Raw genomic sequence first — 56,792 nt, forward strand, 5'->3', positions numbered from 1 at the left:
GGTTGTTGAAGCCCATGCGATTGATGATCGCCGTAGCCTCCGGCAGACGAAACAGCCGGGGCTTGGGGTTGCCTGGCTGCGGACGCGGGGTCACCGTCCCGATTTCGACGGAACCGAAACCCAATTGAGCGAAACCGTCGATGGCCGCGCCGTTCTTGTCCAGCCCAGCCGCCAGCCCGACCGGGTTATCGAACTGCAGCCCCATGACCGTCACCGGCAGGCGTGCCGGCGGCTTGGTAAGCAGACCGTTGAGGCCCAGGCGGCCACCAGCGCCGATCAGGTCCAGCGACAGGTCGTGGGAGGTTTCTGCGGACAGTTTGAATAACAGCTGGCGGGCCAGAGTGTACATAGGCGGGCTGAGCTCGGTGGAAGCGATAGAGGGGTGCGATTGTGCCAGATTCGGACCTGGTTAGGTATGCCGACTCCCCTGCCGGCCACCAAATCGCAGGCAAAGAAAAGCCCGGCCTGAGCCGGGCTTTTCGTTGAAGCGGTCGCTAATTACTTAGCTTGAGCTTCTACTTCAGCTTCTACGCGACGGTTTACAGCGCGGCCAGCGTCAGTGGCGTTGTCAGCCACTGGGCGGGTTTCGCCGTAGCCAACCGACTGAACGCGGTTGGATTCAACACCGTACTGACCGGTCAGCACTTGCTTGACAGCAGCGGCGCGACGCTCGGACAGCTTCTGGTTGTAAGCGTCAGGACCGACGGAGTCAGTGTGACCTTCAACAGTGGTGGTGGTCTGTGGGTACTGCTTCATGAAGTCAGCCAGGTTCTTGATGTCGCCGTAGCTGTTGGTCTTCACGACCGACTTGTCGAAGTCGAACTTGACGTCCAGCTCAACGCGAACGGTTTCGGCAACGGCTGGGCAGCCATCAGCGTCAACGGTAACGTTGGCAGGGGTGTCAGGGCACTTGTCGACGTTGTCGCAGACGCCGTCGTTGTCGGAGTCAGCGCAAACTTCAGCTACTGGAGCTGGAGCAGCGACTGGAGCAGGCTTGGAGCCGCCACCGAAGTTCACACCAACGCCGACGGCAGGAGCCCACTCGGTGTCGCCCTTGTCGATGTTGTACAGAGCTTCAACGCCGGCACGGGCGTAGAAGTTCTCGGTGAAGTAGTACTTGGCGCCGCCACCCAGCTTGGCGAGGGTGGAGTGGTCACGACCACCGCTGTCCTGGCCAATGCTCTGGTGTGCGAAACCAGCGGAGACGTACGGACGCAGACCGGCGCCTGGAGTACCGAAGTGGTAGAAAGCGTCCAGAGCGGCATCAGCGCCCTTGATGTTTTTGCCAGCATCGCTACGGATGTTGTGGACTTCGTCGTAGGACAGAGCCAGTTCAACGTCGTCGGTCAGGAAGTAGCCAATCGAGCCACCGAACAGGTTGCCGTCGTTCTTGTAGTCACGGGCGCTGTCAGTCATGTACTTCTTGGCGAAGCCTTCCACCTCGACTGCGCCTTGGCCTTGTGCCAATACGCCGAACGAAGTCACGGCAACAAGAGAACCAATGGCAAGGCCCAAGGTGTTTTTCAGTTTCATCCGTTAAATCCCCATCTGGTGATTGTTAAGCGCCCCTAATCCAGGGGCAGCTCGACGACAAGTCTAGCAGACCTTGCCGATACGTTAGAGACCTTTGCGCCGAACTAAGTTTCGGACAGGTCTGCAAATTTATCGCGGAGCTTATCTAAAGCCCGCTTGTACCGCATTTTGGTGGCGCTCAAGCCCATGTGCATGATGTCGGCGATCTCCTGGAACTCCAGCTCGGCGACGAATCGCAGCACCAGAATCTCCCGATCGATCGGGTTCACGTACACCAGCCAACGGTCGAGACCACCGCGCTCCTCCGGCTTGGGCGCCTTCTCTTCGGATGCCTCCTCGAGCGGATCGAGACTCAGGGCATCCATCAAGCGGCGCTTTCGCCTTTCCTTTCTGTACTGCGTGATGCATTCGTTATAGGTGATGCTGTAAAGCCACGTCTTGAATTTCGACTTTCCCTCGAAATTCTTTAGCCCGTACAGCACCTTCAGCATCACTTCCTGACAGACATCGTCAGCGTCACGATCGTTCCCTAAATATCTTGCACAGACGTTGAAAAGGGTTCGCTGGTAGCGACGCATCAACTCTTCATACGCCCGTGTAACATGGAACAGCTCCTCGTGCGAACGCGCCACCAACTCCTCGTCAGAGAGCTCGCGGGGGTCGTAGCGCACGGGCAGCGTATGTACTTTATTCAAAACAGGTCGGCCCGAAGGTCAGGTCCCCGAAGGTCAGGTCAGTGTCCGCCACGGCATGATCGCTCAGCCTTTTTGCGGCGGCATACATTAGCAAAACGTTGACCTATCGGCTACTCACCCGCTGCTCCAGCAACTCGCGGTTGGACATCGAGACCAGTTCGCCGTCGTCGGTCAGGACCGTCGTCTTGACGGTGCCGATCGCCTCGATCTGCCCCTCGACCTCGCCAACCTGCACCTGCTGGCCTACCTGAAACATTTCCCGCACATAGATTCCGGCCAGTATCTGACTGGCGATTTCACGGCTGCCCAGCCCCATCGCCAGCGCTGCGGCCAGACCAACGGTAATCAACGCGATGACGATCACATGGTTCAGCAGGTCGGTCTTGACCTCCAGCTGACTGATGGCCACCGAAATGCTGATGATGATCACCAGCCACTGAGCCACCCGACCCAGACCTGCAGCATAGTCGAGCCCGACCCCTTCGGCCGCGCCGCGCACCACGCCGTTGACCAGTTGCGCCAGCAGCACGCCTACCAGCAGCACCAGGGCGGCACCGAACACCTTGGGCAGGTACAGCGCCAGCATGTCCAACGTCGCCGACACACGCTGCAGCCCCAGCGACTCTGCGGCCGACACCAGGAAGATCAACAGCACGAACCAGTAGACGATCTTGCCGATCAGGGTCGAGATCGGCACCTTGAGGCCGCCACGGCCCAGCAACTTGGTCAGGCCCGTACCGGCCATCAAGCGATCGAGGCCGAACTTGGCCAGCAGCTTGGACAACAAGGTATCGAGCAGCTTTGCCACCAGGAAACCCAGGATCACCACGACCAACGCACCGAAGAGGTTGGGGATGAAGTTGGCGACCTTGGTCCACAAAGCGGTCATCGCCGCAAACAGGCTTTGGGTCCAGGGATCCAGTTCCATTGATCAATCAGCCTTATCCGCAGCAGCGGCGGAGTTTTTACGACGCGACACCGGCGCGATATTCGCCGAACCACTGTTCACCGCGATCATGAACGCCTGCCCCCAACGCCCCATGAGGCTGAAGAGGTCACCTGCGCCGACTTGCCGATTGGCAGTCTTGAGCACCCGCCCCAGCGCGGCGCGATCGTCGCGCCCCGGCGCCTGGGCGTTGAGCATGTCTCGCAGGGATTCTTCGAACGGATCAGGCATGCACACCTCGCGAATTTCATTCAAAGACGAGACCGTTGCACGGTGAGTCACAACGATCGTCCCGCGCAGAGGTTAAATTCTTGATCAGACCCAGCGCAAGCGGCGAAACAACAACCACTGCCCCAGCGCCACCACGACCATCAATCCGCAGGCCATGGTGAAGCCATAGGGGTTGTCCGAACCCGGTATTCCGCCGACGTTGATGCCCAGCAGACCGGTGAGAAAACTCATCGGCAGGAAGATCCCGGTGATCACCCCGAAGCGATACATGGTGCGATTCATCCGCTCGCTCTGGCGCCGGTCTTCGGCTTCGAGCACCAGCCCGACACGCTCGCGCGCCAGTTCGAGCTCTTCCAGGTAGCGGGTCAGGCTGTTGTTCAGCTCGTTCCAGTAATCGGCGTCATCGTCGACGAACCACGGCACCTTGTTGCGCGCCAGCTGGCCATAGATATCACGTTGCGGCGCCAGGAATCGCCGCAGTCCTGCGGCACGACGTCGCAGTTGCAGAATGCTGCCGTGCTCGGGCGTGTACCGCTCGTCGGCATCGAGCTTGTCTTCTTCCAGATCGACGGTTTCGGAGAGGCCCTCGACCAATGCCTGAACCTTTTCCGTCAGGTGCTGGGCCAGGTAGAGAATCAGTTCAGAAGCAGTCTTGGGGCCTTTGCAGGCGGCGAATTGTTCGAGCAGGTCGTCGGTTGCACGCAGTGGCCGCAGGCGCAAGGAAATGATCCGCTGGGCCTGGGCGAAGATGCGCACCGAAACCATGTCCTCGGGTTCGGCACCAGGGTTGAGGTTGACCCCGCGCAGAAACAGCAGCAGTTCGTCGTCGGGCAGCGGCACCAGGCGTGGACGGGTGTTCTCTTCGAGCAGCAGGTCGCAGGCGAATTCGCTCAGGCCGCTGCTGCGGCGCAGCCAGTTGCGGGTCTGGGGATGACTGCGATCCCAGTGCAGCCACAGGCTCTGGTGAGGCTGCAGCTGCAATTCATCGATTTCGGTTCGGGCAATCGAGCGCGCGCCGCCTTTGCCGTCCAGCACCAGAGCATGCACCAGCCCCCACTGCGCGTTTTCTTCCTCGAACATCGTGTCCCCGTTACTGATGGAAAATTCTCATTCAGGCATGGTCAGTGCCATCGGCGAGACGATGATGCCGTTGTTGTCGGCATACAGATAGTGGCCGGGAATGAAAGTTACGCCAGCGAAGCTGATCTTCACGTCGAGATCGCCCAGGCCGCGCTTGACGGTGGGCATCGGATGACTGGCCAGGGCCTGAACACCGACATCGGTTTGCGCCAGCATGTCGACGTCGCGCACGCACCCGTAGATGACCAGCCCTTCCCAGCCGTTCTCGGCAGCTTTCTGCGCAAGCATGTCGCCCAGCAACGCCTTGCGCAGCGAGCCACCGCCGTCGACCACCAGCACCTTGCCGGTGCCATCCAGCGCGACCTGCTCGCGCACCCGCGAGTTGTCCTCGAAGGTCTTGATGGTGACGATCTGGCCGCCGAAGGAGTCGCGGCCGCCGAAATTGCTGAACATCGGTTCGAGCACTTCGACGTCGGGGTAGGCGTCGCACAGGTCGGGGGTCAGATAGTGCATGGCGTTGCTCCTCGGGCGAGTGGCGGCTGCAAGAGCCGGAAAGCTGCGCCGGACGCGGCGCGGCCATCACAGCCTAGACCATGCTCAGGTCGCCGCCAACGGTGTCGCACCTGGCAGCAATGGCCGGTAGGGGTCGCTCAGCCAGGTACCGACCAGCGGCCAGACCTCGGCCTGGGCCTGGGGGCTGACCAACATGCGCACGTGATCGAAATCATCGCCGAAGCCCTCGCCGCGGCCCAGGTTGACGAACTGATTATGGCTGCCCGCAAATTGCTCGAAGAGGTCCCGGCAGGCCCAGCTCGGGTCCTGCAGGTCGCCTGCGGCGGCCACAGCCAGGATCGGTAGCTTCACCTCGTGCAACCCTTCCCACCAATCACGCTGGCTGTCGCCGAAACGGCCGAACAGGCCTTTCCAGCGCAGCCATTCCAGGCCGACGCCCACGGGCTCGTCTTCCGGACCGCGCTTGAGCCGAGCGCCGGAAATGTGCGGATAGCGCTTGAGCAACAAGCGACCGGCCCAGTTCAGGGGTGGAATCCGCAGTGGCCAGTGGCGACGACTGACCTGCGCGCCGAACAGCGCTGCGGAGGCGGCCAGGTCGCCTTGCAGATAGCCGCCTCCCAGGGCCGCTGCCAAGGTGATACCGCCGAGCGAATGCCCCACCCAGTGGGGTGTCTGGGCGCTGACCTCGGCGACGAACGCACCGATCACCGGCAGATCGTACTGGGCATAGTCGGCCACGGTGTTGCTGGCGTAGTGCTGATTGCGCGGCGACAGGCCGTGCCCGCGCATTTCGGCGATCCACACATCGAAGCCACGACGCGCCAGCCAGGGCCCCAGGCCGATGCCCTTGGGCGAGTACCAGAAGCGCCGGTTGGAAAAGCTGCCATGCAGGAGGATCACCGGCACTCCGCGGGCGCCGGGCTGATCGGCCAGGCCCAGGCGCGTCAACGCCAGTTCGACGCTGGGGTCGGGGCTGTTGGCGGCCTTGATGCGGTAGATGTCTTCGCTGAGGTCGCCGCGACGCTCGGCACTGAGCAGCGCGACGGGAAAGAGGGTACTGCTGCTTTGCATAGGGCACTTGCATCTGAATGAATGAAACCGTAGCAGCGGCGCACGCCGCGTAGCTGTTTGATTTGCCTTTGAAAAGCAAGATCAAAAGCTACGCGGCTTGCGCCGCTGCTGCGGGGGACCGGGTGTGTGGGAGGACACACCGGTCTGGGTGTTGCGGTGCTTAGGCGACGCCTTCCTTTTCAGCCAGGAAGAACCAGGTTTCCAGGACCGAGTCCGGGTTCAGTGAAACGCTTTCGATGCCCTGCTCCATCAGCCACTTGGCCAGGTCGGGGTGATCGGATGGCCCCTGGCCGCAGATGCCGATGTACTTGCCGGCCTTGTTGCACGCCTGGATGGCGTTGGCCAGAAGCTTCTTGACCGCCGGGTTACGCTCGTCGAACAGGTGGGCGATGATCCCCGAGTCGCGGTCCAGGCCCAGGGTCAGCTGGGTCAGATCGTTGGAACCGATCGAGAAGCCGTCGAAGAACTCGAGAAATTCGTCGGCCAGGATCGCGTTGGAAGGCAGCTCACACATCATGATGATGCGCAGGCCGTTGTCGCCACGGGCCAGGCCGTTCTCGGCGAGCAGGTCGATCACCTGCGACGCTTCGCCCAGCGTGCGCACGAACGGCACCATGATCTCGACGTTGGTCAGGCCCATTTCGTTGCGCACCCGCTTCATTGCCCGGCATTCGAGCTCGAAGCAGTCGCGGAACGACTCACTGATGTAGCGCGACGCCCCGCGGAAGCCCAGCATCGGGTTTTCTTCTTCGGGTTCGTAGAGCTTGCCGCCGATGAGGTTGGCGTATTCGTTGGACTTGAAGTCGGACAGCCGGACGATGACCTTTTTCGGCCAGAACGCCGCTGCCAAGGTGCTGATGCCCTCGACCAGCTTGTCGACGTAGAAATTCACCGGGTCGCTGTAGCCGGCCACGCGCTTGTCGACGCTGTCCTTGATTTCCGGGGTCAGGGTGTCGTAGTTCAGCAGCGCCTTGGGGTGCACGCCGATCATGCGGTTGATGATGAACTCCAGGCGCGCCAGGCCGACACCGGCGTTGGGCAACTGGGCGAAATCGAACGCGCGATCCGGGTTGCCGACGTTCATCATGATCTTGAACGGCAGCTCGGGCATGGCATCGACCGAATTCTGCTTGATGTCGAAACCCAGCTCGCCCTCGAAGATGTAACCCGTGTCGCCTTCGGCACAGGATACCGTGACGCCCTGGCCGTCCTTGAGCAACTGGGTGGCGTTGCCGCAGCCCACCACGGCGGGAATGCCCAGTTCACGGGCGATGATCGCCGCGTGGCAGGTGCGGCCGCCGCGGTTGGTGACGATGGCGCTCGCACGCTTCATCACCGGCTCCCAGTCCGGGTCGGTCATGTCGGAAACCAGCACGTCGCCGGCCTGGACCTTGTCCATCTCGGAGACGTCGTGAATGATGCGCACCTTGCCGGCGCCGATGCGTTGACCGATGGCCCGGCCTTCGACCAGCACGGTGCCCTTTTCCTTGAGCAGGTAGCGTTCCATGACGTTGGCGCTGGAGCGGCTCTTGACCGTCTCGGGCCGTGCCTGAACGATGTACAGCTGGCCGTCGTCACCGTCCTGGGCCCACTCGATGTCCATCGGCCGGCCGTAGTGTTTCTCGATGATCATCGCCTGCTTGGCCAGCTCGCTGACCTGCGCATCGGTCAGGCAGAAGCGCGCACGTTCGGCCTTGTCGACGTCCACCACCTTGACCGAGCGACCGGCACAGGCTTCGTCGCCGTAGACCATCTTGATCGCCTTGCTGCCCAGGTTGCGCCGCAGGATGGCCGGGCGACCGGCTTCCAGGGTGTTCTTGTGCACATAGAATTCGTCGGGGTTGACCGCGCCCTGCACCACGGTTTCACCCAGGCCATAGGCGCCGGTGATGAACACCACATCGCGAAACCCGGACTCGGTGTCCAGCGTGAACATCACCCCCGCGGTACCGGTTTCCGAGCGGACCATGCGCTGCACACCGGCAGACAGGGCGACCAGCTTGTGGTCGAAGCCCTGGTGCACGCGGTAGGCAATGGCACGGTCGTTGAACAGCGAAGCGAACACTTCCTTCGCGGCGCGAATGACGTTGTCGACGCCGCGGATGTTGAGGAAGGTTTCCTGCTGGCCGGCAAAGGAGGCATCGGGCAGGTCTTCGGCGGTGGCCGAGGAGCGCACGGCCACGGCGATGTCCGGATTGCCCTTGGAAAGTTCAGCGAAGGCGATGCGGATCTCTTCGTTGAGGCGCTCGGGGAACTCGGCTTCCATGACCCACTGGCGAATCTGCGCGCCGGTGCGGGCCAGGGCGTTGACGTCGTCCACGTCCAGCGCATCGAGGGCGGCGTGGATCTGCTCGTTCAGGCCGCTGAGCTCGAGGAAGTCGCGATAGGCCTGGGCAGTGGTGGCAAAGCCGCCGGGGACCGACACGCCGGCACCGGCCAGGTTGCTGATCATCTCGCCTAGGGACGCGTTCTTGCCCCCCACGTGTTCCACATCATTATTACCAAGCTTATCGAGGGAAACTACGTACTCTACCAAGGTGATCTCTCCACTGACTGGGTTGGAAAAGCTCGGGTGCCGGGCGCGAATGAACGCACACGGGGGCTGTGGCCGCAGCCCTGGAAATGAACGAGAATGCCTGGCAATGCTGGCCATCAATCGGGCCTATCATATCCAAGAATCGTCAGTTGCTTAAGGGCCGGGGCGCACAATGAAACGATCTGCATTCTTCATCTCCGACGGTACCGGCATTACCGCCGAAACGCTGGGGCAAAGTCTACTGGCGCAGTTCGAAAACATTACTTTCAGCAAGTTCACCCGGCCCTATATCGACAGCGTGGACAAGGCTCGGGCCATGGTACAGCAAATCAATAACTGCGCTGACAAGGACGGCGTGCGACCGATCATCTTCGACACCATCGTCAATCAGGACATCCGCGAGATCCTGGCCACCTCCAACGGCTTCATGATCGATATTTTCTCGACCTTCCTGGCGCCGCTGGAAATGGAGCTCAGCGCCCACTCCTCGTATTCGGTCGGCAAGTCTCACTCCATCGCCCACAACGCCAACTACATGGAGCGCATCGAGGCGGTCAACTTCGCCCTGGACAACGACGACGGTGCCAGGACCCACTACTACGACAAGGCCGACCTGATCCTGGTGGGCGTTTCGCGCTGTGGCAAAACCCCGACCTGCCTGTACATGGCCATGCAGTTCGGCATCCGCGCCGCCAACTATCCATTGACCGAGGATGACATGGAGCGCCTGCAGTTGCCGCCCGCGCTCAAGGCTCACCAGCACAAGCTGTTCGGCCTGACCATCGACCCCGACCGGTTGACCGCGATCCGTCACGAGCGCAAGCCGAACAGTCGCTACGCCAGCTTTGCCCAGTGCGAATTCGAGGTGCGCGAGGTGGAAGGCCTGTTCCGCCGGGAGAACATTCCCAACATCAATTCCACGCATTTTTCGGTGGAGGAAATCTCCGCGAAGATCCTCGTCGAAAAAGGCGTTGAGCGGCGCTTCAAGTAGCTATCGCCAGGCAAACCGGGCAGGCGCTGGGCGAACTTTCGGATCGATCCAGACTCCAAGGCCTCGCCTGGCGGTGCATGCGCTGGCGGCATGAAAGCACCGTGCTAGAATGCAGCGCTCCCTTCCTGTTACCCGCGGAACGTTTTCGCGGTGTCCGATTCGGTATTCATAATTTCAATTCATGACTCTCAAGCCCCTCTCCCGCCTGCTCAGCCTCCTCTTCATTCCGGGCCTGAGCCTGGCCGCCGAAAAGACCACCTACGGCTTGAACGAATACGCACAGCTGACCGACATCGACCTGCGGGTCGCGGCCAAGCTCGACACCGGCGCGCTAACCGCCTCGCTCAGCGCCCGTGACATCAAGCGCTTCAAGCGCAACGGGCAATCCTGGGTGCGTTTCTATCTGGCCATCGACAACGCCCATTCCCACCCCATCGAACGGCCGCTGGTGCGCATGAGCTCCATCAAGCGCCGTGCCGATGACTGCGAATGCAGCGCCCAGGAACGCAAGACTCACACCCAGCGACCGGTGATCGAACTCGACGTGTGCATGGGCCACACCCAGCGACGCATCGAGGTCAACCTGACCGACCGCACCGCATTCGACTACCCGCTGCTGATCGGCTCCGATGCGCTGACCCGCTTCGATGCGCTGGTCGACCCCAGCCGCAAACACGCTGCCGGCAAACCCGCCTGCGCCACTGTCGCCAAAATCGCAGAGTAATTTCAATGCGCGCGCTAACCCTGCACCTGAAGATCCTGATCACCGCGCTGGTGGCTCTGGGCATCGCCATCACGGCCTATCAGATTCTGGTCCTCGGCATTCCGGTGACCGAAGACGAAACCGACGACCTGTGGAACATCGATGCCAAGGTCGAGTTCGTCGCCAGCGCCAAGGACCCGGTGAAGGTGCAGATGTTCGTGCCGCCACTGAGCCGGGACTACGTGAGCCTCAACGAGAGCTTCATCTCCAACAACTACGGGGTCAGCGTCAATCGCCTGGACGGCAACCGCAAGGTGACCTGGTCGGCCCGCCGCGCCTCGGGCAACCAGACACTGTATTACCGCCTCGTGCTGACCAAGCGCTACAGCGGTGAAAAGCCCAAGGTCAAGGGGCCCATCTTCCGCGACAGCCTGGCCGTGGAAGGCCCGGAGAAGATCGCCGCCGAGGCATTGCTTGCACCCATCCGCCAGCATTCGGCGGACGTCGAAACCTTCGTCGGCGAAACCATCAAGCGAGTCAACAACCTGGCCGACGACAACGTCAAGCTGCTGCTCGCCGGCGACACCTCGACCCTGCACAAGGCGCGGATCGTCGACCTGCTGCTGTCCATCGCCCACGTGCCGATGGAGAAGGTCCACACCGTGCGCCTGCTGGCCGATCAGGCGCAGACGCCGGAACTGTGGCTGCGCAGCTTCAACGGCAGCGACTGGCTGTACTTCAACCCTGATACCGGCGAACAGGGCCTGCCCGAGGATCGCCTGCTGTGGTGGACGGGCGACGAGAACCTGGTCAGCGTGGAGGGCGGACGCAAGGCGACCGTGACCTTCACCATGAACAACAGCGAAATGAACGCCATTCGCCTGGCCAAGCTGACCGACGAAAACACCGACGCCGACTTTCTCGAATACAGCCTCTACGGCCTGCCGCTGCAGACCCAGCAGACCTTCATGATCATGGTGATGATCCCGATCGGCGTGCTGGTCATCCTGATCCTGCGCAACCTGATCGGCATCCAGACCCTGGGCACCTTCACCCCGGTGCTGATCGCCCTGGCGTTCCGCGAAACCCAGCTGGGCTTCGGCATCATCCTGTTCACCGTGATCACCGCCCTGGGGCTGTCACTGCGCTCGTACCTGGAACACCTGAAGTTGCAGATGCTGCCCAGGCTGTCCGTGGTGCTCACCTTCGTCGTGGTGCTGATTGCCGCCATCAGCCTGTTCAGCCACAAGTTGGGCCTGGAACGCGGGCTGTCGGTGGCGCTGTTCCCGATGGTGATCCTGACCATGACCATCGAGCGCCTGTCGATCACCTGGGAAGAACGCGGCAGCGGGCACGCCCTGAAGGTCGCCGTGGGCACGCTGTTCGCCGCGTCCCTGGCGCACATCCTGATGAGCGTTCCGGAACTGGTGTACTTCGTGTTCACCTTCCCGGCGATCCTGTTGATCCTGGTCGGTTTCATGCTCGCCATGGGCCGCTACCGGGGCTACCGCCTGACCGAACTGGTCCGTTTCAAGGCATTCCTCAAGCAGGCCGATTCCTGATGTTCGGTTTGTGGAAGACCTGGAAGGCGCTGGAGGCCCGCGGCATCATGGGCATCAACCGGCGCAACGCCGACTATGTGCTCAAGTACAACCGGCGCAGCCTCTACCCCATCGTCGATGACAAGATCATCACCAAGGAGCGCGCCATCGCCGCAGGCATTCACGTGCCCGAGATGTTCGGTGTGATTTCCACGGAAAAACAGATCGACCGTCTGGACGAGATCATCGGTGGGCGCAGTGACTTCGTGGTCAAGCCTGCCCAGGGGGCCGGCGGGGACGGCATCCTGGTGGTCGCCGACCGCTTCGAGGAGCGCTTTCGCACCGTGTCGGGCAAGATCATCAGCCGCGCCGACATCGAGCACCAGATCTCCAGCATTCTCACCGGCCTGTATTCACTGGGTGGGCACCGCGATCGCGCGCTGATCGAGTACCGGGTGATTCCCGACCAGATCTTCAAGAGCATCAGCTACGAAGGCGTGCCGGACATCCGCATCATCGTGCTCATGGGCTACCCGGTCATGGCCATGCTGCGCCTGCCGACCCGGCAATCGGGCGGCAAGGCCAACCTGCACCAAGGTGCCATTGGCGTGGGCGTCGACCTGGCCACCGGGGTGACCCTGCGCGGTACCTGGCTCAACAACATCATCAGCAAGCACCCCGACACCACCAACGCGGTGGACGGTGTGCAACTGCCCAACTGGGACGGTTTCATGCGTCTGGCGGCGGGCTGCTACGAGCTCTGCGGGCTGGGCTACATCGGCGTCGACATGGTCCTGGACCAGGAAAAAGGCCCGCTGATCCTGGAGCTCAACGCCCGCCCCGGGCTGAACATCCAGATCGCCAACGATTGCGGCCTGACCCTGCGCACCCAGGCCGTGGAAAAACACCTGGAAGAACTGGCCGCCGAAGGCCTCGTCGAAACCGTGGAAGAACGCACGCGGTTCGTCCAGGCGCTGTTCGGTCACGTGCCTGCCGTGACGAGCTGAGACCGGACGCCACACCGCCCGCACACGAGCGGCCGGGTGCATTACAATCCCAGCCCCGCCACTGGCCACCGATCTATCATGCCGACCTGCTTGCTCCACGCCCTGCCCTACCTGGCCGATCCGGCGCCCTATTTCGCCGTGGTCCGCCACGCCCCCGGCGCGGTACTACTCGACAGTGCGCAGCCGATTGCCCAACGCGGCCGCTTCGACCTGATCAGCGCCTGGCCTCTGCAGACGCTCAGCGTTCAAGCCGATGAATCCGGCCAGCAGTATCTGCACCGTGCGCGCCAGGCATTGGCCGGACTGGGTCAGGCGCAATTGCCCGATGGCTGCGAACTACCGTTCGCCGGCGGCCTGATCGGCTACCTGAGCTACGATTTCGGCCGCCGGCTGGAGAACCTGCCACACCCCAACCACGACGATCTCGACCTGCCGCACGCCAGCCTCGGCCTGTATGGCTGGGCACTGATCAGCGACCATCAGCGGCAGACCAGCCACCTGATGTTCCATCCCGCGCTGCAGGCCTGCGAACGGCAACGCCTGATCGAGCTGTTCGGCCAACCGGCCCGGGATCAGGCGCAGCCCTTCCGCTTGCAGTCGCCGATGACGCCGGACCAGACCCCAGAGCAGTATCGACGGGCATTCGAGACGGTGCAGGCCTACATCCAGGCGGGCGATTGCTATCAGGTCAACCTTACCCAGCGCTTTCGTGCGGCATGCGCCGGGGATCCCTGGACCGCCTATCAGGCAGTACGCGCCGCCTGCTCCACGCCGTTTTCCGGCTATCTGCAACTGAGCACCGGCGCGGCCCTGTTGAGCTTCTCCCCGGAGCGCTTCATCAAGGTCACGGCCGGCCAGGTGGAAACCCGGCCGATCAAGGGCACCCGCCCGCGCAGCCTCGACCCTCAAGAGGATGCACGCAATGGCCGCGAACTGCTGGCCAGTGCCAAGGACCGCTCGGAAAACCTGATGATCGTCGACCTGCTGCGCAACGACCTGGGCCGCACCTGCCGGATCGGCTCGGTACGGGTGCCGCAGCTGTTCGCCCTGGAAAGCTACCCGAACGTGCATCATCTGGTCAGCGCCGTCACCGGTGAGCTGGCAGCGGACAAGGACTGCCTGGACCTGATCGCAGGCAGCTTTCCCGGTGGTTCGATCACCGGCGCACCGAAGATCCGCGCCATGCAGATCATCGACGAGGTGGAACCGACCCAGCGTGCGATTTACTGCGGCTCGTTGCTGTACCTGGATGTGCGCGGCGAAATGGACAGCTCGATCGCCATCCGTACGCTGCTGATCAAGGACGACCAGGTGTGCTGCTGGGGCGGCGGCGCGATCGTGGCCGACTCCCAGTGGCAAGCCGAATACGAGGAATCGATCTTCAAGGTCAAGGTCTTGCTGGACACCCTGGCCGGGCTCTGATCCCGGCCATGCCGCTGGGTGTTTTTTGTTACCATGGCGCCATATAGAGCGCCCAGCGCCACTTTGACCAGGAAGCCGCCTGATGAGCCAGCCCTTCGATGTCGCCGAAATGGCGACGACCTACGCCAACAAGTCCCCCCAGGACATTCTCAAGCTCGCCTTCGCCCACTTCGGCGACGACCTCTGGATTTCCTTCAGCGGCGCCGAAGACGTGGTGCTGGTGGACATGGCCTGGAAACTGAACAAGAACGTCAAGGTGTTCAGCCTGGACACCGGTCGCCTGCACCCGGAAACCTACCGGTTCATCGAACAGGTGCGCGAGCACTACAAGATCACCATCGAACTGGTCTCACCGGACAATGCGTTGCTGGACCCTTTCGTCAAGGAAAAGGGCCTGTTCAGCTTCTATCGCGACGGCCACGGCGAGTGCTGCGGCATCCGCAAGATCGAACCGCTGCGGCGCAAGCTCTCGACCGTCAGCGCCTGGGCCACCGGCCAGCGGCGCGACCAGAGTCCCGGCACACGCAGCCAGGTCGCGGCAGTTGAAGTGGACGGCGCGTTCTCGACGCCCGAGCGCACGCTGTACAAGTTCAACCCCCTGGCGCAGATGAGCAGTGAAGAAGTGTGGGGTTACATCCGCATGCTTGAACTGCCCTACAACAGCCTGCACGAGCGTGGCTTCATCAGCATTGGCTGCGAGCCGTGCACGCGGCCGGTCCTGCCCAACCAGCACGAGCGCGAAGGGCGCTGGTGGTGGGAAGAAGCCACGCAGAAGGAATGTGGGCTGCACGCAGGGAATCTGATCAGCAAGGCCTGAACCTCACAGGTACGGGCCTGTCAGGTGCAGGCCCGCAGCGTGATCAATGCTCGGGCAGCTCGACGCCTTCGAACAGGGCTTCGAGCTCCTGCTTGTTGTGGCACTGGATGGCCTTGGCCATGACCTCGCGGGTGAGGTGCGGCGCGAATTTCTCGATGAAGTCGCACATGAAGCCGCGCAGGAAAGTGCCACGGCGGAAGCCGATCCGGGTCACGCTGGATTCGAACAGATGGTCGGCGTCGAGCACTACCAAGTCATTGTCGAGTTTGGGATCGACGGCCATCTTGGCCACGATGCCCACGCCCAGCCCCAGACGCACGTAGGTTTTGATCACGTCGGCATCGGCCGCGGTGAACACCACTTTCGGCGCCAGGCCGCGGCGCGAGAACGCTTCATCCAGCTTGGAACGGCCGGTGAAACCGAATACGTAGGTGACGATCGGGTATTCGGCGAGCGCTTCCAGGGTCAACTTCGGAACCTTGGTCAGGGGATGCCCCTGGGGCACCGCGATGCAGCGGTTCCAGCGGTAGCACGGCATCATGATCAGGTCACCGAACGAATCCAGGCCTTCGGTGGCGATGGCGAAGTCGACGGTGCCGTCGGCAGCCATTTCGGCGATCTGCATCGGTGAGCCCTGGTGCATGTGCAAGGCAACGTCCGGGTACTGCTTGATGAAGCTGCTGATCACCGTTGGCAGGGCATAGCGCGCCTGGGTGTGGGTGGTGGCGATGGACAGCGTGCCCTTCTTCTCGTTGGAGAATTCCTGGGCGATCTGCTTGATACTTTCCACCTTGCGCAGGATTTCACCGGCGGTGGTGATGATGCGCTCACCTGCCGGCGTGACGCGGGTCAAATGCTTGCCGCTGCGTGCGAAGACTTCAACACCCAGTTCGTCTTCCAGCAGGCGGATCTGCTTGCTGATACCTGGCTGCGAGGTATACAGGCTTTGCGCCGTGGCGGAGACGTTGAGGTCATGGTGCGCTACCTCCCAGATGTAGCGCAGTTGCTGAAGCTTCATATGAATCCCTCACACAGGAAAACCGCCAGTCGTCGGCGAAGGGTTATAACTATATTAAAGGTCCAGGCAATAAATCTAGAACTTTTCATTAAATTTGTAGGAAAAATAACCAGCTTGTCGCCTAGCTCTTCAGGCGGCTGCGTTGCTCTGTGAGGGGTACCAGATAGACCGGCGCCGGGGACAGCTGCAACACGCGGGTAGCCGTGCGGCCCAGCGAAACATCGACGGTGGCCACCTGACTGTGGCTGCCCAGCACCAGCAGGTCCACTTTCAGACGCTGGGCCTGATCGAGAATGACCTCGGCCGGATCACCCTGAAGCACCCGCACGGCACGGATCAGGGCGAGGTCTGGCTCGTCGTCGCCCAGATCGCTGCGCAGGCTCTGCAGCACCTTCGTTTCAATCCCCGCCATCACCGCGCTCAAGCCGTGGTTGTGCAGGCGATCCAGGGTGGACTCGTCCAGATAGCTCTGCAGCACCGATTCGGCGATCAGGCCCATGGGCTCGACGGCATGGATGACATACAGCTGCGCATTGAAGCTGCGCGCCAGGGCGACGGCGTGCTGCATGACGAATGGGGCGTACACCCCCAGGTCAGTGGCGTACAGCATGGAGCGGATCATGCGACCTCCGAAGTGGCCAAGGCGACAGGGCACACTTGAGCGTAGCAGCGCCGTTCGCAGTGCACCGGTCGTCGGCACAGCGATGGCACAAATCCGTTGTCTGCATGCGCTCTAACGCGCTAAGGTTCGACTCCCCCGCCGCTCATAATCATGCTGTGCCTCGCCGTGCGGGGTTCGCTGGCGGCCGGCACCCGTGACCTGACGAGTAACACGATGGCTGACCTACCGATCGACGACCTTAACGTCGCCTCCAATGAAACCCTCATCACGCCTGCCCAGCTGAAGCGGGAAATTCCGCTCAGCGCCGCTGCGCACAAAACTGTCGCTGCCGGCCGTGAAGTGGTGCGCGATATCCTCGATGGCCGCGATCATCGCCTGTTCGTGGTCATCGGCCCCTGCTCGATCCACGACATCGATGCGGCGCACGAGTATGCCCGGCGCCTGAAGGCGTTGGCCGCCGAAGTCTCGGACACCCTGTACCTGGTGATGCGCGTGTACTTTGAGAAGCCGCGCACCACGGTCGGCTGGAAAGGCCTGATCAACGATCCGTACCTGGATGACTCGTTCAAGATCCAGGATGGCCTGCACATTGGTCGGCAATTGCTGCTGGACCTGGCCGAGATGGGCCTGCCTACCGCCACCGAAGCCCTTGACCCGATCTCGCCGCAGTACCTGCAGGACCTGATCAGCTGGTCGGCCATCGGCGCGCGCACCACCGAATCCCAGACCCACCGCGAAATGGCTTCGGGCCTGTCTTCGGCCGTGGGCTTCAAGAACGGTACCGATGGCGGCCTGACCGTGGCCATCAATGCCCTGCAGTCGGTGTCCAACCCTCACCGCTTCCTGGGGATCAACCAGGAAGGTGGCGTCTCCATCGTCACCACCAAGGGCAACGCCTACGGCCACGTGGTTCTGCGTGGTGGCAACGGCAAGCCCAACTACGATTCGGTCAGCGTGGCAGTGTGCGAGCAAGCGCTGGAGAAGGCCGGCATCAAGGCCAACATCATGGTCGACTGCAGCCATGCCAACTCCAACAAGGACCCGGCGCTGCAACCTCTGGTGATGGAGAACGTGGCCAACCAGATTCTGGAAGGCAACCAGTCGATCATCGGCCTGATGGTGGAAAGCCATTTGAATTGGGGGAGCCAGTCGATACCCAAGGACCTGGGCGACCTGCAATACGGGGTGTCGGTCACCGATGCGTGCATCGACTGGACCAGCACCGAAAAGACGCTGCGCAGCATGCACGCCAAACTCAAGGATGTATTGCCAAAGCGTACCCGCTGACCGTCAGTACCGGGTCAGTCGAGCCTTCACCGCCCCGGTACCCGGGGCACAGCGTTACAGCTTTGCCGCACGACGCTGATGGCGCTCCATGTAGCGTTCGACATACGAGCAGGACGGAATCACCGTATAGCCATGGCTTTCGGCGTAGTCCAGGGCCTGCTCGGTCAACGCTGCAGCGATCCCGCGCCCGCGCAGGGCGTTGGGGACGAAGGTGCGGTAGATGTCCAGGGTCTGTTTGCCCAGGTCCATGTACGTCAGGTACGCACGGTGGCCGTCGATGTTGGTTTCGAACTGGTGACCGGCCTGGTCGTGGTGGATGGATAGCGCCTCGCTCATGGCAATTCCTCGCGGGTCTTGGATTTTGATCTCTACCTTACCGCTCTTTGTACGACTTAGAAACCGTTGTGCCGACTTGTGCTGTTTTTGTCATCAAGGCCGAGTGAAGCCTGCGCGTTCGACGTGAAAAATATCGTCGTTCGGCTTACGTTCGGCTTAGTTATCCCGCGTCGTGCTAAATCAAGGGCCGCTTTCTAAACCGTCTCGATTGACCCGCATAAGCGGACATGTAAATCCCGCCTTAGTTCATGTCTGCGACAACTAAACCGCGCACTTGCGATAACCCTCGACCCTCGCGCAACCAGCGCTAGACCGTGCTTTGCGGGTTACGTTCCGCCACCCTGGGCACGTATGGATTTTTTTTCATCTCTTGCGTTGCGTCCGTTTACTTACTACAAGTAATGAGTACTATGTACGGCGGCCAGTTTCTCATTCATGAGAAATGGCTACTTAAAAGAATGTCCTTCGAAGGGGAACACAATGAACAACGCTCTGAAATTCTCTGCACTGGCCCTGGCCGCCGTTCTGGCTACCGGTTGCAGCAGCGCATCCAAAGAAACCGAAGCTCGTCTGACCGCTACCGAAGACGCCGCTGCACGTTCGCAAGCCCGTGCCGACGAAGCCTACCGCAAGGCTGACGAAGCACTGACCGCTGCTCAGAAAGCTCAGCAGACTGCCGACGAAGCCAACGAGCGCGCCCTGCGCATGCTCGACAAGGCTAGCCGCAAGTAACAGCTTTTCGAGGCTGTAAAAAAACCGACCCATTGGGTCGGTTTTTTTATGCCTGATGAAGACCGGGTTATGGCGCCGGCGCCGTGTCGGGTGCGCTGCTGATCATCGGCGCGCCGGGAACGGCGATCTCGACCGGCAGGCCGTCTTCGGCAGCGACCACATCGCGGACCACGTCCCAGTTCATCTTGATGTCCGGTGCGAAGTCCCTGCGGTTGAGCAAGGCGTTGATCACGGCGGTGTGCCTGTCCAGGGCCACCGGGTCACCCTTGTCGGTCAATTGCGCGTGGGCCTCGAGGTACACCTTGCCACCGCTCATGCCAAACTTGTAGGACTCGTTCATGATGCGCACGCTGGTGCCCACCGGCACCATGCTCGCCAACTCCAGCACGTTGTCGTTGTACATGCGGAAACAGCCATGGCTGGTGCGCATGCCGATGCCGAACTGTTTGTTCGAGCCGTGAATCAGGTAGCCCGGCAGGCCGAGGGTGAACTTGAACGGCCCCAACGGATTGTCCGGACCGGCCGGGACGACGTTGGGCAACGGGTCGCCATCCGCAGCGTGCTCGGCCTTGATCGAGGCCGGCGGCGTCCAGGTCGGATTTGCGGTCTTGGCGATGACCTTGGTCTGCGCGATGGGCGACCCCCACCCTTCCCGGCCTATCCCCAGTGGATAGGTACGCACGACATTCTCGCCCTTGGGGTAATAGTAGAGGCGATATTCGGCCAGGTTGATGACGATGCCTTCGCGCGGGCCGGGGGGCAGAATGAAGCGGGTAGGCAGGATGATCTGCGTGCCGGCACCCGGCAGCCAGGGATCGACACCGGGGTTGGCCGCAACCATTTCCAGGTAGCCAAGGTCGTTGGCGGTCGCAATATCGGCGAAGGTGTCTTCGTACTTGGCGGTGATGGTCTGCACCTGGCCAATGATGTCTTCACCCGGAGGCGGCAACGGGAATTCCAGCGCCATGACCGGTGCCGCAGCGAACGCGGCGGCCAGCGACAGGCAGCGAGTGAAGACGGAAAGGCTCGGCGGCATCCAGGAAATCCTTGATCGAACTGAACGGGACAATGCCGCGATTGTACGCGCAGTTGCCGGGCGCGTGTAGCCGAAGACCCTCGGCGCGCCGATCAGGGGATCGACTGAAGCTCGGGCCATACCGGCCGCGTGCCTTTGCGCTGGGCGAACAGAATGGCACGGCACAGTTTGCACAGGCGCTGATCACGGAAGATCTGCTTGTGCACCTCCAGCCAGCGCGGCTGGGCCGGCAGCAAGGTGCCGCACAGGGTGCGGTCCACAGAACCACCGAGCTCCAGCTGGCGCGCCACCAGATGCACCCGGCTTTCCTGGCAGGCGAACAGGTCCAGCTGATCGTCGGGTTCGATCAGTTGGTAGGCAAACAGGGACCAGGCGGGACGCGGCATCGGGGGCTCCAAACAGGGGGCGCCACATTAGCCGAAAGCCAGCATCCAGAAAAGCGTCAAAGCAACGGTTTGAGCGTCGGCCAGACGTTTTCCAGCAGTTTGCCCTGGGCACCGGCGGTGGGATGGACGCCGTCGGCCTGCATCAATGTCGGAACGCCGCCAACCCCTTCGAGCAGGAACGGCACCAAGGCCACTTTTTTCTCGTCCGCGAGTGTTTGATAGACCTGGGCGAACGCCTTGGTGTAGCGCGCGCCGTAGTTGGGCGGCAATTGCATGCCCAACAGCAGCACCTGGGCACCAGCCTTGCGAGAGAGATCGATCATCGATGCAAGATTCTGTTGCAATTGCGCGACAGGCATTCCGCGCAGGCCATCATTGCCGCCCAACTCCAGCAGAACCAGGTCCGGCTTGTGCGCTGCAAGCTGCGCGGGCAGCCGCGCCAAGCCATTGGCCGAGGTATCACCGGTGATCGAGGCATTGACGACTTTGTCGTCGAAACCCTGTTGCGCCAGGCGTTTTTCGAGCAGTGCTACCCAGCCGGCGCGGGTATCCAGGCCGAAAGCCGCGCTGATACTATCGCCAACGATCAGGACGGTACCTGCCACTGCACTCTGGGCGGCCAACATCAGGCCCAGGCCAGCACTCATCAACCACATTCGCATCGGGACTCTCCATGGGCGCAAGCATTCTTACAGCGCGGAACCTTAGCAAAGTGGTCACCAGCGCGGAAGGTGAACTGACCATACTGCACGAACTCTCCCTGCAATTGGCGAAAGGCGACAGCCTGGCGATCGTCGGCGCCTCGGGTTCGGGCAAGTCCACCCTGCTCGGCCTGCTGGCCGGCCTCGACCTGCCCAGTGCGGGCAGCGTGACCCTGGCTGGCCAGGACCTCGGCACCCTCGACGAGGACCAGCGGGCTCGGGTGCGCGCCGAACACGTGGGGTTCGTGTTTCAGTCGTTCCAACTGCTGGACAGCCTCAATGCGTTGGAAAACGTGATGCTGCCGCTGGAGCTCGACGGCCGCAAGGATGCCCGGGAGCATGCGCGCAACCTCCTCGAACGGGTTGGCCTGGGCCAACGCCTGACACACTCGCCGCGCCAGCTCTCGGGCGGCGAACAACAGCGCGTGGCCATCGCCCGCGCCTTCGCTGCCGAACCTGACGTGCTGTTCGCCGACGAACCCACCGGCAACCTCGACAGCCATACCGGCGAGCGCATCAGTGACCTGCTCTTCGAATTGAACAAGGAGCGCGGCACGACCCTGGTGCTGGTAACCCACGACGAGCGCCTGGCGCATCGCTGCCAGCGTTTGATCCGCCTTGATGCCGGGCGCCTCGTCGCGCCTCTGGAGCCCTGATGGTCGGCTTGCCGATGTTCCGCCTGATGGCCCTGGCCGCCCGGCAGTTGTTGCGTGACGCCCGCTCCGGCGAGCTGCGCGTACTGTTCTTTGCCCTGCTGGTGGCGGTCGCTGCCAGCACTGCGATCGGCTATTTCGGGGCGCGCCTCAATGGCGCGATGCAACTGCGCGCGACCGAGTTCCTTGGCGCCGACCTCATCCTGCAAGGCAGCAGCCCGGCCCGTCAGGAGCAGATCGATGCCGGCACCCAGGCGGGGCTCGAGCATGCGCGCGTGGTCGAGTTCGCCAGCGTGATCGCCGCCGACAACGGCATCCAGTTGTCCAGCGTGAAGGCGGTCGATGAGGCGTACCCGTTGCGTGGCGAGCTCAAGAGCGCCGCGCAGCCCTATGGAGAGGAAACAGCCGGCGCAGGCCCGGCGCCCGGTGAGGCCTGGGCGGAGTCACGCTTGCTGGCAGCGCTGAACCTCAAGGTTGGCGACACCCTGGATGTGGGCAGCAAGACCCTGCGCCTGGCACGGGTGCTGACCTATGAGCCGGACCGAGCCGGCAACTTCTATAGCCTGACGCCACGGGTGATGATCAACCTGCAGGACCTGGCCGCCACCAACGTGGTGCAGCCAGGCAGCCGAGTGACCTACCGCGAGCTCTGGCGTGGCACGCCCGAGCAACTGGCCAGCTATCAGCAGCGACTGGAGTCGGCGCTCGAGCCCAACCAGCGGCTGCGAGATTCCAAGGACAGCAACCAGCAGATCGGCGGCGCGCTGGGCAAGGCCGAACGCTATCTGAACATGGCCAGCCTGGTGGCGGTACTGCTCGCCGGCGTGGCGGTGGCCATGTCGGCCACCCGCTTCGCCGCGCGACGTTTCGATGCCAGTGCCCTGCTGCGCTGCCTGGGCCTGTCACGCCGCGAAGTGATGCTGATGTTCTGCGTGCAACTGGCCTTGCTCGGTGTACTGGCGTGCCTGAGCGGTGCGCTGATCGGCTGGTTGGCGCAACTGGTGCTGTTCCAGATGCTCCATGGCTTGTTGCCTGCCGTGGTTCCGGCCGGGGGCGTATTGCCCGCGTTGGCCGGCATCGGTACCGGGCTGGTCGCCTTGGCCGGGTTCGCCCTGCCACCGCTGGCAGCCCTGGGTGCGGTACCCCCGCTGCGCGTGCTGCGCCGCGACCTGCTGCCGGTGCCGACCAGCACCTGGCTGGTGTACGGCACTGCGCTGCTGGCGCTGGGCCTGATCATGTGGCGGTTGAGCCTGGACCTGGTCCTGACCTTCGCCTTGCTCGCCGGTGGGCTGCTGGCCGCGCTGATCCTTGGCGGCCTGTTGCTGCTGGGCCTGAAAAGCCTGCGCCGGCTGCTGGCCCGTTCCACCCTGCCCTGGCGTCTGGGGCTTGGGCAACTGCTTCGGCATCCGCTGGCTGCGGCTGGCCAGGCCCTGGCCTTCGGCCTGATCCTGCTGGCCATGACGCTGATCGCGCTGCTGCGTGGCGAGTTGCTGGACAACTGGCAGAACCAGTTGCCAAAGGATGCGCCGAACTATTTCGCCCTGAACATCCTGCCGGACGAGCGCGATGCCTTCGCCCGTCACCTGCAGGACGCCGGCGCCCGTGCGGCGCCCCTGTACCCGGTGATGCCGGGACGTCTGGTGGATATCAACGATGCGCCGGTGCAGGAACTGGTCGAGAAGGATTCGCGCGGTGAACGCGCGGTGCAACGGGACTTGAGCCTGACCTGGGCCGAACATCTGCCCAACGGCAACCGTATAACCGCCGGGCAGTGGTGGAGTGCTGCGCAGAACCAGGACCTGCCCGGCGTGTCCGTCGAGGAAGGCGTTGCGCAAAGCCTCAAGCTCAAGCTGGGCGACCGCTTGACCTTCAACATTGGCGGCTCCAATCGCGATGCTGTGGTCACCAGCCTGCGCACCGTGGACTGGAACAACTTCCAGCCCAACTTCTTCATGATCTTCCAACCCGGTACCTTCGATGACCTGCCGACCACCTACCTGACCAGCTTCTACATCGCTCCTGGGCATGATTCACAGGTGGTTGAGCTATCTCGCGCCTTCCCTGCGGCGACCATCCTGGGGGTCGAGGCACTGCTGGAACAGCTGCGCAGCATCCTGGCTCAGGTCACCCTGGCAGTGGAATACGTGCTGCTGTTCGTGCTGGCTGCGGGCATGGCCGTGTTGTTCTCCGGGTTGCAGGCGACGCTGGACGAGCGCATTCGGCAAGGCGCACTGCTGCGGGCGCTGGGTGCCGAGCGGCGCCTGCTGGTCAAGGCACGGCGCATCGAGTTCGGTCTGCTGGGTGCCGCCAGCGGTGTGCTGGCGGCGTTGGGCAGCGAACTGATCAGCTTTGTGCTGTATCGCTATGCCTTCGACCTGGCCTGGACCCCGCACCCATGGTTGCTTTGCTTGCCGCTGATCGGCGCACTGCTGGTCGGTGGGGCGGGCGTCTTCGGCACCCGTCGAGCCCTCAATGCAAGCCCGTTGCAGGTACTCAGAGAAGGCTGATGTGCTACCCGCCGATCAGCGAAGGGTGATCAGCCCCTGCCGGGCGATGCGCACGGCATGGGCAATCACCTCACGGGCATCCTGCGCCGATGGTGCCTGGATCACGGCCAGTTCGAAGCTGTTGTCGGGCAAACCTTTCAAGGCGCTGTGCTGGTCGATGAAGCGAGCCACGAAAGCACCGGGCTTGCCACGACGGCGAGGCCAGCCATCAAGGCTGCGCAGCAGGTTCGGTTGGTGCTGGCCCACCAGCAAAATGCGCGGGTTGCGCAGGGAAGGACTCGCCGGGATCGGCGCCAGGCAAACGATGGGACGGGGACAGTTCATGATGGTGTTCTCAGCCTCGACCGCTTCATGTGGGAGAGCTGGACAGCGGTGGGAGGCATCACCGAACCAGCGCTTTAGCGGTATTTCGAAGGCTCGCAAGAACCTCCAGGCGCCCCGCAAGTAGCTGTCTAAATCGGCGCATGAGGGGTAATCCTATTGAATCGGTCGGCAGGGTGTCAACCGCCTGGTGCACACCTCAGGCCGGCTTGTAGCGGATCTGATTGATATACCACAGCGCCTCGCCATCAGGGATCTGTACGACGATTTCGTCGCCTTCCTGCTTCTTCAGCAGCGCGCGGGCCATGGGTGAATCGATGGAAATATAGTCGTTGCGACCATAGATTTCGTCATAGCCGACGATACGAAAGGTCTTGGTCTCGCCTGCGTCGTTTTCGATCTCTACCCAAGCACCGAAGAACACCCTGCCTTCTTGTTCGGGCGAATAATCGACGACCTTGACGTCTTCCAAGCGCTTGCGCAGATAACGCACGCGACGGTCGATCTCGCGCAGCAGCTTCTTGTTGTACTGGTAGTCCGCGTTCTCACTGCGATCCCCCAAAGATGCCGCCCAAGCGACCTTCTGCGTGATCTCTGGCCGATAGACGCGCCACAGATGATCGAGCTCTGATCTCAGCGCCTCGTGCCCCTCACGCGTAATGATGTTCGTTGCCAATGCGGCCTCCGGCCAGACATAAAAGCGTAGCCTACAACAAACACTCTGCTCTGCCAGCAAGGCTCATGATTCAACGCGCCGACGCCAGCTTGCGCGCGCCTGGCTCCAGCGAATCGCGTTCGCGGGCGAACGCCAGGTAGTACTTGTTCACGCTGTTGACGTAGCTCACCGAGGCCATGCCCATCTGTTCCATGGCGATGCGCTCGGTCTGGAAGAACCATTGGTCGGGGTTGAGGCCGCGGCGGCGGGCTTCCTTGCGCATGGCTTGCACCCGTTCCGGGCCCATGTTGTAAGCGGCCAGGGTGAAGGCCATGCGTTCACGCTCGTTGAGCTTGTTGCTGGAAAAGAACTTGCGGCGAATCATCGCCAGGTATTTGGCTCCGGCCTGGACGTTGTTGTCGACGTTCTGGATGTTGCCCACGCCTACCCGCCGGGCTGCCGAGGGGGTGATCTGCAGCAGGCCGGTGGCGCCGCCGCCACCACGCGCCGCCGGATCGAGCTTGGACTCCTTGAAGGCCAGCGCGGCGAGGTTGAGCCAGTCCATGTGTTGCTCGCGGGCGTGGCGCTGGAGGACCGGACGCAGTTTTTCCAGCCGCTGACGATCACTGCGGGCCAAGGGGTAGTGAACCTTGTACAGGCCACGGTAAACCTTGACGAATGCGGCGTCCTGATCGCTTGGCGCCTTGTAGGACGCCAGGAAGCGATCGACGCTGGCGCCGAGCTGCGGTGCGTCGCGGCGCACGTACCAGCTTACCGAGCCGGGCGCGCTGAGGACCACGCGGCGGTCCACCCGCAGCCGTGGCATGACCTTGGCCCAGCGCTCGGCGATGGGCAATTCGACCACGGTCAGCGGGTAGATCCCGGCTTGGACCATCTCCAGCACGTCTTCAACGGCCAGGCTGGGGTCGACCCATTCGATGTCGATAGGCGCCAGTTTGCGCAGGGCCAGCTTCTGATTCAGGCGTTCGATGGCGGCGCCCGCAGCGCTGCCATTGGGCAAGGCGAGGGTTTTGCCTGCCAGTTGCTCGACCCGCACCGGGCGCCGCCCGCCTTTGCCGCTGACCAGCACGAATGGCACGTTGGCGATCACGGCATCGCTGGCCGCGACCTTGCTGGCGGGATGCAACTCCATCAGTTCGCCCGGCGCGACCAGATCGCCTTCGCCACGCTGCAGGGCGCCGAGCAGTTGTTCCTTGGCTCGCGGAATGATCTTGAGTTGCAACGCCTGACCTTTACCGGCGTGGGCATTGAGGAAGCTCTGGAAGGCCTGCAGGCGATGGTATTCGACGCCGATGGCCTGGCCGCGGACTTGGCCGGAGCTGTTGCGGCTCTGATTGACCAGCACGCGCAACACGCGGCTCGACTGGATCTGGGCCAGGTCGCGGACCTTGGCCGGGTGTGCCGCCAACGGGGGACCCGCCGGACGAGCGGCGGCTGCCGAGGGCAGTCCGAGGACCAGACACAGCATGACAATCAGTGATCTTGCGCCCATGGTTCCCCGGCAAATGTCTCGAGCAGCCCTCAAAGACCGCCATAACCTTTTGAAGTTCTTGGTTTTCTTGCCCATCACCAAGCTCTGGTATGCTTTTCGCCTCCTGCTTTGAGGTAGCACCATGCAACTCATCGATATTGGCGTCAACCTTACCCATGACAGCTTCGCGCAAAAGCACGAGGCCATTCTGCAGAGGGCCTACGCCGCTGGCGTCTGTCAGTTGGTGCTCACCGGCACGAGTGTCGAGGGCAGCGAACAGGCCTTGCAGCTGTGTCAGCAGTGGGACGAAGCCGGTGAGCGCTTGTTCGCCACCGCCGGCATCCACCCGCACAGCGCCAGCGAGTGGAACGGCGACAGTGCCACGCGTTTGCGTGATCTGCTGAGCCAGCCACAGGTCAAGGCAGTGGGCGAATGCGGTCTGGATTTCAACCGCGACTTCTCGCCGCGACCACAGCAGGAGAAAGTGTTGCAGGAGCACCTGGCGCTGGCTGTCGAGCTGCAGCTGCCGGTGTTTCTCCACGAACGCGATGCGCCTCAGCGCCTGCTGGACATCCTCAAGGACTACCGCGGCCACTTGCCGGCAGCCGTGGTGCACTGCTTCACGGGCGAGCGCAAGGCTCTGTTCGGTTACCTGGACCTGGACCTGCACATCGGTATCACCGGCTGGATCTGCGATGAGCGTCGCGGCACTCACCTGCACCCGCTGGTGGGCAGCATTCCCGCCTCGCGGCTGATGCTGGAGAGTGACGCGCCCTATCTGTTGCCGCGCACCTTGCGGCCCAAGCCCAAGAGTGGCCGCAACGAACCGGCCTTTCTCACCGAAGTGCTGCGCGAGGTGGCCCAGCATCGGGGTGAAAGCCTGGCCGATCTGGCGTGGAGTACGACCGCTTGCGCACGGACATTTTTTGGGTTGCCTGAGATCGGCACGGGCGCGCCCGCTCTCTATGACGCTGATAGCAAAGCTTGATTCGCGGCCGATGCGAGCGGTGACTATTATCGTTCTCAACCGATCCGGATCTGGATCTGGCTTGAACAATCGGCGGTTGGCTGGACTCTACAGCTCATGCCACCCGCCTTGCCGAACCCAGGTCCTGTTGCACCATGCCTATGGAGCATTGAGCCATGAACGATATGAACGCGCTGAACATCGTCAACGACCCGAACAACGGCATCCGCGTCTCGCGAGCCATCGCCCTGCCTTTGCTGGCCCTGTCTGCCCTGATGCTGGTCGATGCGGCTGCCTGCTCCAGCATCGCCGAAGCTGCCATCGGCGTGATCGGCCTAGTTGCCGCCTTCGCGCTGGGTCGCCCGCAGCATGCGCTCAGCCAAACACCGTCACCGTCTGCCGGCTGATCGCCAGCAGCTCGCCTTGCGGGTTCCACATGGCTGCGGACGTGTGGCCATAGCCGTCCCGGGCATGTTCGATCACAGCCTGGTAGCGGCACCAGTCCAGGCTTCCCATGGCGGGCATGGGCTGGATGAATTCGATAGTCCAGGTCAGGCTGCTGCCAGGCGCTGGTTTGCTCAGATAAGGCAGCAGTGCGGGTGGCCAGGCGTCTCCCAGCACCAGCAGCAGTGCTTCGGTGATGGGCTCGTCGACTTCGTGTTCGCGTAGCTGCATCCACCCACCGATCCCGGCGACCGGTGTATTGCTGAACGGCAGCGCACCGATGCCCCATCGCATGTCCAAGTGTCGAATGTACTCCGGGGTAACGCCCGGCAGGTACGGCAGCGCCGTCGATTCGGCCAAGGGTTTCATGGGCGCTACCGGCATTGCGCTGATGTCGATTGCCGATTGCCGCGCCAGGCCGAAACTGGCCTGGACCACGGTCATGGTGCGACCGTGCTGAACTGCACGGGCGAGCACCGAGGTCACGGCACTGCCCTCGCGCAGTATTTCCACCTGCAGATCGATGGGCACGTCCAATTCGGCGGGGCCCACGAAGGTAATCGCCATCGAGCGGACCGGGCGGTCGGGAACGTGCGCCGCCATGGCCTCGTGCAGCAAAGCAGCCATGAGCCCGCCGTAGCAGGCGCGGCCCTGGCTCCATTCGCGAGGTACGGTGACACTGTGGGGTGGACGTCGTGCGCTTGCTAGCAGGTCGCGAAGGTTCATGGGCCGGCCTTGAGGGTGAGGGTCGATGGGCTAGATGGTAGCCAGCTCGGCGCCCGACCGCAGGTTTCATATCGGCCAATTTACAGTTCTCTCAGCTTTAGTAGCGATTAGCCGCTAGCGGGGCCCTGGGCCAGGCGCGGTCGCCAGTTGTCGGCGCAAGGTCGTCAACGCAGCGCGCAATTGCTCGCGGGAAACCGGTCGACCGGCGTAGCGCTGTGCCATGAAGGCGTAGGCGAAGGCCAGGATGGCTTCGCTCTGCTTGGGCAAACGAGCAGCTGCGCGCTCGGCGAATGCCATGGCCCCTTCACCGGTATGCCGCACGAGGCCGCGCCGACGCAACAGACGCTCGAAGGCGACGAACTCCTTGAGCTGGGGATCGGTCCGACGCTGCCACGGTTTGAGCAGCCAGACACTGGCCAGCACCATGAACAACAACCCGCCGACCGGCAGCGCCCAGCGCTGCAGGCCCTGGAACCAGCGCGCGAGAAATTCGATCTGGCGCTCGCCCTGATACTCCAACACCCAGCGCTGCCAGCCGTAGTTGAGATTGTCCCACTGCAGGCGCAGGTCGTTGAGCCACGTCAGATGCGGGTAGCGCAAGGGCGAGAACGGTGAGCCGGCGAGGAATTCTTCATCCGCCGAGAGCGCCTGCTGCAAGCCCTGCTCGACCCGCGCGGGTGCCACTGCGGCAGTGGGATCGGCCCGTTGCCAGCCGATGCCTGACTGCCAGTACTCGACCCAGGCATGGGCTTCGAATTGACGCACGGTCAGGTAGTTGCCTGCCGGGTTGACCTCGCCGCCCTGATAGCCGGCCACCACGCGCGCGGGCACGCCAGCCACGCGCAGCGCGTAGACCATGGCGCCGGCGTAGTGCGCGCAGAAGCCCCGGCGGCTGTCGAAGAGGAATTCGTCGATGCTGTCGCGGCCCAGCACCGGTGGGTTGAGCGTGTAGTGGAAGGGCAGCTCGCGAAACTGTCGGAGCATTTCGTTGACCAGTACCGGTGCCGTGCTGAAACGGGCGTGCAGGTCTTGCGCCCACTGGCGCGTGCGCGGGTCGCCCTGCGCCGGCAATTGCAGCGCCGTGCGCAATGCGGGTGGTGCCAGCTGGGGCTCGCGGATCACCTGCGGCCAGGAGGTGACCGCGTACATCAACGGCTGGTCGACCGGGCGACGACGCTGCAGGCGTCCGTCGCTGAGCTGGCGCACGCCGGGCAAGGCGGTGCGCGCGACGTCCAGGGCGAACAGCCAGGGCTTGCCGCTGGGCTGCTGGATGACCTGATAGGTGAGCGAAGGTCCGGTCGGTTGCCACTGCGCTGCCAGTTGGGTCTGGATCCAGGGCGACTGGCTCCAGGTACGGCCGTCGTACACATCCAGGCTCAGCGCGCGCCAGTAGAGGTCGCGCTTGGGCGGTATGGCGCCCTCGAAGCTGGCACGAAAAGCCACCTCTCCGGATTGGCTGAGGCTGGCCACGTCGGCCGGGCTCATGCTTTCCGACAAGCCGGTCACGCCCTGCCCCGGCGCAGGCAGCGGCAGCGACCAGAGCGGTTCCAGGCGCGGAAAGAACACGAACAGCAGCAGCATCAGCGGCAACGCCTGCAACATCAGGCTACCGGCCAGCTTCAGAGTGGCCATCGGGCGTGCGATGAGTGAGCTCTGCTGCAATCCGATCAAGGCGGCGAGCAGCGCCAGCAGCGGCAGAACGCTATACAGCGCCCAGCCCAGGCTGGTATCGAACAGGTAGGCCACCGCCAGGCAGAACAGGCCGAGAAAGATCACCACGCGGGCATCGCGGGCGGTTTGCATCTCCAGAAGCTTGAGCAGGGACGCGGCCACTAGCAGCGCGGCGGTGGCCTCCAGGCCCACCCAGGTGCCGCTGGACAGATACACCCCGGCGGCCACCGCAAGCATCAGCGCTACCTTGATCAGCCGTCCCGGATAGCGCGCACGCATGCGAAACACCTGCACGCGCCACAGCGTGCAGCCCAACCACAACCCCAGCAGCCATAACGGCACGTGCCACCACAGCGGCACCAGTACCAGCGACTGCGCCAGCAGCAACCAGGTCAGGCTGACCCGCGGAATCGCGGCGGGCGTGCTCATGGCTGTTCTCCAAAAAGTGCCAAAGCACGCAGACAGGCTTCGCGGTGTGCGTCGCCGCTGTCGGTATCCAGCCGATTGCCGGGCAACTGCAGGGCGAAAGGCCGCTGCTCGCGGGACAGGGCCAATACCCAATAGCACAGGCGCGAGAGGCGCTGTTCGACATCGCCGCCAAGCGCGACGAAGTCCAGGCACAGTTCCTGGCCGCGCAGGTCGGCGAAGTCTTTGACCAGCAGCCCTTCGCCGCGTGAATAGGCCTTCCAATGCATGCGCCGCCAGGAATCGCCCGGCTGGTATTGCTTGAGGCCCTGAAAATCGTCCACGCCTTGGCCGTGCAGGCGTTGCGCCTGGTCTTCGATATCCGCCGACTCGCTGTGCAAGGTCGGCACTTCGCCCTGCAACGGTTGCGGATAGACCAGCACTCGCTGGCCCAGGTCGACCCAGGTCCAGGCAGTGAGCACGCCGAGGGGAAAGCTGGTCTCCACGCGCATGCGCGGTGCTGGAAGCCAGCCGCGGCGCTCGGTCGGCAAGCTCAGTTCCAGCGCCTGCACGTGATCGGGGGCGACATCGCTGCGTTGCAGTTGCTGCGCGTTCCAACCCACACCGATGGCCTGGTGCTCCTTGCCGCCGCTTTCCAGACGCAGGCCGAAGCGCGCCTGCTCGCCGACGAACACAGAGCTGGCGCCGTTGCCGCTGACCAGCAGGCCGCTGAGATTGCGGTAGGTGTGCAGGATGGCGACGACGAACACAGAGCCCAGCAGGAATACCAAGGCATAGGCCAGGCTGTTCTGGTAGTTGATGGCGGCGAGGAAGATCAACAGCAGCACGACGATGAAACCGGTACCGCTGCGGCTGGGGACGATGAAGATTCTGCGCTGGTCCAGCTCGATGCGCGGCGCTGCCGGCAAGCGTCGCGCCTGCCAGCGCCGCCAGCGCTCACCGAGCAGCCGCCTCACAGCGCAGGCACCTCCCGCAGCAGCCACTGCACCAGCGCTCCTCCGCCCTGACCGGTAGGGTCGGCCCGTTCGCGCAGGCGGTGGCTGACGACTGAGGGCAGTACCGCTTGCACGTCTTCGGGAATCACGTAGTCGCGATCGAGCAGCAAGGCCCACGCCTTTGCAGCGGCAAGCAGCGCCAGGCTGCCACGTGGCGACAATCCATAGGCGAACTGCGGCTGGGTGCGGGTCGCTTCCACCAGGCGCAGTACGTAGTCCACCAACGCGTCGCTGGCCCGCACTGCACGGGCCTGGGCTTGCAATGCAGACAGCTGCGCATGGTCGAGTACGGCGCTCATGCGCGGCAGCAGATCGCGCCGCGACTCGCCCATCAGCAAGGCCTTTTCGGCGGCTTTGGCCGGGTAGCCGAGCGACAGGCGCATGAGAAAACGGTCCAGTTGCGACTCGGGCAGCGCGAAGGTGCCGCCCTGGGTGGTGGGGTTCTGCGTGGCGATCACGAAAAACGGCTGGGGCAATGGACGGGTGGCGCCCTCGATGGTGACCTGGCCCTCCTCCATGGCTTCGAGCAGGGCACTCTGGCTCTTGGGCGTGGCGCGGTTGATTTCGTCCGCCAGCACCAGTTCGGCGAAGATCGGTCCGGGGTGGAAGACGAAACGACCGCTGTCCTTGTCGAACACCGACGTGCCGAGGATATCGCTGGGCAGCAGGTCGGAGGTGAACTGGATACGTTGGAAACTCAGGCCCAGCACCTTGGCCAGGGCATGACTCAGGGTGGTCTTGCCCATGCCGGGCAGATCCTCGATGAGCAGGTGGCCATCGGCGATCAGGCAGGTCAACGCCAGGCGAACCTGGGTTTCCTTGCCCAGCAGGACTTCATTGACGGCTTGCAGGCATTCATCCAATCGGCTGCGCATGGCAGACACTCCTTGTCGATACTACGTCTGCTGGCCCGCTGTCAGGCGCGCCTGGGCGACCGAAATACTTCAGCGTCCCGCACGCGACTCGCGGATGTAGAACCGCGCTTTTTCGGCCTTGTTGGTGCACCCCTCGAAGGCTTCGAACTGCTGCTGGGTCTTGGCCCCGGTGAGCAGCGACAGCGCCTTGGAATAGCTTACGGTACCGGCCAGGCCTTCGGCCTTGGCCAGGTCAAGCTCGTGCCAGGCACCATCGAGCTGCGTGGCGCAGCTGTCGCGGTAGGCGGTCTTGCCGGCACAACCGCTCAAGGCCAGTGCCACCAGCGGCACACAGATCCAGGCTTTCATCGATGACACCTCGGGAAAAACGTCAGGGTAATGCTGGGTCAGACGATGTGCCATCTAAAAAGTGCCGTTGTGTGGGTCCGTAGTGTGGCCCCCAGTGATGCGCGTTCCTGTGGGAGCGGGTTCTACCCGCGAAGGCGTCGGCACTGGCACCGCTGGATTAGAATGTAAATCCGGGATTGATGGTGTGAGAGCTGGCGTCTTCGCGGGTAGAACCCGCTCCCACAGGGGGACGGCTTGCGTGCTGCGGGATTGGTGGTGTGGGGGCTGGCGTCTTCGCGGGTAGAACCCGCTCCCACAGGGATAGCTTCCACAGGGATAGCTTCCACAGGGATAGGTGTGGGCTGGGAGCGGCGCGTCAGTCGGGGCTTGCGAGGCGGTAGCCGACGCCGGGTTCGGTGATGAGGAAGCGTGGGGCGGCGGGGTCGTCGCCGAGTTTGTGGCGCAGGTGGCCGACGACGATGCGCAGGTAGTGACTGTCGTCGAGGTGGGTCGGGCCCCAGATGTCCTTGAGCAATTGCTGCTGGGTGATGACTCGCCCCGGATAGCGCGCCAGCTGTGCAAGCACGGCGTACTCCTTGCGGGTCAGGGCCACCTCGACGCCATCGAGGGTGACCCGGCGCGATGCCAGGTCGACCTGCAGCGGACCCAGTTGCAACGCCGCTTCGTGGACCGGGCTACCGCTGGCCTGGCGCAACAGCGCACGCACTCTGGCGAGGAACTCCTGGATGCCGAAGGGCTTGGTCACGTAGTCGTTGGCGCCGTTGTCCAGGGCCTGGACTTTCTGTGCCTCGCTGGCGCGCACCGAGAGCACCAGCACCGGTACCGTGCTCCACTGGCGCAACTGCTCCAGCACCTGTTGGCCGTCCATGTCCGGCAGGCCCAGGTCCAGCACGATCAGGTCCGGACGCAGCAGCGCGGCCTGGCTCAGGCCCTCGGCGCCGGTGCCCGCTTCGATCACCTTGTAGCCTTGGGAGGCCAGGCTGATGCGCAGGAACTTGCGGATCTGCGGTTCGTCGTCGATGACCAGCAAGGTGCTGGCCAGAGGAGGATGGGTAAGGCTCATGCTCAGGTATCCGGATCGGCGCCCGGTTGAGCGCGCAGCGGCAAGCATAAGGCGATGCAGGTGCCATGGCCATCGATGCCGCTGCCGACTTCGACGCGACCGCCATGGGCGCCGACCATGCCCTGGCAGATCGCCAGGCCCAGCCCCGTGCCCTGCCCGCCTCGATCACCGCGCGCGGCGGTGTAGAACATGTCGAAAATCTTCGCCCGCTCGGCTTCGGGAATACCGGGGCCTTCGTCGCTGACCGCAAGCAGCAGGCTCTCATCGCGCACACGGGCCGACACTTGCAAGCGACCGCCCACCGGCGAGAACCGCGCGGCATTTTCCAGCACGTTGACCAGGGCCTGTTCGATCAACGCCGCATGCACATACAGCAAGGGCAATTGCGCGGGTACCTGTACCTGGACCTGCAACGGTGCCAGCGGCGCGCGCAATCGACTCACGGCGCTGGCGACGATATCCCCAGCCGCCACCCAGTCCCGCGCCAGCTTGAGAGCGCCGTGGCCCAGGCGCGTCATGTCGAGCAGGTTCTGGATGTAGCGGTCCAGGCGCTCGGCTTCGTCACGGGTGACCTCGAGCAACGCCTGGCGATCGTCCGGCGCCAGGGCCGTGCCCAGGGCCAGCAGGCTGTCGATGCTGCCACGCATGGCGGTCAGCGGCGTGCGCAGGTCATGGGACACCGAGGCCAGCAAGGCACTGCGCAACTGTTCGGTTTCACCGTGCAGGCGCGCCGCTTCCAGGTCATGGGCCAAGTCCGCGCGGGCCAGGGCCTGCGCCACCGGCTGCACCAGCGCGCCGAGCAGGCGTCGGCCGGGGTCGTCGAGCCGACCGGCCTGCTGTTCGGCCACCGCGAGCAGCGCCAGCACCTGGCCCTCCCATGTTACTGGCAACCACCACCAACGCCCCGCCGGCAATGTGGTGGTGCCCAGCCCGGCCGGTTGCGCGTGGTTGCCGGCCCACTGCGCTGCAGCCAGTTCGGTGGTCGAGAACGACACCGCCCCGCCCTGGGCCACCTTCCAGCCCTGCTCGCTGCGCTCGAGCAGACAGATGTCCAGCCCCGGCCAGCCCTGCAAGTGCTGCGCGGCCGCACTGAACACCGCCTGGCGGTCGGTCGCCGCGGCCAGCAGTCGGGACAGCTCCAGCAGTTGCGCGGTGTGCGCCTGAGTTTCGCGCAAGGCGCTGAGCTGCTGGCGCTGGCGCGCGGCCAGGTTGCCCGTGAGCGCTGCCATCAGCAGGAAGAACAGCAGGGTCAGGACGTCTTCCTGACGCTGGATGCTCAGGGAGAAATTAGGTGGAATGAACAGAAAGTCGTACGCCAGGAACGACAGCGCGGCACAGCTGAGCGCCGGCCCCGGGCTGCTGCGGACCGCCACCAGCAGCACGGCGGCGAGGAACACCAGGGAGATATTGGGCAAGTCCAGCACCTGTGCCACGGCCCAGGCCAGCCCGCTGGCCAAAAGCGTTGCCAGTATCGCCAGGGCATACTCGCGCCAACGTCCGACGGGCCGTGTGCGCGGCGTTGGCGGTGACGGCACCTGAGCCCGCGCCAGCACGTTGATTTCCAGACCGCTGGGATGGCGCAGCAAGCGTTCGGCCAGGCCCGCGCCGAAGCGGCGCCGGCGCGACTGGCCGACCAGTACCAGGTTGGCGCGACGGTCGGCGGCGTGTTGCAGCAAGGTCCTGGCCACTTCCGCATCGCGCAGCTCCACCACCTCGCCGCCCAGCCGTTCGGCCATCTGCTGGGCCAGTTTCAGACGCTGACGCCCTGTTTCATCGAGCAGCGAGCCGTCGTCCACATGGACCACGGACCAGGGCAGATGACGACGGCGGGCGACGCGGCTGGCGTGGCGCACCAGTCGCTCGGCCTGCTCGTCGGCGGCGATGCCTACCAGCAGTCGTCCGCGCACGCTGGGTGCCTGCTGGCCGAGGCTGCGGTAGCCTTCGTGCAGATCGTCGTCGACCTGAGCGGCGGCCGTCTGCATGGCCAGTTCGCGCAGGGCGCTGAGGTTGGTCTGGGTGAAGAAGGCGTCGATGGCGGCCCGCGCCTGCTCCGGCACGTACACCTTGCCCTCGCGCAGGCGTTCGAGCAGCTCGCGCGGCGGCAGGTCGATCAGCAGCAGATCGTCGGCCTCCTGCACCACCCAATCGGGCAGGGTTTCGCGCACCTGCACGCCGGTGATCGTCTGGACCTGATCGTTCAGGCTTTCCAGGTGTTGGACGTTGACCGTGGTGTACACATCGATGCCGGCGGCGAGCAGTTCCTGCACGTCCTGCCAACGCTTGGCGTGCCGGCTGCCAGGCGCATTGCTGTGCGCCAGCTCGTCGACCAGGACCAGGGCCGGGCGGGCAGCGAGCACGGCATCCAGGTCCATTTCCTCGAGGGTCACGTCGCGGTATTCGCAGCGCCGCAACGCCTGCTGGGGCAGACCGACCAGCAGCGCTTCGGTTTCCGCGCGGCCGTGGGTCTGCACCACGGCAGCCAGCACCTCGATGCCCTGACGCTGGCGAGCGTGGGCGGCCTGGAGCATGGCGTAGGTCTTGCCGACACCGGGCGCGGCGCCGAGAAACACTTTCAAGCGGCCACGCCCGCTGCGGGGCAAGGCGGCCAGCAGGGCATCGGCGCGGCCGGAATCACTCATGGTCTGGGCTCATGGCATCGCCTCGTGGTCATCGGGACTGTGACGGTAGCCGATCCAGCGCCTGGTTCAAAGCCAGCACGTTGACCACCTCCGGGCCGATGGCGGGCGATCGGGTCTGCGCCTGCACCAACGCGCGCAGAGTCGACTCGGGCAGGCCGCGTTCGCGCGCCACCCGAGGGACCTGATAGCTCACCGCTGCCGGTGGCAGATCAGGGTCCAGGCCACTGGCCGAGGTGGTCAACAGCGCCAGCGGAACCGGACCCTGCTGCGCATCGAACTGTTCATCGGCCTGCGCCAGCACGCGAGTGCCCAGCGCAGGATTGCTCGGCGCCAGGTTGCTCGCACCACTGGCCAGGGTCGCGTAGTCGGCTGCCGAAGGCCGTGAATGAAACCAGCGCTCATCGGTGAAGGCCTGGGCGAGCAAGGTGGAACCGCGCACCTCGCCCTGCGCGTCGCGCACCAGGCTGCCGTTGGCCTGGGCGGAAAAGGCCCACTGGCCTACCGCCCACACCAACAGCGGATAGGCACCGCCGGTGAGCAAGGTCATCAACAGAATCAGGCTCAAGGCCGGACGCAACAAACTGTTCATCATTCAAGCTCCAGGGTCAGACCAGGTGCAAAGCGGTGAGGACAATATCGATGGCCTTGATGCCGATGAAGGGCACCACCAAACCACCCAGGCCATAGATAAGAACGTTGCGCCGCAGCAGTTGCGCGGCGCTGTCGGCCTGCACCCGCACGCCGCGCAGGGCCAGGGGGATCAACACGATGATGATCAAGGCGTTGAAGACGATGGCCGAGAGGATCGCGCTCTGCGGGCTGGCCAGGTTCATCACGTTGAGCACGCCCAGGGATGGGTATACCGCAGCGAACAGCGCCGGGAGGATGGCAAAATACTTGGCCACGTCGTTGGCGATGGAGAACGTGGTCAAGGCGCCGCGGGTGACCAGCAGTTCCTTGCCGATGCGCACGATGTCGAGCAGCTTGGTCGGATCGCTGTCCAGGTCGACCATGTTGGCTGCCTCGCGCGCAGCCTGGGTGCCATCGTTCATCGCCACGCCGACGTCGGCCTGGGCCAGTGCAGGCGCATCGTTGGCGCCGTCGCCGCACATGGCCACCAGGCGGCCGTCGGCCTGTTCCTGGCGTATGCGCGCCAGCTTCTTCTGCGGCGTGGCTTCGGCCAGCACATCGTCGACACCGGCTTCGGCGGCGATGGCGGCAGCCGTCAGTGGGTTGTCGCCGGTCACCATCACGGTGCGGATGCCCAGCTTGCGCAGCTGCTCGAAGCGCTCGCGAATGCCGGGTTTGACCACGTCCTTGAGGTGGATGACACCCAGCAGCTGGCGGTCGCGGCACACTAGCAGCGGTGTGCCGCCACTCTGCGCGATGCGCTCGATGTGTTCGGCCAGCGCGGGTGCAAGCTGCGCCCTGGATTGGCCGATGAACGCCAGCAGCGAGTCGACCGCGCCCTTGCGGTAGCTCTGCTGGTCGAGGTCGACGCCCGACAGCCGTGTCTGGGCGCTGAACGGCACCGATTGCCAGCGCTCGGCGGCCGGCTCGTCGATGCTGAACAGTGGCCGGATGAACTCGACCACCGAGCGCCCTTCCGCCGTTTCATCGCCCAGCGAGGCCAGCAGCGTACCCTCGGCCATCTGTGCGTCGCTGACGCCAGGGGCGGCATGCAAGGCGCTGCAGCGGCGGTTGCCGAAGGTGATGGTGCCGGTCTTGTCGAGCAGCAACACATGGACGTCACCGGCCGCTTCCACGGCGCGGCCAGACTTGGCCACGACGTTGAGCCGCACCAGGCGGTCCATGCCGGCGATACCGATGGCCGACAGCAGGCCGGCGATGGTGGTCGGGATCAGGGTTACCAGCAATGCCAGGAGAAACACCAACGGCAGACTGTGCCCAGAGAAGCGAGCAAACGGCTGCAGGGTGACCACCACCAGCAGGAAGACCATGGTCAGGCCGATCAGCAGGATGTCCAGGGCCACTTCGTTGGGCGTCTTCTGCCGCTTTGCGCCTTCCACCAGGGCGATCATGCGGTCCAGGGTCGACTCGCCGGGGTCGGTGCTGATCTCGATCAGCAGCCAGTCCGACACCACCAGGGTATTGCCGGTGACGGCCGAGCGGTCGCCACCCGATTCACGGATCACCGGCGCCGACTCACCGGTGATGGCGGCCTCGTTGACGGCGGCGATGCCCTCGCGCACCTCGCCGTCACCGGGAATCATCTGCCCGGCTTCGACGCGAACCACATCGCCCTTGCGCAAGGCGGTGGCGGCAACCGTCTCGAAGGTGCCGTCGGCACGTTGCCGGCGAGCCTGCAGGCCTTGGCTGCCGGCCTTGAGGCTGTCGGCGCGAGCACGGCCACGGCCTTCGGCCAGTGCTTCGGCGAAATTGGCGAACAGCAAGGTGAACCACAGCCACACGGCAATCTGCACGGCGACCGAGGCCGACACTGCCGGGTCGGGCAGCAGGCACAGGCCGGTGGTCAGTACGGCGCACAACTCCACCACCAGCAGCACGGGGCTGCGCAGCAGTCGCCGGGGGTCGAGCTTGACGAACGCCTGCAGCAGCGCGGGTCGCCACAGGGCACTCAAGGTGGCCCCGGCGGGCGGTTGTGGTTGCGTGGCAGCGGCAACGGTCGATCGGTTCATGGTCCAGGCCTCAGAAATGCAGGTTCAAGTGCTCGGCGATCGGCCCCAGGGCCAGCACCGGCAGGAAAGTCAGGCCACCCACGATCAGCAGGGTCACGGTCAGCAGGGTGATGAACAGCAGGCCGTGGGTGGCGAAGCTGTCGGCGCTCGGCGCGCTGGCGTTTTTGCTGGCCAGGGCTCCGGCCAGGGCCAGCACCGGCAGGATGTAGCCGAAGCGGCCAAGCAACATGCCCAAAGCCAGCATGAGGTTGTGAAAGGTCGTGTTGGCGGACAGGCCTGCGAAGGCCGAACCGTTGTTGGCGCTGGCCGAGGTGTAGGCATACAGCAACTGAGTGAAGCCATGGGGGCCGGGGTTGCTCACCGCTCCGGCCGGACCCGGCAGGCTCACGGCGATGGCGCTGAGCACCAGCACACCTACGGGCATGACCAGCAGGCTCGCCACCAACCAGCGCACCTCGCGCGCCTGGAGTTTCTTGCCCAGGTACTCCGGGGTTCGACCGATCATCAAGCCGGCCAGGAACACCGTCAGCAGCACGTTGAGGAGCATGCCGTAGAGACCGGCACCGACACCGCCGAAGATCACTTCGCCGAGCATCATATTGACCAGCGCGACCATCCCGGAGAGCGGATTGAGGCTGTCGTGCATGGCATTGACCGAACCGTTCGAGGCGGCCGTGGTGGTCACCGACCAAAGCACGCTGGCGGTGGTGCCGAAGCGGCTTTCCTTGCCTTCCAGCGGCGCGGTCTGCTCGACCATAGCACTGGCCAGCATCGGATTGGGTTGCTGCTCGGCGTACAGCGACAGCCCCAGGCCCAGCAACAGCAAGGTCAACATGCAGGCCAGGATCGCCCGGCTCTGACGCAGGTCCTTCACGTAATGGCCGAAGGTGAAGACAAGGGCGACCGGGATGGTCAGGATCGCGACCAGTTCGAACAGGTTGCTCCAGGCCGTGGGATTCTCGAACGGATGGGCCGAGTTGACGCCGAAGAACCCGCCGCCATTGGTGCCCAGCTGCTTGATGGCGATCTGGCTGGCTGCCGGGCCGAGGGGGATGGTCTGTGGGTTGCCCTGCAAAGTCAGCGCGTCCACATAGGGCGCGAACGTCTGCGGCACACCCTGCCAGATAAGGAACACAGCGAGCAGCAAGGCCAGCGGCAGCAGCCCATACAGGGTGGCACGGGTCACATCGACCCAGAAGTTGCCCAGGGTACTGGCCGAACGGCGACTGATGCCACGGCACAGCGCCACCAGCACCGCCAACCCGGTGGCTGCACTGAGAAAGTTCTGCACGCCCAGGCCAGCCATCTGGCTCAGGTAGCTGAGCGAAGTTTCGCCGCTGTACGCCTGCCAGTTGGTGTTGGCCATGAAGCTGACGGCGGTGTTGAACGCCAGGGTCCATTCCTGGCCCGGCAGGTGCTGGGGATTGAGCGGCAGATATCCCTGCAGCATGAGCATGGCGAACAGCAGGCCAAATCCGGCCAGGTTGAAAACCAGCAGCGCCAGGGCATATTGCTGCCAGCTTTGCTGCTGTTGGGCATCGATACCAGAAAAGCGGTAGCACAGCTTCTCCACCGGTTGCAGCGGTACGCTGAGCCAGGTGCGCTGGCCTTCCATGACCTTGTAGTAGAAACGTCCGAGCCAGGGCGCCGGCAGCAGGATCAAGGCGAGAAAGGCCGCTATCAGGGCGAAATCGTGACTGTTCATCAATGACTAGCCTCCACTGGCGCGCAAGAGGGCAACGAGCAGGTACACGAACAAACCGATGGCCAGCAGCAGGAACAGGCCGTCCAGAACAGACATGGGAATATCTCCAGGCGCGGCGGCTGCCGCTTGCCGACATTCTCCGAGGCCAGGGTGTAAAGGCGCGAGATCGATACCCGGGCCTGGCCGTAAAGAAAGCGTAAAAATCGGTCCGTCACATCCCGCTACGAGCGGGCGCATGGGAAGCGCGGGACCGAACGGCTATCATGGCGGCCTTCCCTGCCCCCTGGAGCCTTCATGCGCCTGTTCCACACCTCCGACTGGCACCTCGGCCAAAGCCTGCACGGTCAGGAGCGCGACTTCGAACACGCAAGCTTCCTGCGCTGGCTGCTGCGTCAGCTCGCCCAGCGCCAGCCCGACGTGCTGCTGGTGGCGGGCGACATCTTCGATACGGTCAATCCGCCGGTGCGGGCGCAGGAGCGGCTTTACAACTTCATCGTCAGCGCCCATGAGCAACAAGCGCAGCTGACCATCGTGATGATCGCCGGCAACCACGACTCCGGTTCGCGCATCGAATTACCGGGGCCGTTGATGCGTCGCCTGCGCACCCATGCGCTGGGCCGGGTGATGTGGCTCGAAGACGGCCGCCTCGACAGCGAGCGGCTGTTGCTGCCGCTGCCCGATGCCCATGGCCAGGTGCAGGCCTGGTGCCTGGCCCTGCCCTTCCTGCGCCCCGCCGAGGTGACCGGCGCAACCCTGGGCGAGGATTACCTGCAAGGCATCGCCCAGGTCCACGAAATGCTGATCGCCGCTGCCAATGCCCGACGCTCGCCGGGTCAGGCCCTGATCGCCATCAGCCACGCGCACATGGCGGGCGGTTCGGTGTCGATGGAGTCCGAGCGCAGCCTGGTGATCGGCAGCGCCGAAGCCCTTCCGGCCAGCCTGTTCGATGCCAGCATCAGCTACGTTGCGCTGGGCCATCTGCACAAGCCACAGAAGGTCAACGGCGAATCACGCATTCGCTACAGCGGCTCGCCCATACCGCTGTCGTTTTCCGAGATCGAGTACCCGCACCAGATCCTCGAGATCGAGTGCGCCGGCGAGCAGTTGGTGAGCGTGGAACCGATCCTGATCCCGCGTGCGGTCGACCTGCTGCGCATCGGCCCGGCGCCGTTGCCGCAGGTCCGTGAACAGTTACAGCAACTACCGGACGTGGACCTGTTGGCCGATGTGCTGAGCTACCCCTGGCTGGAAGTGCGGGTGGTACTCGACGAGCCGCAACCGGACCTGCGCCAGCACATCGAAACCGCCCTGCAAGGCAAGGCCGTGCGTCTGGTGCGGATCGCTGCCGAGTACGCCGGGCGGGTCAACGCCGACCACGAGGATGTCGGCGCCCTGATCGAGCTGGACCAGCTCAGCCCCCACGAACTGTTCAGCCGCGCCTGGCTCGACAGCTACGGCAGCGAGGTGGACGAACAGACCCTGGACGACTTCGCGCAGTTGTTGCAGGAAGTGCAGCTGGAGGGCGAAACCCCATGAAGATTCTCGCCATCCGCCTGAAGAACCTCGCCTCGCTGGCAGGCCCGTTCGAACTGGACTTCACCGCCGAACCGCTGGCCAGCGCCGGTCTGTTCGCCATCACCGGCCCCACAGGCGCGGGCAAGAGCACCCTGCTCGACGCCCTGTGCCTGGCGCTGTTCGGCGCCGTACCGCGCCTGGGCAATGCGTCGCAGAGTGCCAAGGTGCCCGACGCCGACGGTGAAATCGGCAGCTACGACCCGCGCACCCTGTTGCGCCGGGGTACCGGGGCGGGCTATGCGGAAGTGGATTTCCTCGGCGTCGACGGTCGTCGCTATCGCGCGCGCTGGGAGGCCAACCGGGCACGGGACAAACCGGCTGGCAAGTTACAGAACAGCCGGCAGTCGCTGCGCGATCTGGACAATGACCAGCTGCTCGCCAGCCAGAAAGGTGAATACAAACAACTGCTGGAAGCTCGCCTGGGGCTGAACTTCGAGCAGTTCACCCGTGCGGTGATGCTGGCGCAGAGCGAATTCAGTGCCTTTCTCAAAGCCGACGACAACGAACGCAGCGAACTGCTGGAAAAGCTCACCGACACCGCGCTCTACACCCGCCTGGGCAAACGCGCCTTCGAAAAGAGCCGCGACGCCCGCGAGCAGCTCAAGCACTGGCAGGACCAGGCCACCGGTATCGCGCCACTGGCCGCCGAAGCGCGCGAAGCGCTGGATCTGGAATTTCACACCGCCAGCGAGCAACTGCGGCAGCACCAGACGCATCTCAAGCAGGTGGAACAGCAACAACAGTGGCACCGCGAAGACCGGCGCCTGAGCGACGACTGCCAGGCGGCACGGCAGCAGGTGGAAGACGCATCCCAGGCATGGGAAGCAGGCGCCGAGCAGCGTTTGCAATTGCACATGCTCGAACAACTGGCACCGCAACGCTACCTGTTCAGCCGCGAGCAGGAAGTACGCACCCAGCTCCGGCCCCTGGCCGAACGTATCGAGCTGTCGCGTTCGCGGCAGCAACGGCAGGCGGTGCAGCAGCAACACCTGGACGAGCAACGCGAGCAGGCCGGGCGCACGCTGCAACAGGCGTTGGCGCAACAGGCCCAAGCGCAGCCCCGGTTGCAGCAGGCCTTCGACGAACAGTCGAACCGGAGCCGATTGCAGGCCGAGCTCGAACCCCTGAGTCCGGCGCTGGCCGATTCCGAGCGGCAGCTTGCGTCCGGGGCGCAGGCGTTGCTGGGCATGGAGCAGCAACAGGCCGACAGTGGCGAACGCCTGCAGCAGGTCGCCGACGCGCTCGAACGCAGCGCCGAGCTGGCGCCGCTGGCCGCCACCTGGAGCGCCTACCTGCCGCGCCTGCAGCAAGTGGTGACGCTGAGCAGTCGCCTGCGCCAGGGCCAGATCGAACTGCCAGAGTTGCAGACGCAGGCACAGGCCACAAAGACGAGCCTGGAAGTGCATCAAAGCGACCTTGCCCGCGTTTTTCAGCATGCCCCATGCAGTGCCGAGGAACTGCCCGAGCGCTTGCAGCAACTGACCCAGCGCCTGCAACAGCAACGCCTGGCACTGCGTGACGTACAGGAACTGGAACGGCTGTGGCAGCGGCGCAACGCCGTTCAGGAACGTCTCGAACAAGGACGCCAGCAGCAGGCCACCTTACTGGCCCGGCGCGAGCAATTGACCGCCCAGGGGCTGGAGGTCCGCGCAGCCCACGAACAGGCCGAGCAAGCCTTGAAGGTGACCCTGCAACTGCTCGAACGCCAGCGCCTGGCGCGCAGCGAAAGCGTCGAACAGTTGCGCGAACGCTTGCAGCCCGAGCAGCCCTGTCCGGTCTGTGGCAGTGTCGAGCACCCCTATCATGCTCCGGAGGCGCTGTTGCAGGCGCTGTCGGCGCACGATGACGACGAAGAACAACGCGCCCGCGCTGCGTTGAAGCCATTGTCCGAACGCCTGGTCGAGCTGCGTACCGAAGTCGGCGCGCTGATCGAGCAGCACAAACAGCTCAAGGCGCAGGAGCAACAATGGCTCGACCAGCCAGGTGACGCCGAGCTGGCCCGGCATCCGCTCTACCCTGCCCTGAGCGACGCCGAGCAGCCGGCGGACTGGCTGCGCGACACCCTGGCCAACCACACGCGTCTGATCGACGAGGATGAACGTCAGCAGAACAGCCTGCTGGCCTTGCAACAGCAGGCGACCGCCCTGCAGCGCGCCGTGGCGCAGGCCAGGGAAGCCAGCCAGCAGGCGCAGCAGACACTGCAGGCGCATCAGTCCCACCTGGACGCCGACCAGCAGCGGCTCGACGACGAGTTACAGGCGCTGGCCAGTCAGTTGCCCGCCGCTCGCCTGCAGGCCCTGCGCGAACACCCGGCGCAGACGTTCATGGCCTTGGAGCAGAACATCGCCGAGCGCCTGGCCCAGATCGAGCAGCGCGATGAAGAACAGTCGGAATTCGACGCCCGTGCGCGACGCATCGAACAGGCCCGCAGCGAGCATGCGCGGCAGCAGACCGACTGCGAGCAGCAACGCCAGCGGGTCGAGGCGCTGTCCACGCACCTGCAGACTTGCGAAGCACGACTGCGCGAATTGCTGGGCGAGCATGCCCAGGCGACCGCCTGGCAGACGGCCTTGCACGATCAGGTCGAGACGGCGCGCGAGCAGGAACGGCAGGTCGACCGACAGCAACAGGATCTCCGAACCCAGACAGTGCAGACCGCCAGCGCCCTGGAGGCCGACACTGCGCAGCAGGCCCAATTGCAGCAAACCCTGGCTGACGTGCAGCAGACCCTGCACGCCTGGCGCGAGCAGCGTCCGCAACTGGACGACGACGGGTTGCAGGCACTGCTCGCCATCGATGAACCCCAAGTCGATGAGCTGCGCAGCCGCCTGCAGGCCACGGAAAAAACCCTGGAACAGGCGCGCATCCGCTTGCACGAACGCGAGCAGCGCCAGCAGGCTCATCGGGCACAGGTCGACGCGATCGCCAGTGCCGAGGCGCTGGACGCACAGCACGCGGCCCTGCTGATGGACGTCGAACGGCAGGAGCAGCAATGCGCCGAGCTGCGCGCCCAGCAAGCCGAAGACCAGCGTCGGCACAGCGCCAACCAGACCCTGCAGACGCAGATTGCCGAGGCCGATGCGCACTACCAGCGTTGGGCGCGCCTGGCAGCACTGATCGGTTCGGCCGAAGGCGATCGCTTCCGCAAGATCGCCCAGGCCTACAACCTCGACCTGCTGGTGCATCACGCCAACGTGCAACTGCGTCAGCTGGTGCGCCGCTACCGCCTCAAGCGCGGCGGCAGCATGCTCGGGCTGTTGGTGCTGGACACCGAAATGGGCGACGAACTGCGCTCGGTGCATTCGTTGTCCGGCGGGGAAACCTTTCTGGTGTCGCTGGCACTGGCCTTGGGGCTGGCGTCGATGGCATCGAGCACGCTGCGCATCGAGTCGCTGTTCATCGACGAAGGCTTCGGCAGCCTCGATCCCGAATCACTGCAACTGGCGATGGATGCGCTCGATGGCCTGCAGGCGCAGGGACGCAAGGTGGCGGTGATTTCCCACGTGCAGGAGATGCACGAACGCATCCCGGTGCAGATTCAGGTGCGGCGTCTGGGCAATGGGCTGAGCAGCGTCGAGGTCAGCGGCTAGCGCCCTGACCCGGACAACGCGGCGTGCCTGGCACGCCGGGTTGTCTGTAGCGTGTTACTGAGTCAGGAATTTCAGGTCCGACGGCGCGTCCTGCTTGAAGCTCTGTACCGTCTCACCCAGCATCCCGGTGCTGGCGTCGCGCTTGAGCACGGTGATCTGGTTGCTCTTCTGGTTGGCGATCAACAGGAAGTGACCGGTGGGGTCGAGGGCGAACTCGCGTGGGTGATCGCCGTCCACGTGCCGACGCTGGATCTCCTTGAGATGGCCGGTGCCGGGGTCGACGCTGAACACCAGCATCTGGTTGGCCGTGCCACGGTTGCTCACGTAGAGGAAGCGACCATCGGCAGACAGGTGCAAGGCGCCGCTGGCGCTTTCCTTGCCGACGGTGCCCAGTTCGAGCAGCTGCTGGCGTACGAGGTTGCCATCTTTGACGTCGAACATGGCCAATTGACCGCTCATTTCCAATGTCAGGTAGGCGTGCTTGCCATCACGACTGAACAGCAGGTGACGCGGACCACTGCCGTCCGGCAGTTGCACCGAGGCCGGTTGAGCGGGCACCAGCGGACGCTCGGCGGACTTGGGCTCATAACGGTACACGTAGACCCGGTCGGCGCCCAGGTCGCTGGCGTATACGTAGCGGCCCGAAGGCGGCAGCGACACCACCGAGTGCACGTGGGGCCCGGCCTGGCGCTCGGGGTTGACCTGGCTGGCCACGTGCTTGAGCTCCTGCACGACGTTACTGAGGGTGCCGTCTTCGGCCACATTCAGCACGCTGAGGCTGCCGCCCGGATTGGCACTGACGGCATAGTTGGCGACGAACAGGTGGCGCCCGTCCTGGCTCAGGCTGGAATGGGTCGGCTCGTCGCCGCTGGTGGCCACCTGATTGACCTGACGGATATCGTGGGTCTTGCCGTCCACGGTGAAGCTGGTGACCTTGCCAATTACGTCTTTCTGGCCGGGGCCGTTTTCATTGACCACGAACAGGCGGCGCTGGTCCTGGGACAAGGTCAGCCAGGACGGGTTGGAACTCTTGACCGTCTGCCGAGGCTGGGCCTCGATCTGGCCGGTAGTGCTGTCGAAGGCGTAGCGGTAGATGCCTTCGCTGGAACCCTGGGTGTAGGTGCCCACCAGCAGGTCATATTTTTCGGCTGCAGCGGCGTGCAGGGATGTCAGGGCCAAGCCGTTGACAAGCATGGATAGCAGAACTCGCTTCATGAAGGTTTCTCCGAAGCCTCTTGTGTGTGGCCGATCTTGCATGGCGCTGAATGTTGTTGCGGCAGCAGGAGCGAACGTGGATCGGACTTTACAGACCACCGTGTTCACGCCTGGGTTTCATCGTCTTCGTCGCGGGCCGAAAAGGCACTGAGGCAAGTCAGGGTGTGGGACGTGCCGTCGCGAGTGATAACGAAGCTGTCGGGCTCGGCACCTGGCTGAGCCGCTTGCTGCTCAGCCAGGGTAAACGCCCAACGCTTGAGCTCGCGGCCGTCCATGCATTCGATGTGCAGGGTCTGCTCTTCGTCGAAGGAGAAGTCGAAGGCATGCAGCGTGTCGATCAGCAGCATGTCGCAGGTTTCTAGCGCGGTGGGCAGGGTCATGGTCGGACCTCCTGGGTAAAGTAGGACCATGATACCTGCGATGCATCCTTCTGGCCTGCTGTCGCGCCCCTACAGGACGCCCACGGTGCCTGGAGCGAACGCCTGCTCTGCCTGGCCAACGCTGTTCACCAACGGTGCGCCGAACTCCGGCAGGCTGATTTCGAAGCGATCGCCCACCTGGGTGGCGACGCCATCGGCGAACGACAGCGTGGCCGTGCCGAAGAAGTGAATGTGCACGTCGCCGGGATTGAGGAACTGCGCGTACTTGAAATGGTGGTACTCGAGGTTGTCGAAGCTGTGGCACATGTTCGCTTCGCCACTGAGAAATTCCTTTTCCCAGATCACCTCGCCAGCACGCCGGATACGGCTGGTGCCGGACAGGTGCTCGGGCAGCTCGCCCACACGCAGCTCCGGACCATAGCTGCAACTGCGCAACTTGGAATGGGCCAGGTAGAGGTAGTTCTTGCGTTCCATCACATGGTCGGAGAATTCGTTACCCAGGGCGAATCCCAGGCGATACGGGCGGCGGTCCGGGCCGATTACGTACAGCCCACCCAGCTCGGGCTCTTCGCCGGCGTCTTCGGCAAAGGGCGGAACGGGGAACGCCTGGCCGGGCCGCACGACGATGCTGCCGTCACCCTTGTAGAACCACTCCGGCTGCACGCCGGGCTGGCCCGCGGCCGGCTTGCCGCCCTCCACGCCCCACTGGAATATCTTCATGCTGTCGGTGACTGCCGTGTCGGCGCTGTGCTGATGCATCTTGTCCCGGGTGGCGGCACTGCCCAGGTGGGTCAGGCCGGTGCCGGTCACCAGCATGTGCGCCGGATCGGGGTGATCCAGCGGCGGCAGAATGCGCCCCTGTTCGAGCAACTGCGGGTAGTCGTGCTGCTCACCCAGACCACGGCCATCCACCGCCTGGGCCAGGCCATGGCCTGCGGCGATGGCGGCCAAAGCCAGTTCACGAACGCTGTTCGCGCCGCGCACTTCGTGGACCCGATCGCCATCGACCAGACCGACCCGACGTTGACCGTTGTTCAATTCAAATTGCACCAGATGCATGACGAGCTTCCTTTTGCTGGGTTCAGGAACGGGCGCTGGCGGCGAACGCATCGGCCGGCAGCACGTGACGGCGCTCCAGCAACTGGTAGACCACTGCGGTCAGCACCAGCCCGAACACCATCACGCCGCTGAGAAAATACAGGCCGCTGGCCAAGTTACCGGTGTACTCCTTGAGCGCGCCGATCACGAACGGCCCGATGTAGCCGCCCAGGTTGCCCACCGAGTTGATCAGGGCAATGCCGGCCGCCGCACTGGCCCCGGCGAAGAAGCGACCCGGCAGGGTCCAGAACACCGCCGTGCAGGAGAACAGGCTGAACGCCACCAGGCACAGAGCTGCCAGTTGCGCCGCCGGCAGGCTCAGCCAGGCGCTGAGAAACAGACCGATTGCGCCCAGCACGTACAGCACCGCCAGATGGCCGTAGCGATCGTTGAGACGATCCGAGCTGCGCGGGATGAGCAACAGGCCGATGATGCCGAATACATACGGCACCGAAGACACGAATCCGGTGGTCAGGTCGCTGCCGCCGAATTGTTTGATCAAGGTCGGCAACCACAGGCCCAGGCCGTAGATGCTCAAGGTCACCGGCAGGTAGAACAACGCCAGCAGCAGCACGCGAAAATCCTTGAGCGCATGCAGCGGGTTGCCGTGGCGCGTCTGGCCATAGGCTTGCAGGTCGTTCTGCAGTTCAGTGGCCAGCCAGTCTTTCTCAGCCTGGTTCATCCATTTGACCTGCTGCGGGCCATCGGGCAGCCAGCGCAGCACCGGCCAGGTCAGCAGGATGGCCGGCGTGCCGATGACGATGAACAACCACTGCCAGCCGTGCAGGCCGAGCACGCCGTCCATGCCCAGCAGAGCGCCAGACACAGGCCCGGTGATCATCATGGCGATGGGTTGGGACAGAATGAACAGACCCAGGATCTTGCCGCGGTGACGGACCGGGAACCACTGCGTGATGTAGTACAGCACGCCGGGAAAGAAGCCGGCTTCGGCCGCCCCCAGCAGGAAGCGCATGACATAGAAGCTGTGCGGACCTTGCACAAACGCCATGCCGATGGTGATGGCGCCCCAGGTGATCATGATGCGGGCGAACCAGCGACGGGCGCCGAAGCGTTCGAGCATCAGGTTGCTGGGGATTTCCAGTAGAAAGTAGCCAATGAAGAACAGCCCTGCACCCAAGCCGTAGGCGGCGTCGCCGATGCCCACGTCCGCGCCCATGTGCAGCTTGGCGAAGCCCACTGCGGAGCGATCCACGTAGGCGATCAGGTACAGCAGAATCAGGAACGGGATCAATTTGAAGGTGATGCGGCGTATAAGCCCGAGTTCCTGGCTCATGGGATCGATCTCCACTTTCTTGTTTTTATGCTTGTTTTGGGTGGGAAGGCCACAGCGCCCCGTCGCCCTTTTCGGGGGACCTGAAACGACGCTCAACCTTCACTGAAATCGACTTTATAGTATTACTATTTGCTTCACAAGCTCTTCCAATCGACGATCCAATGGCCTATTTTGAGGGCATACACAAAAACAAGTCTTACAATAAGAGAGCCCTCATGCCTGACAACAAACCCACCCTGCGCTCGGCCCAATGGTTCGGTACGGCTGACAAGAACGGCTTCATGTACCGCAGCTGGATGAAGAACCAGGGCATCGCCGATCACCAGTTCAATGGCAAGCCGATCATTGGCATCTGCAACACCTGGTCCGAGCTGACCCCTTGCAATGCCCACTTCCGCACCATCGCCGAACACGTCAAACGCGGCGTGATCGAGGCCGGTGGCTTCCCTGTGGAATTTCCGGTGTTCTCCAATGGCGAGTCCAACCTGCGCCCCACGGCGATGCTCACCCGCAACCTGGCCAGCATGGATGTGGAGGAAGCGATCCGTGGCAACCCGATCGACGGCGTGGTGCTGCTCACCGGCTGTGACAAGACCACCCCTGCCCTGCTGATGGGCGCGGCCAGCTGCGACGTGCCGGCCATCGTCGTGACCGGCGGGCCGATGCTCAACGGCAAGCACAAGGGCAAGGACATCGGCGCCGGCACCATCGTCTGGCAGATGCACGAGTCGTACAAAGCAGGCCAGATCAGCCTCGACGAGTTTCTCTCGGCCGAGGCCGGCATGTCGCGTTCGGCCGGTACCTGCAACACCATGGGCACCGCCTCGACCATGGCCTGCATGGCCGAAGCGCTGGGCACTTCGCTGCCGCACAACGCCGCCATTCCCGCAGTGGACTCGCGTCGCTATGTGCTCGCGCACATGTCGGGCATGCGTGCGGTGCAGATGGTTCGTGAAGACCTGCGCCTGTCGAAGATCCTTACCAAGGAGGCGTTCGAAAACGCCATTCGGGTCAACGCGGCCATCGGCGGCTCGACCAATGCGGTGATCCACCTCAAGGCCATCGCCGGCCGGATCGGCGTGGACCTGGAGCTGGACGACTGGACGCGCATCGGCCGCGGCACCCCCACCCTGGTCGACTTGCAGCCGTCGGGGCGCTTCCTGATGGAGGAGTTCTATTATTCCGGTGGTCTCCCGGCCGTCCTGCGCCGCCTGGGGGAAAACAATCTGATCCCCAACCCGGATGCCTTGACCGTCAACGGTCAGACGTTGTGGCAGAACGTGCAGAACTCGCCGATCTATGGCGAGGACGAGGTGATCCGCGCCATCGACAACCCCTTGGTGGCCGACGGTGGCATCTGCGTGTTGCGCGGTAACCTGGCGCCGCTAGGGGCGGTGCTCAAGCCCTCGGCCGCCACTCCTGCGCTGATGACCCATCGCGGTCGCGCGGTGGTGTTCGAGGACTTCGACATGTACAAGGCGCGCATCAACGATCCAGACCTGGACGTGGACACCAGCTCCATCCTGGTCATGAAGAACTGTGGGCCCAAGGGTTATCCGGGCATGGCCGAGGTCGGTAACATGGGCCTGCCGGCCAAGCTGCTGGCGCAAGGAGTCACCGACATGGTGCGCATTTCCGATGCGCGCATGAGCGGTACCGCCTACGGCACGGTAGTCCTGCACGTGGCGCCGGAAGCAGCCGCCGGCGGGCCGTTGGCAGTGGTCCGCGAAGGCGATTACATCGAGCTCGATTGCGCCAGCGGGCGCTTGCATCTGGACATCCCCGACAGCGAACTGCAGGCCCGCCTGGCTGACTGGCAGGCACCGGCGCAATCGTCGCTGGTGGGCGGCTACCGGCAGTTGTACATCGACCATGTGATGCAGGCCGACCAGGGTTGCGATTTCGATTTTCTGGTCGGGTGCAGGGGGTCCGAGGTGCCGCGGCATTCGCATTGACCACCCCGCGCCGCGACGCCAGCCTGTAGGAGCGGTCAGTGGCCGCGAAAAAAACACTACGGTGCATCAGGATATACCGTGGCGTTTTTTTCGCGGCCGATGACCGCTCCTACGAAATGGGCGGTGACTGGGCATAAAAAAACCCGACTCAAGGTCGGGTTTTTGCATCGCTATCAAGCAGGCATGAAGCTTACTTGGCGCGACCTTTGTACGAACCGCCTTCACGGGTGTCGATCTCGATCATGTCGCCGATCTCGATGAAGTCCGCAACGCTCAGCTCGGTACCGTTCTTCAGTTTGGCAGGCTTCATGACCTTGCCCGACGTGTCGCCGCGAGCGGAACCTTCGGTGTAGTCGACCTGACGCACGATGGTGGTCGGCAGCTCTACGCTGACCAGACGCTCTTCGAAGAACACGGCTTCGCAGACGTCGGTCATGCCTTCTTCCACGAATGGCAGAACGGCTTCGATGTCTTCGGCGTTCAGTTCATACATGGTGTAGTCGGTGGTATCCATGAACGTGTAGCTGTCACCGCTGATGAACGACAGGGTCGCTTCCTTGCGGTCCAGGATCACGTCGTCCAGCTTGTCGTCGGCACTGTAGACGGTTTCGGTCTTGTAGCCGGTCAGCAGGTTCTTCAGCTTGGTCTTCATGATCGCGCTGTTACGGCCCGACTTGGTGAATTCAGCTTTCTGAACCAGCCAAGGGTCGTTGTCGATACGGATCACGGTACCGGGTTTCAGTTCTTTACCAGTTTTCATTACGAATATCCGAATTTGGATGGTGATTTACAAAAATCTAGGCCGCGTATCATAGCCAATTTCGGTAAAACTGCACCAGCGCCGTCGCAAGATCAGCTTGTGCGGCCTGTAGCGCGCACCATTGACGCGCGTGCGCGACCAGTTCCGGCCAGTGTTCGAGGGCCTCGCGCCACGCCGGGCCGATGTCGGCGCCCTCCACGCTCTGGTTCCAGGCCCGCCACAGTCCGCGCAGCGCCGCATAGGCCGCGGGCGACAGGCCTTCGCCGTAGCGATCGAGGAACGCTTCGAGCTTTTCCCAGTGGGCGTATTCTTCCTGCACATAGATGTGCCAGACCATCGGCGCGGCGGCCCACTGGGCGCGAACGAAGGAATCTTCGCCGCGCACGGCATTGAAATCGCAGCACCACAGCAGCCGGTCATATTCGCTCTGGCGGACGAACGGCAGCACCTGGACCTTCAGGCTGCCTCGTTGCACCTGGCTGCCGACCTCCAGGGAAGCGTCGCCCAGCCATTGCCGTACATCGGCCAGCACTCGTCCTTCGGGGACCAGCAGATGGTTGCTGCGCGTATCGTCAGCCAGCGCGTCCAGCCATGAGGCCAGGCCACTGTGCTCGTAGGCGAACAGGGACAGCAAGCGCGCTCCCGGTTCGGGCTCCACGCCCATTCCTGCGAGAAACGCCTGACGCGCCGCAGGATCGGCCTGGAAAGCCTCGCGCTGCTCGATCAGCCCGGCTTCGCGCAGCAGGCCACCGGTCCCCGTGGTGAAGCCGGGGAAGAAGAAGTACTTGCGCAGTCCGCCCGGCTGCGGCGACGGCAGGCCGTGGCAGCCATCGACCCAGGTTTCGGCGCTCAGGTAATCGAGGTTCAACCACAATCGTGACGGGCTGCGAACCGCCATCGCGTCCACATATTCAGGCGGCAACTTGCAGGCGAAGGCCCCCACCACCACATCGGCGACCTCGGTCGCTTGCCATTCGCCACTCCAATGCCGGACTTCGACGCCGTCGTGCCACTGCTGCGCCTGCTCGGCGTTCGCCGCAGGCCACAGGCGAGCGAACGGCACCAGGTCGTCGACCCACAGACGAACCTGCATGCCGTGCTCGACCTGCAGCTGCCGGGCCAGGCGCCAGGTGATACCAATGTCGCCGTAGTTGTCCACGACCGTACAGAAAATGTCCCAGGTGGCCTTCATGGCTGACTCCAACGCAAACGGTTACACAAAGCGCGCTATTGTCCGCATAAACACCGGCGCACAGAAGCATTAAAGGCGGTTCGTGCGACAATCGTGCGCTCGCCCCAATCATCAGTCTGCCCATGAACAAGCCTGCCCTGCTGCAATCGATCATCGAACGCCTGACCCTGGACCTGGACGTTGCCCAGCGGGCCGCCCAGACGGCCTATGAAACCGCCACCCACGAAGAGAACGTGGCCGAGAACAAATACGACACGCTGGGGCTGGAAGCGTCCTACCTGGCCACTGGACAGGCGCGACGGATGGAGGAGATTCGCCAGGGGCTGGCGAAGTTTCGTGCATTGCAGTTGCGTGACTTTCGGGCGGGAATCGAGCTGGGCGCGCTGGTGACGCTGGAATCGGCAACCGGTGCGCGCCAGTGGTTTTTTCTGGGTCCGGATGCGGCGGGGTTGAAGCTTGAGTTCGAAGGCTGCCCGATCATGGTCATTACCCCACGCTCGCCGCTGGGGCAAAGCCTGTTGGGCAAAGAGGTGGACGATGAGGTCAGCATGGGCGGCAACGTTCAGGTCATCGCCGAGGTGATTTGACGCCCGGAGCAAGTAGACACACCGCATGCACCGCCGACGCGGCTTGTTTGACACACCGCGTAAGATATTGACGCTGCAATCCCCTGTAGCAGCGGTGCAAGCCGCGTCCGGCCTCGACGCGGATTGTCTGATACACCGCATGCACCGCCGACTCGGCTCGCGCCGCTGCTACAGGGATTGTGCATACCGCGTCTGTGTGCAACGCGGTTTGTTTGGCACACCGCGTGAGACATTGACGCTGCAATCCCCTGTAGCAGTGGTGCAAGCCGCGTCCGGCCTCGACGCGGATTGTCTGATACACCGCATGCGCCGCCGACGCGGCTCGCGCCGCTGCTACAGGGATTGTGCATACCGCGTCTGTGTGCAACGCGGGTTGCGTGGTTTACCGCTTGCGCCGCTGCTACAGGGGTGTGGCAGCGGCTGTGGGGGTTACTTCTTGTCGGGCAGGGCGTAGGCGATCACGTAGTCGCCGCGGTCTGGCGACTGGCGGGCGCCACCAGCGGTGATGACCACGTACTGCTTGCCGGTCTTGGGCGAGACGAAGGTCATCGGGCCACCCTGGCTGCCAACCGGCAGACGGGCTTTCCAGGCCTCTTCACCGGTGGCCGAGTTGAACGCCCGCAGGTAGTAGTCCTGAGTACCGGCAATGAACACCAGGCCACCCTGGGTCGACAGCGTGCCACCCAGCGTCGGCATGCCGATCGGCAGCGGCAGGTGCATCTTCACACCCATTGGGCCGGTGTCTTCCACCGTCCCGACCGGTACTTGCCACGCCACTTTCTGAGTCTTCATGTCGATCGCGGTCAAGGTGCCGAATGGCGGCGCCTGGCACGGGATGCCGGCGATGGACAGGAAGCGGTTCTTGTTCACGGCGTACGGCGTGCCCTTGAGCGGCACCGCACCCATGCCGGTGTTCAGCGCTTCGCCACCCGAAGAAGCCTTGGCATCCTTCTGCTGAGGCACCATCTGCACCCACAGGCCCAAGCGCATATCATTGACGAAAATGAAGCCATGCACCGGATCGGTCGACAAGCTGCCCCAGTTCATACCACCCAGGGAGCCCGGGAAGCTGAGCGACACATCGGTGCCCGGCGCGGTGTACAGGCCTTCATAACGCATTTTCTTGAACGAGATGCGGCACAGCATCTGGTCGAACGGCGTGGCACCCCACATGTCCGATTCGCTCAGGTGTTGCGCGCCGATCTGCGGCATGCCCACCGACAGCGGCTGGGTCTTGGCATAGGGTTCGCCAGGAATGTCCGAGCCCTTGACCGGAATGTCCTGCACAGCGGTCAGCGGTTGACCCGTGGCGCGGTCCAGCACATAGATCTGCCCTGCCTTGGTACCGATCACCACTGCTGGCACGCCGCTGCCGTCAGGCTTGGGGAAGTCCATCAAGGTGGGCTGCATCGGCAGGTCGAAGTCCCACAGATCGTTGTGCACGGTCTGATAGACCCACTTTTCCTCACCCGTGGTCGCATTCAGCGCCAGAATCGAAGCACCGTAACGATGGTTGAGCGCAGTACGTTCGACACCGTAGATGTCGGTGGACGAGCTGCCCATGGGCAGGAACACGGTGTTCATCTTCGGATCGTACGACATCGGCGCCCAGCTGTTGGGCGTACTGCGTACATAGGTGTTGTCGCCGGTCGGCGCCTGCTTGTCCTCAGGGTTGCCCGGATCGAAGGCCCAGCGCATCTCGCCGGTGATCACGTCGAAACCACGGATCACGCCACCGGGCATGTCGGTTTGCACGTTGTCGGCGACACGGCCGCCGACCACCACGGTAGTGCCC

Annotated in this window: 51 protein-coding genes and 1 pseudogene (1 of these 52 running past the window's edge); 16 read left to right on the forward strand and 36 right to left on the reverse strand. The window is 63.9% G+C overall.

Annotation, left to right across the window (positions count from 1 at the left end; all coding sequences use genetic code 11):
• From B2V21_RS00575 to ppsA, 9 genes and pseudogenes are all read right to left on the reverse strand, one after another.
• Window positions 1–349 (reverse strand): annotated as a pseudogene (locus B2V21_RS00575) (quinone-dependent dihydroorotate dehydrogenase); the annotation flags it as partial.
• 149 nt (window positions 350–498) lie between these two features.
• Window positions 499–1,533, reverse strand: coding sequence for an OmpA family protein (locus tag B2V21_RS00580; RefSeq protein ID WP_049858880.1), 1,035 nt, complete (start codon window positions 1,531–1,533; stop codon window positions 499–501).
• 104 nt (window positions 1,534–1,637) lie between these two features.
• Window positions 1,638–2,228, reverse strand: coding sequence for an RNA polymerase sigma factor SigX (gene sigX, locus B2V21_RS00585; RefSeq protein WP_082484608.1), 591 nt, complete (start codon window positions 2,226–2,228; stop codon window positions 1,638–1,640).
• Between the two features lie 103 nt (window positions 2,229–2,331).
• Window positions 2,332–3,156, reverse strand: coding sequence for a mechanosensitive ion channel family protein (locus B2V21_RS00590; RefSeq protein ID WP_090359317.1), 825 nt, complete (start codon window positions 3,154–3,156; stop codon window positions 2,332–2,334).
• 3 nt (window positions 3,157–3,159) lie between these two features.
• On the reverse strand, window positions 3,160–3,405 hold the full coding sequence (locus B2V21_RS00595; RefSeq protein WP_049858883.1) for a hypothetical protein: 246 nt from the start codon (window positions 3,403–3,405) through the stop codon (window positions 3,160–3,162).
• 84 nt (window positions 3,406–3,489) lie between these two features.
• Window positions 3,490–4,485, reverse strand: coding sequence for a zinc transporter ZntB (locus B2V21_RS00600; protein WP_286915723.1), 996 nt, complete (start codon window positions 4,483–4,485; stop codon window positions 3,490–3,492).
• A gap of 27 nt (window positions 4,486–4,512) precedes the next feature.
• Window positions 4,513–4,998: a ribonuclease E activity regulator RraA gene (gene rraA / locus B2V21_RS00605; RefSeq protein WP_282347623.1), complete on the reverse strand. Its 486-nt coding sequence runs from the start codon at window positions 4,996–4,998 to the stop codon at window positions 4,513–4,515.
• Between the two features lie 84 nt (window positions 4,999–5,082).
• A complete protein-coding gene (locus tag B2V21_RS00610; protein ID WP_056843604.1) occupies window positions 5,083–6,069 on the reverse strand; it encodes an alpha/beta fold hydrolase in 987 nt (328 codons plus the stop codon).
• Window positions 6,070–6,229: 160 nt separating this feature from the next.
• Window positions 6,230–8,605: a phosphoenolpyruvate synthase gene (gene ppsA / locus B2V21_RS00615; RefSeq protein ID WP_286915724.1), complete on the reverse strand. Its 2,376-nt coding sequence runs from the start codon at window positions 8,603–8,605 to the stop codon at window positions 6,230–6,232.
• A 172-nt stretch (window positions 8,606–8,777) separates the two neighbouring features.
• Here ppsA and ppsR point away from each other — a divergent pair, with 172 nt between their 5' ends.
• The 6 genes from ppsR to B2V21_RS00645 all read left to right on the forward strand — a co-directional run bounded on the left by ppsR (window position 8,778) and on the right by B2V21_RS00645 (window position 15,086).
• Window positions 8,778–9,596, forward strand: coding sequence for a posphoenolpyruvate synthetase regulatory kinase/phosphorylase PpsR (ppsR, locus tag B2V21_RS00620; RefSeq protein WP_049858888.1), 819 nt, complete (start codon window positions 8,778–8,780; stop codon window positions 9,594–9,596).
• A gap of 181 nt (window positions 9,597–9,777) precedes the next feature.
• Window positions 9,778–10,320, forward strand: a complete 543-nt coding sequence (locus B2V21_RS00625) for an ATP-dependent zinc protease (protein ID WP_049858889.1) — start codon at window positions 9,778–9,780, stop codon at window positions 10,318–10,320.
• 5 nt (window positions 10,321–10,325) lie between these two features.
• A complete protein-coding gene (locus B2V21_RS00630) occupies window positions 10,326–11,861 on the forward strand; it encodes an inactive transglutaminase family protein (RefSeq protein ID WP_049858890.1) in 1,536 nt (511 codons plus the stop codon).
• Complete coding sequence (locus B2V21_RS00635; RefSeq protein WP_049858891.1) at window positions 11,861–12,847, forward strand: alpha-L-glutamate ligase-like protein; 987 nt, start codon at window positions 11,861–11,863, stop codon at window positions 12,845–12,847. Before B2V21_RS00630 ends, B2V21_RS00635 begins: the two co-directional genes overlap by 1 nt.
• 78 nt (window positions 12,848–12,925) lie before the next feature.
• Entirely contained in the window at window positions 12,926–14,269 is a 1,344-nt protein-coding gene (gene pabB / locus B2V21_RS00640) for an aminodeoxychorismate synthase component I (RefSeq protein ID WP_286915725.1), read from the forward strand.
• An 82-nt stretch (window positions 14,270–14,351) separates the two neighbouring features.
• Window positions 14,352–15,086 (forward strand): phosphoadenylyl-sulfate reductase, encoded by a 735-nt coding sequence (locus B2V21_RS00645; protein WP_049858893.1) that lies wholly within the window; start codon window positions 14,352–14,354, stop codon window positions 15,084–15,086.
• Window positions 15,087–15,129: 43 nt separating this feature from the next.
• On the opposite strand, the gene cysB is transcribed toward B2V21_RS00645, so the two are convergent.
• Both cysB and B2V21_RS00655 read right to left on the reverse strand, forming a co-directional pair.
• Complete coding sequence (gene cysB / locus B2V21_RS00650; protein ID WP_049858894.1) at window positions 15,130–16,104, reverse strand: HTH-type transcriptional regulator CysB; 975 nt, start codon at window positions 16,102–16,104, stop codon at window positions 15,130–15,132.
• 121 nt (window positions 16,105–16,225) lie between these two features.
• On the reverse strand, window positions 16,226–16,726 hold the full coding sequence (locus B2V21_RS00655) for a universal stress protein (protein WP_049858895.1): 501 nt from the start codon (window positions 16,724–16,726) through the stop codon (window positions 16,226–16,228).
• A 213-nt stretch (window positions 16,727–16,939) separates the two neighbouring features.
• Between B2V21_RS00655 and B2V21_RS00660 the strand changes: the two genes are divergently transcribed.
• Window positions 16,940–18,013, forward strand: coding sequence for a 3-deoxy-7-phosphoheptulonate synthase (locus tag B2V21_RS00660; RefSeq protein WP_286915726.1), 1,074 nt, complete (start codon window positions 16,940–16,942; stop codon window positions 18,011–18,013).
• 54 nt (window positions 18,014–18,067) lie between these two features.
• Here B2V21_RS00660 and B2V21_RS00665 read toward each other — a convergent pair whose 3' ends face one another.
• Window positions 18,068–18,349: a GNAT family N-acetyltransferase gene (locus B2V21_RS00665; RefSeq protein ID WP_049858896.1), complete on the reverse strand. Its 282-nt coding sequence runs from the start codon at window positions 18,347–18,349 to the stop codon at window positions 18,068–18,070.
• Window positions 18,350–18,829: 480 nt separating this feature from the next.
• On the opposite strand from B2V21_RS00665, the gene B2V21_RS00670 reads away from it, so the two are divergent.
• The gene (locus B2V21_RS00670) at window positions 18,830–19,081 is read left to right on the forward strand and encodes an Lpp/OprI family alanine-zipper lipoprotein (RefSeq protein WP_043185736.1); all 252 of its coding nucleotides are present in this window, start codon (window positions 18,830–18,832) and stop codon (window positions 19,079–19,081) included.
• Between the two features lie 67 nt (window positions 19,082–19,148).
• Here B2V21_RS00670 and B2V21_RS00675 read toward each other — a convergent pair whose 3' ends face one another.
• From B2V21_RS00675 to B2V21_RS00685, 3 genes are all read right to left on the reverse strand, one after another.
• The gene (locus tag B2V21_RS00675; RefSeq protein ID WP_286915727.1) at window positions 19,149–20,117 is read right to left on the reverse strand and encodes a L,D-transpeptidase family protein; all 969 of its coding nucleotides are present in this window, start codon (window positions 20,115–20,117) and stop codon (window positions 19,149–19,151) included.
• A gap of 92 nt (window positions 20,118–20,209) precedes the next feature.
• Window positions 20,210–20,503 carry a hypothetical protein gene (locus B2V21_RS00680; protein ID WP_049858898.1) on the reverse strand — a complete coding sequence of 98 codons (294 nt, stop codon included), beginning with the start codon at window positions 20,501–20,503 and terminating at the stop codon, window positions 20,210–20,212.
• 56 nt (window positions 20,504–20,559) lie between these two features.
• Window positions 20,560–21,165, reverse strand: a complete 606-nt coding sequence (locus tag B2V21_RS00685) for an arylesterase (RefSeq protein WP_049858899.1) — start codon at window positions 21,163–21,165, stop codon at window positions 20,560–20,562.
• Between the two features lie 11 nt (window positions 21,166–21,176).
• On the opposite strand from B2V21_RS00685, the gene B2V21_RS00690 reads away from it, so the two are divergent.
• Entirely contained in the window at window positions 21,177–21,860 is a 684-nt protein-coding gene (locus B2V21_RS00690) for an ABC transporter ATP-binding protein (protein WP_049858900.1), read from the forward strand.
• Window positions 21,860–24,364 carry an ABC transporter permease gene (locus B2V21_RS00695; RefSeq protein ID WP_286915728.1) on the forward strand — a complete coding sequence of 835 codons (2,505 nt, stop codon included), beginning with the start codon at window positions 21,860–21,862 and terminating at the stop codon, window positions 24,362–24,364. The genes B2V21_RS00690 and B2V21_RS00695 overlap by 1 nt, the downstream gene beginning before the upstream one ends.
• Window positions 24,365–24,379: 15 nt before the next feature.
• On the opposite strand, the gene B2V21_RS00700 is transcribed toward B2V21_RS00695, so the two are convergent.
• The 3 genes from B2V21_RS00700 to B2V21_RS00710 all read right to left on the reverse strand — a co-directional run bounded on the left by B2V21_RS00700 (window position 24,380) and on the right by B2V21_RS00710 (window position 26,853).
• Window positions 24,380–24,688, reverse strand: coding sequence for a hypothetical protein (locus B2V21_RS00700; protein ID WP_090359340.1), 309 nt, complete (start codon window positions 24,686–24,688; stop codon window positions 24,380–24,382).
• 196 nt (window positions 24,689–24,884) lie between these two features.
• Window positions 24,885–25,361, reverse strand: coding sequence for a transcription elongation factor GreB (greB, locus tag B2V21_RS00705; RefSeq protein ID WP_122743562.1), 477 nt, complete (start codon window positions 25,359–25,361; stop codon window positions 24,885–24,887).
• Between the two features lie 70 nt (window positions 25,362–25,431).
• Window positions 25,432–26,853, reverse strand: coding sequence for a transglycosylase SLT domain-containing protein (locus tag B2V21_RS00710; protein WP_122743563.1), 1,422 nt, complete (start codon window positions 26,851–26,853; stop codon window positions 25,432–25,434).
• A 121-nt stretch (window positions 26,854–26,974) separates the two neighbouring features.
• Here B2V21_RS00710 and B2V21_RS00715 point away from each other — a divergent pair, with 121 nt between their 5' ends.
• Window positions 26,975–27,820 carry a TatD family hydrolase gene (locus B2V21_RS00715; protein ID WP_286915729.1) on the forward strand — a complete coding sequence of 282 codons (846 nt, stop codon included), beginning with the start codon at window positions 26,975–26,977 and terminating at the stop codon, window positions 27,818–27,820.
• A 155-nt stretch (window positions 27,821–27,975) separates the two neighbouring features.
• Window positions 27,976–28,206 (forward strand): hypothetical protein, encoded by a 231-nt coding sequence (locus B2V21_RS00720; protein ID WP_049858907.1) that lies wholly within the window; start codon window positions 27,976–27,978, stop codon window positions 28,204–28,206.
• On the opposite strand, the gene B2V21_RS00725 is transcribed toward B2V21_RS00720, so the two are convergent.
• The 11 genes from B2V21_RS00725 to B2V21_RS00775 form a co-directional block, all read right to left on the reverse strand.
• Window positions 28,175–28,969, reverse strand: coding sequence for an acyl-CoA thioesterase (locus tag B2V21_RS00725; RefSeq protein WP_286915730.1), 795 nt, complete (start codon window positions 28,967–28,969; stop codon window positions 28,175–28,177). The genes B2V21_RS00720 and B2V21_RS00725 overlap by 32 nt on opposite strands.
• A 114-nt stretch (window positions 28,970–29,083) precedes the next feature.
• Window positions 29,084–31,069, reverse strand: coding sequence for a transglutaminaseTgpA domain-containing protein (locus tag B2V21_RS00730; RefSeq protein WP_286915731.1), 1,986 nt, complete (start codon window positions 31,067–31,069; stop codon window positions 29,084–29,086).
• Window positions 31,066–32,049 (reverse strand): DUF58 domain-containing protein, encoded by a 984-nt coding sequence (locus tag B2V21_RS00735; RefSeq protein ID WP_375143188.1) that lies wholly within the window; start codon window positions 32,047–32,049, stop codon window positions 31,066–31,068. The genes B2V21_RS00730 and B2V21_RS00735 overlap by 4 nt, the downstream gene beginning before the upstream one ends.
• A complete protein-coding gene (locus B2V21_RS00740; RefSeq protein WP_286915732.1) occupies window positions 32,019–32,936 on the reverse strand; it encodes an AAA family ATPase in 918 nt (305 codons plus the stop codon). The genes B2V21_RS00735 and B2V21_RS00740 overlap by 31 nt, the downstream gene beginning before the upstream one ends.
• A 69-nt stretch (window positions 32,937–33,005) precedes the next feature.
• Window positions 33,006–33,284 (reverse strand): hypothetical protein, encoded by a 279-nt coding sequence (locus tag B2V21_RS00745; protein ID WP_043193238.1) that lies wholly within the window; start codon window positions 33,282–33,284, stop codon window positions 33,006–33,008.
• A gap of 355 nt (window positions 33,285–33,639) precedes the next feature.
• Window positions 33,640–34,347 (reverse strand): response regulator, encoded by a 708-nt coding sequence (locus tag B2V21_RS00750; protein WP_286915733.1) that lies wholly within the window; start codon window positions 34,345–34,347, stop codon window positions 33,640–33,642.
• Window positions 34,348–34,349: 2 nt separating this feature from the next.
• Complete coding sequence (locus B2V21_RS00755; RefSeq protein WP_286915734.1) at window positions 34,350–36,986, reverse strand: sensor histidine kinase; 2,637 nt, start codon at window positions 36,984–36,986, stop codon at window positions 34,350–34,352.
• A 28-nt stretch (window positions 36,987–37,014) separates the two neighbouring features.
• Complete coding sequence (gene kdpC / locus B2V21_RS00760) at window positions 37,015–37,575, reverse strand: potassium-transporting ATPase subunit KdpC (protein WP_286915735.1); 561 nt, start codon at window positions 37,573–37,575, stop codon at window positions 37,015–37,017.
• Window positions 37,576–37,591: 16 nt separating this feature from the next.
• On the reverse strand, window positions 37,592–39,646 hold the full coding sequence (kdpB, locus tag B2V21_RS00765) for a potassium-transporting ATPase subunit KdpB (protein ID WP_286915736.1): 2,055 nt from the start codon (window positions 39,644–39,646) through the stop codon (window positions 37,592–37,594).
• A 10-nt stretch (window positions 39,647–39,656) separates the two neighbouring features.
• Complete coding sequence (gene kdpA, locus B2V21_RS00770; RefSeq protein ID WP_286915737.1) at window positions 39,657–41,351, reverse strand: potassium-transporting ATPase subunit KdpA; 1,695 nt, start codon at window positions 41,349–41,351, stop codon at window positions 39,657–39,659.
• A gap of 6 nt (window positions 41,352–41,357) precedes the next feature.
• Window positions 41,358–41,447 carry a potassium-transporting ATPase subunit F gene (locus B2V21_RS00775; protein ID WP_082223535.1) on the reverse strand — a complete coding sequence of 30 codons (90 nt, stop codon included), beginning with the start codon at window positions 41,445–41,447 and terminating at the stop codon, window positions 41,358–41,360.
• A 198-nt stretch (window positions 41,448–41,645) separates the two neighbouring features.
• Here B2V21_RS00775 and B2V21_RS00780 point away from each other — a divergent pair, with 198 nt between their 5' ends.
• Window positions 41,646–42,887 (forward strand): exonuclease SbcCD subunit D C-terminal domain-containing protein, encoded by a 1,242-nt coding sequence (locus B2V21_RS00780; RefSeq protein WP_286915738.1) that lies wholly within the window; start codon window positions 41,646–41,648, stop codon window positions 42,885–42,887.
• Window positions 42,884–46,516 (forward strand): AAA family ATPase, encoded by a 3,633-nt coding sequence (locus B2V21_RS00785; RefSeq protein ID WP_286915739.1) that lies wholly within the window; start codon window positions 42,884–42,886, stop codon window positions 46,514–46,516. Before B2V21_RS00780 ends, B2V21_RS00785 begins: the two co-directional genes overlap by 4 nt.
• Before the next feature lie 54 nt (window positions 46,517–46,570).
• Here B2V21_RS00785 and B2V21_RS00790 read toward each other — a convergent pair whose 3' ends face one another.
• The 4 genes from B2V21_RS00790 to B2V21_RS00805 form a co-directional block, all read right to left on the reverse strand.
• Window positions 46,571–47,731 (reverse strand): lactonase family protein, encoded by a 1,161-nt coding sequence (locus tag B2V21_RS00790; RefSeq protein ID WP_056843630.1) that lies wholly within the window; start codon window positions 47,729–47,731, stop codon window positions 46,571–46,573.
• Window positions 47,732–47,835: 104 nt separating this feature from the next.
• On the reverse strand, window positions 47,836–48,111 hold the full coding sequence (locus B2V21_RS00795) for a DUF5629 family protein (RefSeq protein ID WP_236707082.1): 276 nt from the start codon (window positions 48,109–48,111) through the stop codon (window positions 47,836–47,838).
• 69 nt (window positions 48,112–48,180) lie between these two features.
• Window positions 48,181–49,170, reverse strand: coding sequence for an AraD1 family protein (gene araD1 / locus B2V21_RS00800; RefSeq protein WP_286915740.1), 990 nt, complete (start codon window positions 49,168–49,170; stop codon window positions 48,181–48,183).
• A gap of 22 nt (window positions 49,171–49,192) precedes the next feature.
• Complete coding sequence (locus B2V21_RS00805) at window positions 49,193–50,503, reverse strand: MFS transporter (protein WP_056843633.1); 1,311 nt, start codon at window positions 50,501–50,503, stop codon at window positions 49,193–49,195.
• 215 nt (window positions 50,504–50,718) lie between these two features.
• Here B2V21_RS00805 and B2V21_RS00810 point away from each other — a divergent pair, with 215 nt between their 5' ends.
• The gene (locus B2V21_RS00810) at window positions 50,719–52,458 is read left to right on the forward strand and encodes an IlvD/Edd family dehydratase (protein WP_286915741.1); all 1,740 of its coding nucleotides are present in this window, start codon (window positions 50,719–50,721) and stop codon (window positions 52,456–52,458) included.
• A 190-nt stretch (window positions 52,459–52,648) separates the two neighbouring features.
• Here B2V21_RS00810 and B2V21_RS00815 read toward each other — a convergent pair whose 3' ends face one another.
• Together B2V21_RS00815 and earP are read right to left on the reverse strand one after the other, a co-directional pair.
• Window positions 52,649–53,218, reverse strand: coding sequence for an elongation factor P (locus B2V21_RS00815; RefSeq protein WP_049858924.1), 570 nt, complete (start codon window positions 53,216–53,218; stop codon window positions 52,649–52,651).
• Between the two features lie 49 nt (window positions 53,219–53,267).
• Window positions 53,268–54,410 carry an elongation factor P maturation arginine rhamnosyltransferase EarP gene (gene earP / locus B2V21_RS00820; RefSeq protein WP_286915742.1) on the reverse strand — a complete coding sequence of 381 codons (1,143 nt, stop codon included), beginning with the start codon at window positions 54,408–54,410 and terminating at the stop codon, window positions 53,268–53,270.
• A 122-nt stretch (window positions 54,411–54,532) separates the two neighbouring features.
• Between earP and B2V21_RS00825 the strand changes: the two genes are divergently transcribed.
• Window positions 54,533–54,997: a GreA/GreB family elongation factor gene (locus B2V21_RS00825; protein WP_286915743.1), complete on the forward strand. Its 465-nt coding sequence runs from the start codon at window positions 54,533–54,535 to the stop codon at window positions 54,995–54,997.
• 429 nt (window positions 54,998–55,426) lie between these two features.
• Here the strand turns inward: B2V21_RS00825 and B2V21_RS00830 are convergent, their stop codons facing one another.
• A protein-coding gene (locus B2V21_RS00830; RefSeq protein ID WP_286915744.1) for a glucose/quinate/shikimate family membrane-bound PQQ-dependent dehydrogenase crosses the window boundary here: on the reverse strand, window positions 55,427–56,792 show its 3' portion. It continues 1,058 nt past the right edge of the window; 1,366 of the gene's 2,424 nt are visible here — the last part of the coding sequence; its start codon lies beyond the right edge, outside the window; its stop codon occupies window positions 55,427–55,429.

It is taken from the genome of Pseudomonas sp. UBA6276, assembly GCF_002438365.1.
In the GTDB taxonomy this organism is placed as follows: Bacteria; Pseudomonadota; Gammaproteobacteria; order Pseudomonadales; family Pseudomonadaceae; genus Aquipseudomonas; species Aquipseudomonas coleopterorum.

Excerpts from the sequence above, each read along its gene's own strand:
- B2V21_RS00580 (WP_049858880.1), bottom strand. The coding sequence starts at position 1,533 with ATGAAACTGAAAAACACCTTGGGCCTTGCCATTGGTTCTCTTGTTGCC.
- B2V21_RS00590 (WP_090359317.1), bottom strand. The coding sequence starts at position 3,156 with ATGGAACTGGATCCCTGGACCCAAAGCCTGTTTGCGGCGATGACCGCT.
- B2V21_RS00595 (WP_049858883.1), bottom strand. The coding sequence starts at position 3,405 with ATGCCTGATCCGTTCGAAGAATCCCTGCGAGACATGCTCAACGCCCAG.
- B2V21_RS00600 (WP_286915723.1), bottom strand. The coding sequence starts at position 4,485 with ATGTTCGAGGAAGAAAACGCGCAGTGGGGGCTGGTGCATGCTCTGGTG.
- rraA (WP_282347623.1), bottom strand. The coding sequence starts at position 4,998 with ATGCACTATCTGACCCCCGACCTGTGCGACGCCTACCCCGACGTCGAA.
- B2V21_RS00610 (WP_056843604.1), bottom strand. The coding sequence starts at position 6,069 with ATGCAAAGCAGCAGTACCCTCTTTCCCGTCGCGCTGCTCAGTGCCGAG.
- ppsR (WP_049858888.1), top strand. The coding sequence starts at position 8,778 with ATGAAACGATCTGCATTCTTCATCTCCGACGGTACCGGCATTACCGCC.
- B2V21_RS00625 (WP_049858889.1), top strand. The coding sequence starts at position 9,778 with ATGACTCTCAAGCCCCTCTCCCGCCTGCTCAGCCTCCTCTTCATTCCG.
- B2V21_RS00630 (WP_049858890.1), top strand. The coding sequence starts at position 10,326 with ATGCGCGCGCTAACCCTGCACCTGAAGATCCTGATCACCGCGCTGGTG.
- B2V21_RS00635 (WP_049858891.1), top strand. The coding sequence starts at position 11,861 with ATGTTCGGTTTGTGGAAGACCTGGAAGGCGCTGGAGGCCCGCGGCATC.
- pabB (WP_286915725.1), top strand. The coding sequence starts at position 12,926 with ATGCCGACCTGCTTGCTCCACGCCCTGCCCTACCTGGCCGATCCGGCG.
- B2V21_RS00645 (WP_049858893.1), top strand. The coding sequence starts at position 14,352 with ATGAGCCAGCCCTTCGATGTCGCCGAAATGGCGACGACCTACGCCAAC.
- cysB (WP_049858894.1), bottom strand. The coding sequence starts at position 16,104 with ATGAAGCTTCAGCAACTGCGCTACATCTGGGAGGTAGCGCACCATGAC.
- B2V21_RS00655 (WP_049858895.1), bottom strand. The coding sequence starts at position 16,726 with ATGATCCGCTCCATGCTGTACGCCACTGACCTGGGGGTGTACGCCCCA.
- B2V21_RS00660 (WP_286915726.1), top strand. The coding sequence starts at position 16,940 with ATGGCTGACCTACCGATCGACGACCTTAACGTCGCCTCCAATGAAACC.
- B2V21_RS00665 (WP_049858896.1), bottom strand. The coding sequence starts at position 18,349 with ATGAGCGAGGCGCTATCCATCCACCACGACCAGGCCGGTCACCAGTTC.
- B2V21_RS00670 (WP_043185736.1), top strand. The coding sequence starts at position 18,830 with ATGAACAACGCTCTGAAATTCTCTGCACTGGCCCTGGCCGCCGTTCTG.
- B2V21_RS00675 (WP_286915727.1), bottom strand. The coding sequence starts at position 20,117 with ATGCCGCCGAGCCTTTCCGTCTTCACTCGCTGCCTGTCGCTGGCCGCC.
- B2V21_RS00680 (WP_049858898.1), bottom strand. The coding sequence starts at position 20,503 with ATGCCGCGTCCCGCCTGGTCCCTGTTTGCCTACCAACTGATCGAACCC.
- B2V21_RS00685 (WP_049858899.1), bottom strand. The coding sequence starts at position 21,165 with ATGCGAATGTGGTTGATGAGTGCTGGCCTGGGCCTGATGTTGGCCGCC.
- B2V21_RS00690 (WP_049858900.1), top strand. The coding sequence starts at position 21,177 with ATGGGCGCAAGCATTCTTACAGCGCGGAACCTTAGCAAAGTGGTCACC.
- B2V21_RS00695 (WP_286915728.1), top strand. The coding sequence starts at position 21,860 with ATGGTCGGCTTGCCGATGTTCCGCCTGATGGCCCTGGCCGCCCGGCAG.
- B2V21_RS00700 (WP_090359340.1), bottom strand. The coding sequence starts at position 24,688 with ATGAACTGTCCCCGTCCCATCGTTTGCCTGGCGCCGATCCCGGCGAGT.
- B2V21_RS00710 (WP_122743563.1), bottom strand. The coding sequence starts at position 26,853 with ATGGGCGCAAGATCACTGATTGTCATGCTGTGTCTGGTCCTCGGACTG.
- B2V21_RS00715 (WP_286915729.1), top strand. The coding sequence starts at position 26,975 with ATGCAACTCATCGATATTGGCGTCAACCTTACCCATGACAGCTTCGCG.
- B2V21_RS00720 (WP_049858907.1), top strand. The coding sequence starts at position 27,976 with ATGAACGATATGAACGCGCTGAACATCGTCAACGACCCGAACAACGGC.
- B2V21_RS00725 (WP_286915730.1), bottom strand. The coding sequence starts at position 28,969 with ATGAACCTTCGCGACCTGCTAGCAAGCGCACGACGTCCACCCCACAGT.
- B2V21_RS00730 (WP_286915731.1), bottom strand. The coding sequence starts at position 31,069 with ATGAGCACGCCCGCCGCGATTCCGCGGGTCAGCCTGACCTGGTTGCTG.
- B2V21_RS00740 (WP_286915732.1), bottom strand. The coding sequence starts at position 32,936 with ATGCGCAGCCGATTGGATGAATGCCTGCAAGCCGTCAATGAAGTCCTG.
- B2V21_RS00745 (WP_043193238.1), bottom strand. The coding sequence starts at position 33,284 with ATGAAAGCCTGGATCTGTGTGCCGCTGGTGGCACTGGCCTTGAGCGGT.
- B2V21_RS00750 (WP_286915733.1), bottom strand. The coding sequence starts at position 34,347 with ATGAGCCTTACCCATCCTCCTCTGGCCAGCACCTTGCTGGTCATCGAC.
- B2V21_RS00755 (WP_286915734.1), bottom strand. The coding sequence starts at position 36,986 with ATGAGTGATTCCGGCCGCGCCGATGCCCTGCTGGCCGCCTTGCCCCGC.
- kdpC (WP_286915735.1), bottom strand. The coding sequence starts at position 37,575 with ATGAACAGTTTGTTGCGTCCGGCCTTGAGCCTGATTCTGTTGATGACC.
- kdpB (WP_286915736.1), bottom strand. The coding sequence starts at position 39,646 with ATGAACCGATCGACCGTTGCCGCTGCCACGCAACCACAACCGCCCGCC.
- kdpA (WP_286915737.1), bottom strand. The coding sequence starts at position 41,351 with ATGAACAGTCACGATTTCGCCCTGATAGCGGCCTTTCTCGCCTTGATC.
- B2V21_RS00775 (WP_082223535.1), bottom strand. The coding sequence starts at position 41,447 with ATGTCTGTTCTGGACGGCCTGTTCCTGCTGCTGGCCATCGGTTTGTTC.
- B2V21_RS00780 (WP_286915738.1), top strand. The coding sequence starts at position 41,646 with ATGCGCCTGTTCCACACCTCCGACTGGCACCTCGGCCAAAGCCTGCAC.
- B2V21_RS00785 (WP_286915739.1), top strand. The coding sequence starts at position 42,884 with ATGAAGATTCTCGCCATCCGCCTGAAGAACCTCGCCTCGCTGGCAGGC.
- B2V21_RS00790 (WP_056843630.1), bottom strand. The coding sequence starts at position 47,731 with ATGAAGCGAGTTCTGCTATCCATGCTTGTCAACGGCTTGGCCCTGACA.
- B2V21_RS00795 (WP_236707082.1), bottom strand. The coding sequence starts at position 48,111 with ATGACCCTGCCCACCGCGCTAGAAACCTGCGACATGCTGCTGATCGAC.
- araD1 (WP_286915740.1), bottom strand. The coding sequence starts at position 49,170 with ATGCATCTGGTGCAATTTGAATTGAACAACGGTCAACGTCGGGTCGGT.
- B2V21_RS00805 (WP_056843633.1), bottom strand. The coding sequence starts at position 50,503 with ATGAGCCAGGAACTCGGGCTTATACGCCGCATCACCTTCAAATTGATC.
- B2V21_RS00810 (WP_286915741.1), top strand. The coding sequence starts at position 50,719 with ATGCCTGACAACAAACCCACCCTGCGCTCGGCCCAATGGTTCGGTACG.
- B2V21_RS00815 (WP_049858924.1), bottom strand. The coding sequence starts at position 53,218 with ATGAAAACTGGTAAAGAACTGAAACCCGGTACCGTGATCCGTATCGAC.
- earP (WP_286915742.1), bottom strand. The coding sequence starts at position 54,410 with ATGAAGGCCACCTGGGACATTTTCTGTACGGTCGTGGACAACTACGGC.
- B2V21_RS00825 (WP_286915743.1), top strand. The coding sequence starts at position 54,533 with ATGAACAAGCCTGCCCTGCTGCAATCGATCATCGAACGCCTGACCCTG.